This is a genomic window from Mesorhizobium humile, assembly GCF_033977215.1.
GTDB classification, from domain to species: Bacteria; Pseudomonadota; Alphaproteobacteria; order Rhizobiales; family Rhizobiaceae; genus Mesorhizobium; species Mesorhizobium humile.
On record NZ_JAVIIV010000027.1, the window covers coordinates 1 to 53208 of the forward strand.

A 53208-nucleotide genomic window follows, 5' to 3' on the forward strand; every position below is an offset into this window, starting at 1 on the left:
CAATGTCACGGCATGGATTCTAGGGTCTGCGCGCGTCGCTTCGCTCCTTGCTCCGCCCTAGAATGACGAAGGACATCGCCGCTTCACGCACGAGAACCCTCTGTCGCCTTGGCGGCATCTCCAGAGTGCTGGCGCCGCCATATGTGGGAGAGGACGCCGGGCTCCCTGCACCAAATCTGCAAATCCTTGCGGAAAACCTCCTCCATTCCGCCGCGCGCTTTCCGCACGGGCCGGCGAAACCGGCGCCATGCGTACGCCTCGAACATCCCGCTGGTCGCTGCCGCGCCGGCTCCGCAATGAAGGCTGGTGGCTCGTCGAGCCGCAAAGGCGGCGCGTCGCGGCGGACATCCTGCTTTTCCGTCCGAGGCTGCGGCACGTGGCGGATACGCCGAGGACGGTCCGGCGATGAGGCTCTTTGCCAACCTTGCCATGGGCTCCGCCCAGCATGCGCAAATGCACGAGGCCTTTGTCGATACGTCTCCTTGTCCCGATGCAGCTCCGGACCGAAAACAATTTCGCACTTTTCCTTGGAATTGCTCTAATCCTGCCGTCACCCCAAGCTTACCCGCCGGACCTCTGATCGATGCCGCACAATATCCTTGTCGCCGACGACGACCCGCATATCCGCGAGATCATCTGCTTCGCGCTGGAAAAGGCCGGCATGAAGACGGCCGCGGTCGCCGACGGCGCCGCAGCCCTCCAGGCGGTCGAGCGCCGCGCGCCCGACCTCATCGTGCTCGACATCGGCATGCCGGAGATGGATGGGCTCGAGGTCTGCCGCAGGCTCAGGCAGAAATCCGACGTGCCGGTGCTGTTTTTATCCGCGCGCGACGAGGAGATCGACCGCATCCTCGGGCTGGAAATGGGCGGCGACGACTATGTGACCAAGCCGTTCAGCCCGCGCGAGCTGGTCGCCCGTGTCAACGTCATCCTGCGGCGCGCGCGTCCGGCGCCGGTCGAGGAAGAAGCGGAGGAGCGGGAATTCGCGCATGGCAAGCTCATGCTCGTCCCGGCAAGCCATGCAGCGAGTTTCGACGGCAAGCCGCTCACCTTGACGGCGATCGAGTTTGCCATCCTCAAAGGCTTCCTCGCCCGGCCGCAGCACGTGCTTGGCCGCGACGCGGTGATGGCCAATGCCTATGCCTCCAACATCCATGTCTCGGAACGCACCGTCGACAGCCATATCCGCAATGTGCGGGCCAAGCTGGCGGCGGTCGGCTGCGCGGATGCGATCGCGACGGTGCATGGCGTCGGTTTCCGGCTCGGCCGATGCGGTGGTTGAGCAAGGAAAGGTGGCGGCCGCGGCTCGCCACCGTCGTCATCGCCATCCTGATCGTGGTCATGGCCCTGCCGCTAGTCGGGCTGTTCTTCTTCCGGCTCTATGAGAACCAGCTGATCCGCCAGACCGAGGGCGAGCTCATCGCGCAAGGGGCGGTGGTCGCCGCCGTCTATGCAGAGCAGGTGCGCGCTGCCGGCATTCCCCAGGAAAAACTCGGGGCGCCGGTCTCGGCCGATCCGTCGAGGGACAACAACTACCCCTATGACCCGGTCGAGCCGCGCCTCGATCTTGCCTCCGACGATGTCATGCCGACGCGCCCGGCAGCACTTCCCGCCACGCCCGATACCGCCTTCGCGGCAATAGGCGCCCGGCTCGACGGCATCCTCGACGAGACGCAGAAGACGACGCTTGCCGGCTTCCGGCTGCTCGATCCGCGCGGCGTGGTGATTGCCGGCGGCGACGAGGTCGGCCAGTCGCTCGGCGAGATCGAGGAGGTGCGGACGGCGCTTTCAGGCGCCTATGCCAGCGCGCTCAGGCTGCGCATCCCCGACCAGCCGCCGCCCCCGCTTTACTCGGTCAGCCGCGGCACCAGGGTGCGCGTCTTCGTCGCCCTGCCGGTCGAGCTCGACGGCCGGGTGGCGGGCGTGGTCTATCTGTCGCGGACGCCGAACAACATCGTCAAGCATCTCTATGGCGAGCGCGGCAAGGTGACCTTGGCGGCCATCGCCATCCTCGGCGGCACGCTTTTGATCGCGCTGGTGTTCATCCGCACGGTCAGCCGGCCGATCTATGCGCTGATCGACCGCACGAAACGCATCGCCGCCGGCGACCGCGAGGCGATCAGGCCGCTCGACCATCACGGCACGCGCGAGATGGCGGCGCTGTCGACGGCCTTCCTCGACATGGCGACCAAATTGCAGGCGCGCTCCGACGGCATCCAGACCTTCGCCACCCATGTCTCGCATGAGCTGAAATCGCCGCTGACGGCGATCCAGGGCGCGGCGGAGCTGCTGCGCGATTCCGGCGGCGCGATGGACGAGGCCGAGCGGCGGCGCTTCTCCAACAACATCGTCACCGACGCCGGGCGGCTCAACCTGCTGGTGCGCCGGCTGCTCGACCTGGCGCGCGCCGAAAACCTGGAACCGAGCGGCGACAGCACGACGCTGCATGCGGCACTGGCATCGTTGCCGATCGACACCAGGCTGGAAACGCGGCTTGAAGGCGGCGGCGATATCAGGCTCGGCATCTCGGCCGAGAATCTCGGCATCGTGCTCGCCAACCTCATCGACAATTCCGCGAGGCACGGCGCCCGACAGGTGGCGATCCTTGCCTCAGCCGATGGCCAGCGCGCGTCGGTCCAGATCGGCGATGACGGCGACGGCATCTCGGCCGCCAACCGCGCCAGGATTTTCGAGCCGTTCTTCACCACGCGGCGCGAGTCCGGCGGCACCGGCATGGGGCTCGGCATCGTGCTGGCCCTCCTGAAAGCGCATGATGGCACGATCAGGCTGGTTGACTCCGAGCGCGGCACGCGCTTCGAGATCGACTTGCCGGTTGCGTGAAGACGCAACCCGCCGGATCGGAGAAAAAATGCGCTACGACATCGTCATCATCGGCGGGGCCATCGTCGGATCCTCGGTCGCCTATTACCTGCGCGAGGAAGGTTTTACCGGCTCGATCGCGCTGATCGAGCGCGATCCGCAATTCGCCCACGCGGCGACGACCCTGTCGCTCGCCTCGATCCGCCAGCAATTCTCCATTCCGGAAAACATCCGCCTGTCGCAGTTCACGCTGAAACTGTTCCGGCGGCTGAAGGAGACCTTCGGCGCCGATGCCGATATCGGCTTTCGCGAGGGCGGCTACCTCATCCTCGCCGGCGAGGCCGGCCTGCCGATCCTGAAGGCCAATCACGAGACGCAGGTCGCCGAGGGCGCCGACATCGCGTTCGAGGATCCCGGGCAGTTGGCGCACCGCTTCCCGTGGCTATCGGTCGAAGGGATTTCCGCCGGCGCCTATGGCCGCAGCGGCGAGGGCTGGTTCGATGCGCATGCGCTGCTGACGCTGTTCCGCAAAGCGCTGCGCGACAAGAAGATCGATTTCATCACGGCTTCCGCCACCGGCATTTCGCGCGACGGCAATCGCGTCACCGGCGTGTCGCTCGACAATGGCGAGACGCTGGAAGCCGGCATCGTCGTCAACGCCGCCGGGCCGAACGCCGGCAAGGTCGCGGCTTTTGCCGGGCTGGCGCTGCCGGTCGAGCCGCGCAAGCGCAACGTCTTCGTCTTCGAGGCGCGCGAGAAATATGCCGACATGCCGCTGCTGGTGGATCCAAGCGGAATCTATGTTCGGCCGGAAGGCTCGGTCTACCTTACCGGCGGCGCCGAGCCCGAAGAGGGCGATGTCGCGCCCGATCCGAAGGATTTCGAGGTCGAGTGGCCGCTGTTCGAAGAGGTGATCTGGCCGACCTTGGCCACCCGCATCCCGGCCTTCGAGGCGATCAAGCCGACGCGCGCCTGGGTCGGGCATTACGACTACAACACGCTCGACCAGAACGCGGTGATCGGGCCGCATCCGGAGGTTGGAAACTTCCTTTTCGCCAACGGTTTTTCCGGCCACGGCCTGCAGCAGGCACCGGCGGTGGGCAAATCGATCGCAGAGCTTGTCATGCATGGCGGGTATCGCACGATCGACTGTACGGCGTTCGGCTATGAAAGAGTGGCCGAGGGAAGGGCGTTCCGGGAACTGAATGTGATCTGACGCACGGCCGCGTCGACCGAAAGCGCATTGCCGAGGGCATGGCCCCGTGCGGTGTTGTCGAATATGCACCAGACCTCGCCGGCAGATGCCCTGGCTTCGGCGAGCCGCCCGCTGATATCCAGCAACCGACCGGCCTCGTAGTCGGAATAGTAGACGTGCGGCGCGCCATGGAAGCGGAAATAGGCGAGCTCGCGCCAGCCGCCTGGCATGGCGGCAGCAGGCACGGGAGCGGGGTCGGCCGCAACGCGCCCAACCTGAAAGCGGCTCAGCAAGCTTTTGGCTTCGGGTGCGAACCAACTGGGATGACGCGGTTCGCAGACCAGGCGCCGGTCGGTCTTTGCATGCAGGGCGGCGAAGAATTTTTCGACGGTTTGGGGTTCGAATTGCAGGCTGGGCGGCAATTGAACCAGGAGCACGGAAAGCTTGGAACCGAGCCCCCCGACCTGACCCAGAAATGTGTCCAGAAGATCATCGCAATCTTCCAGGCGGCGCTCATGCGTCATGGCCTTGGGGACCTTCGCGGAAAAGCGAAAATGATCCGGAACCGAGCGCGCCCAACGCTCATAGGTTTCCCGCCGATGCGACTTGTAGAACGAGGAATTGATCTCGGCGATCGAAAGTCGCGCCGCATAGCGTTCGAGCTGCGAACCGGCCGCCGGAAAAGAAGCTCTATGCGCTGCCGCTATGCTCCATCCGGCGGTTCCCACGGCGCAGCATCTGTTATCCATGCCCAGAATCTGGACAGGCGTGATTGCCGGTCAAGGGAGAGCTCGGGCCAGTTGGCCGCAGTTATCCAGCCCAACCGGCGAAAGCCGTTGCTTCCTGCCGGCCGCGTCATGCTATCCTCGGCCCCTGTCGGGCGCTCGGGGAAAACATTGCTTAAAAAGGCTGTCGAGAATTTTCGGCGCACAAGGGGAGTCCAATTGCTTTTGGGCCTCCGCCACGAGATCCTGTACCGCCAGTTCCTGGGAAGCGCCGCGTCCAAGGGCCAAGCATTCGCCAGGAGCCTGAGCGAAAAGCCAGAGCGGAATTACTGCTTCACCATAGCGTTCAACACGCCCTGGGTCATAGATGTGCTCACCAAGGCCTGGCAGGTCTTCCCGACCGGGACAAGGCTCGTGGTGATCGACAATTCGCCGAACCAAGAAGCGCGCGCTTCGATCGAGGCAATCTGCGCGCGGCGCGGGGTCGCGTATTTCGGACTGCCCAGGAATTTCGAAACGAACCCTTCCAGATCGCATGGCGTTTCCCAGACCTGGGTCTTTCACAACATCGTCAAGCATCTCAACCCCGACATGTTCGGGTTCATCGATCACGATTGCTTTCCGGTCGGGCCGATCGATTTCCCGCGGCGCATCGGGGGCAAGATCGGTTATGGCGCGGCGCTGCATGCCAGATCCAGCTACCTGTACAAGGCAGCCGAGAACGAGCCCGGCTGGTATTACTGGGCCGGCCTCTGCTTCTACAATTTCGCAACCGTCGAGCGAACGAAGCTCGATTTCAGAAATCGGCTCGACATTGGAATGGATACCGGAGGCGGCAACTGGCCGGTGCTGTATTCGAAGCATCCCATCGGGGAATTCGAAATGGCCCAAGTAAATCGCGTCGCGGTGGGCGTCGAAGGGACGATCGCCGACTACCAGTTATATGACGAAGCCCTTTTTCATGTTGGCGGCGCGTCCTACCGCTCGGGCGCGATAAGTCCAGACTATCGACGCCTGCTGTCGGACCACATCTGGAAAACCTACCTCGGCGGGATCCAGGATCGCCTGATTTCAATCTGAGCCTCGGTCGGGCTAGTTCCTCAACACAATGATTTTGAAAGATTGCAGGCTTGTCGGGCAAGGCCATCAACGTCCGTTGGGGTAGTCAGCGCAAACGCTGGCGATGAGCTGAAGGCTCCTTGCTCCGCCCGTGGATGACGACCGCGATAGGCTCTCGGCCAATCGCCAAGGCATGGTATCTGCCGACGTACACCAGCCAACCGGTCAGAACTTCTGTGTCAAGGAACTAGCCTAAATACCGCTGCAACCACCCAAGCACCCGTGCCCACTCGTCGGCATGTTCCGCCGCAGCGTCCGGAAAACCGGCAAACCCGCCATGGCAGATGGTGAGCCGCGTGCCGTCGCCGACCGGCTCAAGCAGATAGGCCACGGTCGTTTCCTTGCGGCCGAGCGCTGGATGGTTCCAGTCGTAGCGCCGCGTCTGCACGATGCGGCGCGGCATCTCGATTTCGAGGAATTTTCCGCTGGCGGGCAGACGTTGATCGGCCGTTTCCACGCTGACGTTCCAGCCGCCGCCGATGCGAAGATCGGCGGACCAGTTGGTCATGCGGTAAGTTTCGGGCGAACCCCACCAGCGCTCGACCTTAGTCGTGACCAGTGCGGCGATGACCTCGTCTGGCGGGGCGGGGAGGTCAGCCGAAGCCATGACCGTGTCCGCGTTCGCCATGGCTTGCGGTAAGGACAAGTGAAGCATCCAATCTTCCTCCACCAAGGATAGTCTCGTGCCCGAAACGAAGCTCTTAATCTTACGCAATTCCGGACGGCAGTTACGGCGAAGTCGCCGAAACCCAAACCGCTACGCCCTTTTCCTGGAATTTGCTCTCTACCCCTTTGAGGGCGGGCGCTCGAAACCCTTGCCGGTTTCAAGCAGGCTCTTCAGGCTCGCCAGCACCAGCGGCCAGCCCTTGGAGACGTTCGGGATCAACCTGTGCGGGCCGTCGGCCTCGTGGATGACGGCGAGCTTCATCAATTCGCCGTCGGGCTCGATGGTGAAGGTGCAGCGCGTATAGCCGTCCTCCTTCACCTCGGGCATCCATTCGTTGCGCCATTTGATGACCAGGCGTTTTGGCGGGTCGATCTCGAGGATCTCGCCCGAGTCGGCGACCCGCCCGTCCGGGAAGACCAGCTTCCAGCTCGAGCCGACCTTCCAGTCGCTCTCCTGATGGGAGCAGAGAAAGAACTGCCGGTTGAAGTCCGGATCGGTCAGCGCCTGCCAAAGTTTTTCAGGCGTGGTGCGGATATAGGTGACATAAACAAAGCTGTTGTCGCTCACGGCTCTTCCCTTTCAAGGCGTTGCTTCAGGTTGCTCAATGCACTGAGCCGATGGCGCTCGAACTTGCCGATCCAGCGCTCGGCGATCTCGTTGATCGGAACGGGGTTGAGGTAGTGCTCCTTCTCGCGGCCGCGGCGCATGGTGGTGACGAGGTTCGCTTCTTCCAGGATCGCCAAATGCTTGGTCACCGCCTGGCGCGTCATGTCCATGTGCTCGCAGAGCGCGTTCAGCGTCTGCCCGGTCCGGGCATGGAGACTGTCCAGCAATTGCCGGCGGGTCGGGTCGGCCAAGGCGCGAAAGACGGCATCCATGCTCATGGCCCTAATATGCAACCATTTGGTTGCATGTCAAGCGATGGCGAAAATATGCTGCCGCCTGATTACTGCTTGCCTGAGTTTTCTTGCTTGCCGGATTGTGCCTGTCTGGATGCGGCTTCGCTTTTGAGCAGCGCCTTCCCCCACTCTGTCGCTGCTTCGCAGCGCCACCTCTCCCCCCTCCGGAGGGAGAGGAAGGGAGCCAGCTGGAATCGCCTCGCACCTTTCCTCTCCCCCGTCGACCGGGGGAGAGGTGTCGAGCGAAGCTCGACGGAGTGGGGGTCGACCTGGCTCGCCGGTTCCAGGCAGGAGTCGGCTCCGATATCGGTGCGGTTCAGGTCAGCTTTTGCGGGAGAACCAGAAAGCGTCGGTCATGCGCGTCATGCCGATGCGTTCGTAGAAGCCGACGGCGTCGGGCATCGAGATCAGGCTGACGGCGACCGAAGGGCCAAGCTGTTGTTGCACCGCGTCCATCAGGCCCTTTCCGACGCCGAGCCCTTGCGCCGCTTTCGAGACGGCGAGGTCGGAAACGTAGCAGACCCAGGAAAAGTCGGTCATGCCGCGCGCGACGCCGACCAGTTGCCTGTCCGGGCGGTCGAGCCGGGCGGTCAGCACCAGATTGGCGTTGTCCAGCATGGTTAGCAGCCGGGCCTCGTCGTCGACGGGCCTTACCTTGCCGAGGCCGGATTCAACCAGCACGCGGCGGAATTCGGCGACATCGAGCGCGGGCTCGCTCGCGTAAAGGACTTTGGAAGCATCGGCCATGGACGCAGACTGCACCAGCCGGGCAGGATTTCGAAGCCGTTTTTGGAGCGCTCCAGCTCAGGTTCGCGTGCCATGCCGCCATTGCCCAAGGGCAGCGCACGAACAGTTGCCTTTCATTTGCCTCCGGCTTTGTGTAAACCGTCCCGCAAAACTCCCCGCAGCCAGAAGAAGACGGCCAAGGATCATGGACAAATTCACCAAGCTCACCGGCGTCGCCGCGCCCATGCCGATCGTCAATGTCGACACCGACATGATCATCCCGAAGGATTATCTCAAGACGATCAAGCGCACCGGGCTCGGCACCGGCCTGTTCGCCGAGATGCGCTACAACGAGGACGGTTCGGAGAACCCGGATTTCGTGCTCAACAAGCCGGCCTACCGCAAGGCGCAGATCCTGGTCGCCGGCGACAATTTCGGGTGCGGCTCGAGCCGCGAGCATGCGCCCTGGGCGCTGCTCGATTTCGGCATCCGCTGCGTGATCTCGACCTCGTTCGCCGACATCTTCTACAACAACTGCTTCAAGAACGGCATCCTGCCGATCACGGTCAGCCTGGAAGACCTCGACAAGCTGATGGACGACGCCTCGCGCGGCTCCAACGCGACGCTGTCGATCGACCTCGAAGCCAAGGAAATCCGTGGGCCGGATGGCGGCGTGGTCAATTTCGACCTCGACGACTTCAAGCGCCATTGCCTCTTGAACGGCCTCGACGATATCGGCCTGACCATGGAAAAGGCCGGCGCCATCGCGTCCTTCGAGAAGAAGAATGCCGAGCAGCGCCCCTGGGCCTGAGAGACCGTTTGGAAATTCTACTCCGGCGGCCATCTGATGGCGGTTTCTGCGCTTCCGTTGCTCACGGACCAAATGTCCGCTGCGCTACGGTTCTCGAAACCACCACCATATGACTCGCCAGAGCGAATTTCGAAACAGTCTCTGGGCGGCACGGCTTTAAATCGATAGGCCCCGGCCATCGCAGGCCGGGTTCGTGGCGGCTGAATGGAGGGACAGTCATGACACGCTCGCTTCTGGCCTCCGCCAGCGCTTCGGCGGCAATAATCCTTCTTGCCACGGTCTGCGCCAATGCGCAGACTACCACGCCGGCCACGCAGGCGGCGCCCGCCATGGCCGACCAGCCGGCGGCCGATCAAGGCGCGACCGACCAGGCCGCGTCGGATGAGGACAAGCAGGCGCCCATCCCCTTCGAAGGCGGCCAGCTCACCATCACGCAGCCGGATCAGGATGGCGAGAAGGTGCTTGCCTATGACGGCAAGCAGCTGGCCAGCAATTACGACGTCTTCTTCGACAAGATCGTCAAGATCGGCGACGTCAACGTGGCGCTGGTCGATGTCGGCGACGGCGGCAATCAATGCGGCCCGGCCAAGGTCATCGTCTGGAAGCCGAAGGACGGTGCGATCCAGACCACCACGGTCGAACAGGACGAATGCGGCGCGCCGCCGGCCGCTGTCTCCGACAGCGCCATCTATTTCGTGCCCTATCTGTTGCCGGGAGAGACGAGGCCGGCGCTGCAGTGGTCGCCCACGGAAGGGCTGACGACCTCCGGCAATCTGACCTATACGCCGGAACCGGGCACCGACTGGAAGGACGTCGATCCGTCGAAATTGGACAACATCATCGACGCCTTCCACAACGAGGCCGTCTACAAGGCCGGCCAGGCGCTGCTCGGCAACGACATGCCCGACATGGCAACCAGCCTGCTCGTCGGCGGCGGCACCGAAAAGACAGCGTCGGGCGCCTTCTATGCCACCGGCTGCGTGCCGCATGATTGCGGCGGCAATGACGGCTTCATGGCCATCGACCCGGCCAAGCAGAAAGTCTATTTCGCCCGCCGCGGCGACAATGACCAGCCGCAGGCCTGGCCGCCGCTGAAGGACTGGCCGGCTGACATCAAGAAGGCCTTTGACGACGCGCAGGGGTCGGGGAATTAAGGTTCGGCTCTGACGCTGCCATCGCGGGTTCGTCATCCACGGGCGGAGCGACGCGCAGCGGAGCGCAGACCCTGGAATCCATGCCGTGACCGTTGCCATAGAGTGGGGCGGTGCAAAATTCTGCACCGCTGGCGGTGCTTCGGCGTAACGGCATGGATTCCAGGGTCTGCGCGCGTCGCTTCGCTCCTTGCTCCGCCCTGGAATGACGAAGGGAGGGACGGTCGCCGCTAATCTCCAAGGCTGGTGCTTGCCTTCGTGACAATGCTCCGCGTTGCTTGGCCCACGACCAGACGCGCCTCTTTTGCTAGATGCAGGCCGACAAACCCAAAGCGAGGCTCCCCATGCGCAAGCTCATCTCCACAGGCTCCCCCTTCGAGAAAACCGCCGGCTATTCGCGCGCGGTGGTGCAGGGCGACTGGTGCTTCGTCTCCGGCACGACCGGCTACGACTATGCCACCATGACCATGCCCGACACGGTCGAGGCGCAGACGCGCAACTGCCTGGCCACCATCGCCAAGGCGCTGGCCGAGGGCGGCTTCGACATGGCCGACGTGGTGCGGGCGCACTACTACATCACCGACCAGGCCTATGTTGACGTGGTCTTCCCGATCCTGGGCGAAGCGTTCGGCGACATTCGTCCTGCCGCGACAATGATCGTGTGCCAGCTCAACAAGCCGGAGATGAAGATCGAGATCGAGGTCACCGCGCTCAGGCGCACGGCATAGGGGGCTTGGGGCGATGACGGTCCGGCGCATCGTGGCCAACATCGCCACCAAGGACATCGCGGCGGCGAAGCGCTTCTATCAGGACGTGCTTGGCCTCGACATCCTCATGGATCAAGGCTGGATCGCCACCTATGGCTCCGACGAACGGATGCAAGTGCAGGTGAGCTTCATGGCCGAGGGCGGCTCGGGCACGCCGGTGCCGGATATTTCGATCGAGGTCGACGATGTCGACGCGACGCTCGCGAGTATGAGGAAGGCTGGCTTCGCTGTCGAATACGGTCCGGCCGACGAGCCCTGGGGCGTGCGGCGCTTCTATGTGCGCGACCCGTTCGGCAGGCTGGTGAATATTCTGTCGCATCGGTAGGCGCCCACGGGTTCTTGCGAGATGCCGGCGGGACAGCGCCCCCCTCTGCCCTGCCGGGCATCTCCCCCTCGTGGGGGGAGATTGGCCGTTTCGGCGCCTCGCGCATTCCTGCAAGGTTCGAGATTGGCGAAAGCCGGCGTGAAGCCTGATCTCCCCCCAAAAGGGGGAGATGGCCGGCAGGCCAGAGGGGGGCGCGAAGGATCACGGCGATCGGCGGTTCGCAGCGCTCGTCCCCTTGCGCACAGCCCGCTTGGCGTTTAGCAAGGCGCCGGTTCAATTTCTCTCCCGGGACGGTTCTCCATGGCTTCGAAAAATCTCTTCCTGCTCGCCGGCGACGGCATCGGCCCAGAGGCCATGGCCGAGGTGAAGAAGCTGATTGCGGCCATGAACGACAAGCTCGGCAGCAGCTTTGCCACCGACGAGGGGCTGGTCGGCGGCTGCGCCTACGACGCGCATGGCGCGGCGATCTCCGATGCCGACATGGCAAAGGCGATGGCGGCGGATGCGGTGCTGTTCGGCGCCGTCGGCGGCCCGAAATGGGATGCCGTGCCTTATGAGGTGCGCCCCGAGGCCGGCCTGCTCAGGCTGCGCAAGGACATGGAACTGTTCGCCAACCTCAGGCCCGCGATCTGCTACCCGGCGCTGGCCGCCTCTTCCTCGCTCAAGCAGGAGGTGGTCGAAGGCCTCGACATATTGATCGTGCGCGAGCTCACCGGCGGCGTCTATTTCGGCGAGCCCAAGCAGATCATCGACCTCGGCAACGGCCAGAAGCGCGGCATCGACACCCAGGTCTACGACACGTTCGAGATCGAGCGCATTTCGGGCGTCGCCTTCGAGCTGGCGCGCACGCGCAAGAACCACGTCACCTCGATGGAAAAGCGCAACGTCATGAAGTCGGGCGTGCTGTGGAACGAGGTGGTCAGCCAGACGCACAAGGCGCGCTATTCTGACGTCAAGCTCGACCACATGCTGGCCGATGCCGGTGGCATGCAGCTGGTGCGCTGGCCGAAGCAGTTCGACGTCATCGTCACCGACAATCTGTTCGGCGACATGCTCTCCGACATTGCCGCCATGCTGACCGGCTCGATCGGCATGCTGCCGTCGGCCTCGCTCGGCGCGCCGGATCCCAAGTCCAAGAAGCGCAAGGCGCTCTACGAGCCGGTGCACGGCTCGGCGCCCGACATCGCCGGCAAGGGCATCGCCAACCCGATCGCCATGATCGCGTCCTTCGCCATGTGCCTGCGCTATTCCTTCGGCATGGTCGCCGAGGCCGACCGGCTGGAAGCGGCGATCGCGGCCGTGCTCGACGACGGCCTGCGCACCAAGGATATTTCTTCCCCGGGCATGACCGAGGTCGGCACCACCGAAATGGGCGACGCCATCATCGCCAAGTTCCTTGGCTGATCTGTCACGGATGGTGGCGGGCACTGGCTGCACCCAGGTGCTCACACTTGCCGCGTCTGCGATTTGGCGGGGGGCGACCATCCCATCGGGGGCCATCGCGCATCCCACGCCTTCGTCATTCTATGGTCTGCGCTGCGTCGCTTCGCTCTGTGCTCCGCCCGTGGATGACGAAGGGAGCGACGCTTCGGTCAATCTCCGAGGTTGGCGATTTGCCCGGCGCTCGCCGCGGGTCGGCTTCCAGCTTCCGTCGCGATCCTACGCTGGCCGCTTCTTCTGCTTCTTGCGCTTTGCAGGCCCATCGAATTTCGGCCCATCGAATTTCGGCTTGTCGAACTTCGCCTTTGCCGGCTTCTTCGCCCAGGATTTTGAGCCCGGCGCCCCGCCAGGCTGCCGCTCGCCTGGCGCCCGCTTCTCGAATCCGCCCGCATTCTGATCGAAAGCGCCCCTGCCGCGATGCGGCTTCTTGTCCGGCTTCGGCGGCTGGTAGCCGGCCCGCGACAGGTCCGGCGCGCCGTCGATGCGCCTGACCACGATGTTGCCCTGCAGCTTGCGGTCGGGGCCGATCGCGGCGACGAACCGGTCGGCCCAGTCGGCGGCGATCTGCACGAAGGTTTCTTCCGGCTGCATCTTGATGGCGCCGATCTCGCGCTTGGACATGCCGGCGGTGCGGCACAGCATCGGGATCAGCCAGCGCGGCTCGGCATTCTGCCGGCGGCCGACCGAGAGCGAGAACCAGACGCTGTCGCCGAAATCGTCGCGGCGGCTGGGGGCTTCCTCCTGGCGCGCAAACTTCTCCTTTGACGGCGCGAACGGGCCGACATCGATCAGGTCCTCGGGCGCCGACCGGCTGCCCCGGCAAAGCCGCACGAAGGCGGCCGCCACCAGCTCGGCGCCATGCCGTTCGAGAAGCGCCGTGGTAAAGTCGCGCTCCTCGTCCTTCACCGCCTCGCTGAAGGACGGATCGGCCAGGATGCGCTCGTCATCCCGCCTCAGCACCTCGTCGGCCGACGGCGGGCTCGCCCAGGTCGCGGTCAGGCCTGCATTGGCGAGCAGCCGCTCGGTGCGCCGACGGGCATTGCCCGGCACGATCAGTGCGCTGACGCCCTTGCGCCCGGCGCGTCCGGTGCGGCCGCTGCGGTGCAGCAGCGTCTCCGGGTTGCTCGGCAGGTCGGCATGGATGACCAGCTCGAGATTGGGCAGGTCGATGCCGCGCGCGGCGACGTCCGTGGCGATGCAGACCCTGGCGCGGCCGTCGCGCATCGCCTGCAGCGCGTGGCTGCGCTCGTTCTGGCTGAGCTCGCCGGACAGCGCCACGACGGAAAAATTGCGGTTGTTGAAGCGCGCGGTGAGATGGTTGACGGCGGCGCGCGTGTTGCAGAACACCATCGCATTCGCCGCCTCGTAATAGCGCAGCACATTGATGATGGCGTTCTCGCGATCGGCAGGCGCGACCGAAAGCGCCCGATACTCGATGTCGAGATGCTGCTTCTCCTCGCCGCCGGCCGTAATGCGCACGGCGTCGCGCTGATAGCCCTGCGCCAGCGTGGCGATGGAGCGCGGCACGGTGGCGGAAAACATCAGCGTACGACGTTCGGCGGGCGCGGCATCGAGGATGAATTCGAGGTCCTCGCGGAAACCGAGGTCGAGCATCTCGTCGGCCTCGTCCAGCACCACCGCCTTCAGCGCCGACATGTCGAGCGCGCCGCGCGTGATGTGGTCGCGCAGCCGGCCGGGCGTGCCGACGACGATGTGGGCGCCGCGCTCCAGCGCGCGCCGCTCGGTGCGCATGTCCATGCCGCCGACGCAGGAAGCAATATGCGCGCCGGTCAGCTCATAGAGCCATTCCAGCTCGCGCCGCACCTGCAGCGCCAGCTCGCGCGTCGGCGCCACGACCAGTCCCAGCGGCGCGCCGGCAGCGGCGAAACGCTCGGCGCCGCCAAGCAGGGTCGGCGCCACGGCAAGGCCGAAGGCGACGGTCTTGCCGGAACCGGTCTGCGCCGACACCAGCGCATCGGCCTCGCCGAGCTCAGGCTCCAGCACCGCCTTCTGGACCGGCGTCAGCGCCACATAACCGCGCTTTTCCAGCGCCTCTGCGAGCGCAGGCACGATGGTTTCGAAACTGGACATCTTGTTCTTTCGGAATTCGGAGTTCTGCGCTCGTGGTCGAGCACGGACCGGCACTGCGCCGGCCAAACGAAATTTGGGCGTTCGTACTTCTTGCGGCCGTCATTGTACAGAGCAGGCGGCACCGCCTTTCCTTCTCCCCTTGTGGGAGAAGGTGGCCGCGAAGCGGCCGGATGAGGGGTGCTCCAGGGAAAGCCAGCGTCTCACTCCGCTGGAACACCCCTCATCCGTCTCGGCGCTGACGCGCCGATCCACCTTCTCCCACAGGGGGAGAAGGGAAGGTCCCGCCGATTGACTCTTTTCCCAAACCGCGTAAAAGCCCGCGTCGAACGGGATCGTTTTTCGATGCGCGGCCTTTTGATGGCTCTTCTTGCATTCGATGCCCCCAGCCTCAATGCGAACCATTGGGCCGGGCGCGTCGGCGCGTCCGTCCGTTCCAGCAAAACCCCATTCTTGGCCAAGAAAACCGGCAAAACCACCACCAAAACGGTGTGATTCCCTTGGCCTAACCACCCTCTCCCGGGTCCGGCCCGGGGGACGAAACCCGCACCAGGCCAGCGGGTTTTCTCCAACAACAGCCAAGCGGAGAGGGACAGGAGATATCAGATGAGTTTCAAGGTTGCGGTAGTCGGCGCCACGGGCAATGTGGGCCGCGAAATGCTCAACATTCTGGACGAGCGCGGCTTTCCGGTGAGCGAAGTGGTGGCGCTGGCGTCGCGGCGCAGCCAGGGCACGGAAGTGTCCTTCGGCGACCGCACGCTGAAGGTCAAGGCGCTCGACCAGTACGATTTTTCCGACACCGACATCTGCGTCATGTCGGCGGGCGGCAATGTGTCGAAGGAATGGTCGCCGAAGATCGGCAAGCAGGGCTGCGTCGTCATCGATAATTCGTCGGCCTTCCGCTACGACCAGGACGTGCCGCTGATCGTGCCGGAAGTGAACCCGGACGCGATCTCGCTGTTTACCCGCAAGAACATCATCGCCAATCCGAACTGCTCGACCGCGCAGCTGGTCGTGGCGCTGAAGCCACTGCATGACGCCGCCACCATCAAGCGCGTCGTCGTCGCCACCTACCAGTCGGTGTCGGGCGCCGGCAAGGAAGGCATGGACGAGCTCTTCACGCAGACCCGCGCGGTCTTCGTCGCCGACCAGGTTGACGTCAAGAAGTTCACCAAGCGCATCGCCTTCAACGTCATCCCGCATATCGACGTCTTCCTCGACGACGGCTTCACCAAGGAAGAGTGGAAGATGGTCGCCGAGACCAAGAAGATGCTCGACCCCAAGATCAAGCTGACGGCGACCTGCGTGCGGGTGCCGGTGTTCATCGGCCATTCGGAAGCGGTCAACATCGAGTTCGAAAAGCCGATCACGGCGGATGAGGCGCGCGACATCCTGCGCGAGGCGCCCGGCTGCCAGGTGCTCGATAAGCGCGAGAACGGCGGCTACATCACGCCGCTGGAATCGGCCGGCGAGGACGCCACGTTCATCTCGCGCATCCGCGAGGATTCGACCGTCGACAACGGCCTGTCGATGTGGGTCGTTTCCGACAATCTGCGCAAGGGCGCGGCGCTGAACGCCGTGCAGATCGCCGAGCTCCTGGTCGAACGCGGCCTGATCCAGCCGAAGAAGAAGGCGGCCTGACGGCAGTTTGCTTTCGCTCACGGGCCGTATCGCCGCTATCGCGGCTGGCCCCGCGCGGGCGCGCCGAACGATCGGCGGCCTGCGGTCGCAGGCTCGGCCTTCGGGCCGTTTTGTTTTCGCTCACGGGCCGTATCGCCGCTGCCGCGGCGGGCCCTCCGCGGGGGCGCCGGACGACCGGCGGCCCGCGGTCGCGGGCTCGGCCTTTGGTTGTTTGTTCTCGCTCACGGGCCGTATCGCCGCTGCCGCGGCTGGCCCTGCGCGGGGGCGCCGGAAAGCCGGCGGCCCGCAGTCGCGGGCTCGGCCTTCGGCCGGGTGCGCTTCTTCCTTCTCCCCTTGTGGGAGAAGGTGGATCGGCGCGCAGCGCCGAGACGGATGAGGGGTGCTCCAGCGGAGTGAGACGCTGGCATTCCCCTGGAGCAGTGCCGTTTCAGGTAGAGTGTATTTCATGATTGGCGTTCAGCCTGCTGATGTCGTCCTGCGCCCAGCCACGGCTTCCGACGCCGCCGCCATCGCGACGGTGATGCGCGCTTCGCTCAATGTCTTCGACTGGATGCCGGTGCTGCATACGCCGGAGGAGCACCTGTCCTTCATCCGCGACATCCTGATGCCCAGTCAGCAGGTGGCGGTCGCCGAAACCAGCGGCCGGATCGTCGGCTTCATCGCCGTCAGCGGCGAATGGGTCGAGCAGCTCTATCTCGATCCGGCCTGGACAGGGCAAGGCGTCGGCAGCCGGCTGCTTGCCCAAGCCACCGCCGGCACGCCTGTAGTCAAGCTCCATTGCTTCCAGGCCAATACCGGCGCGCGGCGCTTCTACGAACGCCACGGTTTTCGCGCCGAAGCCTTCGGCGACGGCTCGGCCAACGAGGAAGGCCTGCCGGATATCCTTTATGTGCTCAGGCGCTGAGTTCAGGCAGCGCTGCCCGCCGCCAGCTTCCGCAAGATGGTCAGCGCCTCCTCCGCCCGCTCGGCCGGCACGAACAGATGGTCGTGATAGAAGGCCGAGACCGGATTGACGCCCATGCCGGCCGCCGCCAGCCGCGTCGTGATGGCGGCGAGGAAGCCGACGGCTTCCAGCGAGGAATGGATGTCGAGCGTGATCATCCGGCAGCGGAACGTGCCGGCGAGGCCGGCCGCTTTCGCCTGGCTCTCGGCCAGGATCAGCGTCGCGCCTTCGCGCTCGATGAAGCGCATGACCGGCTCCAGGCCCTCCGGCAAGGGTGCGCCGGGCGGCAAGGTCGCGAAGACATAGACTTCCGGGTAGAGCCGCGGCGTCATCGATGCCAGCAGCTTTTGCAGGTCCGTCTCGCCGCTCATGTTTTCCTTCCCCGGGATGCGCGTGGCGCTGTTTTCTTGTCCTGACGCAATTCCGGACACGCACTCTTCCTGGAATTGCTCCGGGCGACGTTCTCCGCAGTCTCGGCTGAAACGTCAACAGCCCGGCCTGCAGCCGCGTGGACGACATGGCGATGTCGCTGGCGGCTGAGCCGCAGGCTCGTTATCGCCGTAGAGACATAACGGTTCGCAAAGGTCTCCCACATGATCGTCCGCCCGCGCCCGACATTCCTGCAGCTGTTCTTCATCATGCGCGGCTCGGTGGTGCCGCGCATCCTGCCGCAGATTTTCGGCTTCGCCATCTATTCGGCGGTCGTCCTGCTTCTGGCGCGGCAATTCCATCTCGACCTCAGCGCCTTCAACATCACGCCTTTCGGGCTCGTTGGCGTGACGCTGTCGATCTACCTGTCGTTCCGCAACAACGCCGCCTACGACCGCTGGTGGGAGGCGCGCAAGCTCTGGGGCGCGCTGGTTTTCGAGATCCGCAACCTGGCGCGCGCCACCACCAGCCTGATCGGCGACCGGACGGAGCAGCGGGCGCTGCTGATGGACGCGCTTGCCTTCTGCCACCTGCTGCGCGGGCAATTGCGCAAAATCGACAGCAGAGAGGACGCCCGCGCCTTCATCGGCGACGAGGTGGACAAGGCAGCCGCCCGCACCAACCCGGCCGACGACATGGTCCGCCGCATGGGCCGGCGCGCCAATGCGCGGCGCGAGGCGGGCGCGCTCGACCCGATCGGCTTCCGCATCCTCGATGAAAGGCTGGCCGCGATCGCCGCCATCCAGGCCGGCTGCGAGCGGATCGCCGGCACGCCTCTGCCCTTCGCCTATACGCTCCTGGTGCATCGCACCGCCTATGTCGTCTGCCTGCTCCTGCCGATCGGGCTGATCTCGACCACGGGCTGGGCGACGCCGCTGTTCACGGCGCTGATCGCCTACACGTTCTTCGGCCTCGACGCGCTGTCGGAAGAGCTCGAGGATCCGTTCGGCGTCGAGGCCAACGACTTGGCGCTCGACGGCCTCTGCCGCGTCTGCGAGATCTCCGTGTTCGAGGCGCTGGACGAGACGCCGCCGAAGATGATCGCGGCCGACAAGTTCTATTTTTCGTGACCACAGGCAACTTCGTCATCCCAGGGCGGAGCAAGGAGCGAAGCGACGCGCGCAGACCCTAGAATCCATGCCGTGATGTTGGTCCCGGGCGCAGTCGGACCAGAAATTAGGATCGTCTGGCTGGAGCTTCATTCTAGAACGCTGCATTCTTCGTTCGACCTCACGGCATGGATACTCGGGTCAAGCCCGAGTATGACGAAGGCGTGTAGGATCGCGGCATGTTCCCCCGTCCTTGGATCGAAACCGGCAAATGGCCGGCATTCGAAACCTTGGAGGGAACATCCATGAGCATTTCCGAAGCCGCGCCTGCTTCAAGAGGCGCTTTGTGGGCCGGGCGCGCGCTCAGCGCCGTCGTCGTCCTGTTCATGATCTTCGACGGCGTCATCAAGCTGCCGCCCCTGGATATCGTCACCCAGACGATGACGGAGCTAGGCTGGCCGGCCGACGCCAATGTCGCGCGGCTGCTCGGCGTCATCGGGCTGATCTCGACGGCACTCTATGCGCTGCCGCGCAGCTCGGTGCTCGGCGCCATCCTGCTCACCGCCTATATGGGCGGCGCGATTTCGACCCATGTGCGGATCGGCAACCCGCTGTTCTCGCACACGCTGTTCGGCGTCTATCTCGGCATTATCCTGTGGGGCGGGCTTTATCTGCGCGACGCAAGGGTGCGCGCTTTGATCCCGTTCTCGCGGTAAGGGAGGACAAGACATGTTTGCCATCATCCTCATCCTCCTCGTCGTCATCATCGCCGCCATGCTGATCTACGCCGCGACCCGGCCGAACGATTTCGTCGTTACGCGCTCGATCAGCATCAAGGCGCCGGCCGAGACGATCTTCCCGCTGATCGACGATTTCAGGCGCTGGCCGGAATGGTCGCCCTACGAAAAACTCGACCCCGGCATGAAGCGCACTTTGTCCGGCGCTGAAAGCGGCAAGGGCGCGGCCTATGCCTGGGAAGGCAATTCCAAGGCCGGCAAGGGCCGCATGGAGATCACAAATTCGGTGCCGTCGTCGCTGGTCGCGCTGAAGCTCGACTTCGAGAAGCCGTTCAGGGCCAACAACACCGTCGATTTCTCGCTTTCGCCGTCCGGCGAGGGCACGACCGTCATCTGGGCGATGCGCGGCGCGAGGCCCTTTGTCGCCAAGCTGATGGGCCTGTTCATGAATTTCGACACGCTGATCGGCAAGGATTTCGAGGCCGGACTCGGCAATTTGAGGCGTCTCGCCGAGCGGTGAAAACCGCAAGGTTTCAATGGGTTGGCGTCCAGAACCATAAATCCGGCCGGCACGTAGCCGGCCAATTTTCATCCTCGCCGGGATCAATTCAGCTGTTCGTGAGTTTAGGCCATGGCGGCGAGGACGGCGCTTGAGAGAGGAACAGCAATGAAGAAAGCAATTACCATTCTGGTGCTGACCATGGCCTTGGGCGCCTGTTCGCAAACGGAAAAGGGCGCTGCGATCGGTGGTCTGGGCGGCGCGGCGGTCGGTGCCGCGGTGGCAAATGATCCGGTGCAGGGTGCGGTAGTCGGCGGCGCGGTCGGCGCAGTCGCCGGTGCGCTGATCGGTCATGCCAGCGAAAGCGGCCAGTGCCGCTATCGCGACCGCTACGGGCGCGTCTATGTGGCGCGCTGCCCGTCCGGCTATTGAGACATCAGGCGGACCAAACGAAAACGGCGGGGTTAAAGCAGGTCGCGTGAAAAGGGATTCACGCGACCTGCTTTAAGTTTTGATTCTAAGCATGTCTTTGTCCCGAAACCGGGCCCACTTTCAGGAGACATGCTTTTAGGTCCGCTGTTTTGTAAGCGAAAGGCCGTGATTACTCGGCGGTCGCGGCCTCAGCCTCGGCCGGCGCGGCGGTCGCCGCGGCAGCGGCTGCATCTTCCTGGGCCTTCTTCAGCAGGGCGGCGCGTTCCTGCGCCTTCTTGCCGGGCAGGGCCTTGTTCGGGTTCGAGCGGGCTTCGCGCTTGGCGAGACCGGCCTCGTCGAGGAAGCGCAGCACGCGGTCCGTCGGCTGGGCGCCGTGCGACAGCCAATGCTTGACGCGCTCGGCGTCGACCTTGACGCGTTCGCCGTCCTTCGGCAGCAGCGGGTTCCACGAGCCCAGCGACTCGATGAAACGGCCGTCGCGCGGCGAACGGGCGTCGGCGACGACGACGTGGTAGTAGGGACGCTTCTTCGAGCCCGCACGGGCCAGTCTGATCTTCAGTGCCATTTCTTTTCTCCTAAAAGCTCTGATTTGGTTTGATTGGATTTCAACTGAGATGTCTCAGCCTGTTTTCGTCACGCCGTTCGCAGCGGCGATCTGTTCGTGGTGCCGGATCACTTCGCGGACGACGAAGTTGAGGAATTTCTCCGCGAAATCGGGGTCGAGATGCGCGTCATGCGCCAGCTGGCGAAGACGGGCGATCTGCTGCTGCTCGCGCGCCGGGTCGGCCGGCGGCAGGCCATGCTCTGCCTTCAGGACGCCGACCGCCTTGGTGCAGCGGAAGCGCTCGGCGAGCATATGGATGAGGGCGGCGTCGATGTTGTCGATCGAAGCGCGATAGCCAGCCAGGATGGCGCGTGCGTCGGCCATGTCTTTCTCCTCGTTCATCGCCCCCTCATTTCTTTTTCCCAAGGCCGGGCAGTCCACCGCCGCCGAGACCCGGAAGACCCGGAAGCTTCATGCCGCCGGGCAGGCCCGGCAGTCCGCCGCCACCAGGAAGCCCGCCGGGCAAGCCCTTGCCGAGACCGGCGGCCTGCGCCTGCTTCTGCAAGGCCTCGAGCTGCTTGGGATCCATCTTGGAAAGATCGGGCATGCCGCCGCCGGGCATCATGCCGCCAAGGCCCATTTTCGAGGCGAGGCCGCCCATCATGCCGCGCATGAGGCCGCCGCCTTTGCCCTTGCCGCCCATCGCCTTCATCATGTCGGCCATGCCGCGATGCATCTTCAAGAGCTTGTTGATCTCGGCCGCGTCGGTGCCGGAGCCGGCGGCGATGCGCTTCTTGCGCGAATGCTTGAGAAGGTCCGGGTTGGCGCGCTCGGCCTTGGTCATCGAGGAGATGATGGCGAGCTGGCGGCCGAACATCTTGTCGTCGAGGCCGGCGGCGGCCAGCTGGTCCTTCATCTTGCCCATGCCGGGCATCATGCCCATGATGCCGCCCATGCCACCCATCTTCGACATCTGCTGAAGCTGCTGGGCGAGGTCGTTCAGGTCGAACTTGCCCGACTGCATCTTCCTGGCCATCGCCGCCGCCTGCTCGGCGTCGATGGTCTCGGCGGCCTTCTCGACGAGCGAGACGATGTCGCCCATGCCGAGGATGCGGTCGGCGATGCGCTTGGGGTGGAATTCCTCCAACCCGTCCATCTTTTCGCCGGTGCCGATGAGCTTGATCGGCTTGCCGGTGACGGCGCGCATCGAAAGTGCGGCGCCGCCACGGCCGTCGCCGTCCATGCGGGTGAGCACAAGGCCGGTGATGCCGACGCGTTCGTCGAAGCTTTTCGCCAGATTGACGGCGTCCTGGCCGGTCAGCGAGTCGGCGACCAGCAGGATCTCGTGCGGGCTCGACACCTTCTTGATGTCGGCCATCTCGACCATCAGCGGCTCGTCGATATGGGTGCGGCCTGCAGTATCGAGGATGACGACGTCGTGGCCGCCGAGTTTTGCCGCCTGCACGGCGCGTTTGGCGATGTCGACCGGGCTCTGGCCGGCGATGATCGGCAACGTCGCGACCTTGGTCTGCTCGCCGAGCTGGCGCAGCTGCTCCTGCGCGGCGGGACGCCGCGTGTCGAGCGAGGCCATCAGGACCTTCTTGTTCTGACGCTCGGTCAGCCGCTTGGCGATCTTGGCCGAGGTGGTCGTCTTGCCGGAGCCCTGCAGGCCGACCATCATGACGACGACGGGCGCCGGCGCGTTGAGGTCGATGGCGACGCCTTCGGCGCCGAGCATGTCGACCAGCTCGTCATGGACGATCTTGACGACCATCTGCCCAGGCTTGATCGACTTCAGCACCGCGGCGCCGACCGCTTTCTCGCGGACCTTGTCGGTGAAGGAGCGAACCACTTCGAGCGCGACGTCGGCCTCGAGCAACGCACGGCGCACCTCGCGCAGCGCCGCCGAGACATCCGCCTCGGACAACGCGCCGCGGCCGGTCAGGCCGTTCAGGATCGAACCAAGGCGTTCCTGGAGTGATTCAAACATTCTTCTTCCTTTTCCCTGGCACCTGCGGATGCCCGAGAGGTAGTGCGTGCGCAGCAAGTCGCCAAGCAAAAGCGCAAAGCCAAAAAGCACCCGGGGGCGCATTGCGCTGCCGGGTGTTGGCCTCCAGGATCTCTTTTACAGCACCCGCCTCAAAGAGGCTTCGGCGTCCTGGTCGGCTTTCGCGAAAGAAACTCGTCGCGGAATTCAGCGGCTCTAGACAGGAAATCCGCCGCGGAGTCAAGGCTGATGCATGTCGCGCAAAAGTGCGCAGCGGTTTTGCGGCAACGACATGCATCAAAAAACAATGGTGGAATCCGGGCCAAAACGCTGTGATTCGAGAACACCTCACAGCGGGCTTTGACTGCTCGCTCCGACCCGCAGCGGCGAACGCCGATGCAAAAGCAGCAGCATCGTCAAAAGCGTGCTGACGATGCCGATCGCGGCGATGAGGACGGCGTCCAGATTGGTCCAGCCGGGGCCTTCGAGCGGCTTGGCGTTGAGCAGGGCAAAGCCATTATAGCCTTCCTGGTGCGAGATCAGCAGGAAGCCGGTCAGGTTGTTGCCGAGATGGGCGCCGAAACCGGCGCCGAGATTGCCGGTGACATAGACGAGCAGCGTGAGCAGCAGGGCAAAGGTGCCGATCGAGACCAGCACGCAGGCATTGATGGCCAAAGTCGAGGCCGAATTCCAGTGCAGCGACGTGAACAGCAGCCCCGGCAGCAGTGCCCAGACGAGCGGGCTCCTGAAGCGGCAGGCGAGGCCGCGCAACAGATAGCCGCGAAACAGCATTTCCTCCGACGAGGTCTGCAGGAAGGCGAGCAGCACGATCGGCGCCAGGAAGAGCAGCCAGGACGAAAGGGCGATCGGTCCGCGTGCGATCTCCGGCTGCAGCCAATAGAGCAGCACCTCGGAAAAGAGCGAGGTGATCAGCACAGCGACCAGGCCCTTGAGGAAATCCCCGCCCGCAACCCGGCGCGTGACGCCGAAAAGGGCCGCCAGCGGCTCGCCATGCACGAAGCGCATCGCCACCCAGAGCCCGATCCAGATGCCGGCAAACGAGGTCAGCGCGCTCAGGATGCCGGTGGGCGATGCCAGGAAGTCCTGCATGTAGCGGCCGGTCGAGGGGCCGGGCAGGCGCCAGACGATGTAGACGTAGGTGCCGGCAAACAGCACCAGAGCCGTCATTGCCATCCAGAAGGCGATAACGATTGCCGTCCCGAAGAGCAGGCGGAGCAAGGTGGTCTTTTCGTTCGGCGAGCGGCGATAGCGCTCGAAGGCGGCATTTTCGATCGTCACGCGGCTCCCCTGCCGAAAGCTTTCGGGTCGCATGATCTATGGGATCGGTGGTTACCGTGCAATTACGTCATCAAGTTCCGGGCTGAATGGATCGCTTCAAGCGCATTCCAGGGTCTTCGCGACGGAGCTTCGCTCCTGCTCCGCCCTGGAATGACGAAGCCCGGGTCCACGCCCGCAACCAGAAAGGAAATGAAGATGGCTACCGGCATCTTCGCGCCGATCCATCCGGGCGAAATTCTCCGCGAGGAGTATCTGGTCCCGCTTGGGCTGAAACCATATACGCTGGCCAAGAAGCTGCATGTTCCCCGCACGCGCATCGAGCGCCTGGTGAGCGAAACCACGCCCGTAACACCAGATACGGCGCTTCGCCTTGCGAAGTTCTTCGGCACGACGCCCCGGTTCTGGACGAACATGCAGGCCAGCTACGATCTCGCGGTGGAAGGCGAGGCAAAGAAGGCCGAAATCGCGTCGATCGAGCAGATGCAAGCCGCCTGAGTTTCGGTCAGCACGCAAGCAAAACGGCCGCCATCGCCGGCGGCCGCTCTTGCGACAATGATAAAGGCCGATCAGCGCATCACATAGACGATGCGCCGTGTGCCGGGGTCGACCAGCGCCGGCTGGTTGTTCACATAGACATAACGATACTGGTAGTCGGGGATCTCGCGCAGCTCGACCGTGTCGGGCAGCGTGGCGCCTGTCACCACCTCGCCGTCGAGATAGACCGGATCGACCCGGTGCGTGGTGACATAGGTGCCGACCTCGGCCGGCGGCCTGCCGATCGACTCGATGGCGTCGCCGTTGGAGACGATGGCGCCCGTGTAGGTGTCGTTGGTGTAGACGTCGTCGGTCGGCGGCGCCACAAGCGCGATGCCGGCATCGGCCGGGCGGCGGGTCACGACGACGCGGCTGCCGCCGAAATCGCCCGTCACATAATCGGAATAGACCCAGCCCTTGCCGCCGGCTTCGGCAATCGTGCACCACTTGCTGCCTTCGATGCAGCCGCGAAGCGTGGCCGACTGGCCGGCCGCCAGCACACCGATGACCGGATATTGCGGACCGGGGCCGGCGCGGACGTTCAAGTCGGCCACCGCCTGGACAGGCGTATCGGCGAAAGCCGCGCCCGAGATGGTGAGCAGGGCACCGGCAAGCACCGGAAACAACACGCGTTTCATGATTTTTCTCTCCGTTTTTCAACGCTCCCTCGGGGTCGGAAACGAAAGAGTAGCTTATGCGTTCCGGCTAAAGTGCCCGTCGCGCGCTCACGAATTGTTCCAGGGTTTTTCGCCGGATCGCTCAAAAAGGCCGTGAGCGGATGCCAGCCGCGCCCGTGTTCTGTGGGCATTCGGGCTATCTCGCCGCGAGTTTGGCGTTGACAGTTCGACCGGCAGAGAGACGCGAAATCGCAGCCAATGTCGAAGGGCACGCCGAAATGGCGATCGCTGGTCCAGGCGCGGCCGCCGATGCGGTCCATCGCCTCCGGAAGAACAAAGGAGAGCCCGGCCGTTCGAAGCCGTCTTTGCCGCGGCAAGGCCCGCCGGACCGGCGCCGTTGATCACGACATCAACGTCTTTCATGAGGCAAGCCCGCCACACATGACGGCGGATCGTAGGCAAATTGCCCTTCTTTCGCCAGTGTCGGGTGCCACGTCCCCCGCGGGGGCGGTGACAACCAGGCGTTTCGCTGGCAAATTCGCAACCGGGACGTGATTCAAGGCAACCAGGAGAAGGATATGGCATTTTTTGCCAAAGGACGGATTTTCGTAGCCGCCGCGGCGGTGGTGGCGGTGCTTGGGCTGGCGACAGGGGCCGAGGCCGCAGCCAGCTGCGGCAAGAATGGCGCCGGCTTCGACGCCTGGAAGCAGGATTTCGCTGCCGAGGCCAAGGCCAACGGGGTTGGGCAGAAGGGGCTGTCGGCGCTGGCGGGTGCCACCTACGCGACCAGGACGATCGCCGCCGACCGGGCGATCCACAAGGCCTTCAGCGGCTCGGTGGAAGCGTTCATGAAGCGCCGCGGCGCCTCGGCAATCATCTCCCGGGGCCGCGCGCTGAAGAAAGCGAACGCGGCGATGTTCGACAATATCGAGCGCACCTATGGCGTGCCGCCGGGCGTGCTGCTCGCCATCTGGGGGATGGAAACCGGCTTCGGCGCCTCGATGGGCAACCAGAACACGGTGTCGGCCATCCTGACGCTCGCCTACGACTGTCGCCGTCCGGACTATTTCACCCCGCATGCCATCGCGGCACTCAAGCTGGTCGATAGCGGCGCGCTGAGCGCCTCGTCGGTCGGCGCCATGCATGGCGAGATCGGCCACACCCAGTTCCTGCCCGGAAATGTCATGAAATACGGCGTCGGCAGCAGAAACCTGCGCGACCGCAACACGGCGCTCGCCTCGACCGCCAACTTCCTCAAGGGCCATGGCTGGCACGCGGGCGCGAGCTACGAGGCCAATATGGGCGCGATCGCCGGCTGGAATTCGGCCAGCGTCTATCAGCAGGCCATTGCCCAAATCGCCGAGGCGATCGACGCGGACTGATCGGATTAAGACTTGGTTCCAACGAGAAGCCCGGCCATGCGCCGGGCTTTTTTGTTGGGGGCTTGGGGATTGGCGAAGGCCGGGAAAGTAGGGATCTCCCCCTTGATTGAGAGATGTCGCCCTTCCTTCGTCATTCTAGGGTCTGCGCGCGTCGCTTCGCTCCTTGCTCCGCCCTAGAATGACGAGGGATACGCTGGCGCGAGGCCCCCCTCTCTGTCCTGCCGGACATCTCCCCCCTCAAGGGGGGAGATTGGCAGCTTCAGCGGCGGTTCCTTGCCGCGAGCGTCCTGAGCCGCAATCCGTTGAGGCGGATAAAGCCCTCGGCGTCCTTCTGGTCGTAGGCGCCGCGATCGTCCTCGAAGGTGACCAGCGCATCGGAATAAAGCGTCTTCTTAGACTTGCGGCCGGTGACGATGACATTGCCCTTGTAGAGCTTCAGCCGCACCGTGCCTTCGACGTCTTCCTGGCTCTTGTCGATCATCGCCTGCAGCATGACGCGCTCGGGCGAGAACCAGAAGCCGTTGTAGATCAGCTCGGCGTAGCGCGGCATGAACTCGTCCTTGAGGTGCGCGGCGCCCCGGTCGAGCGTGATCGATTCGATCGCGCGGTGGGCGGCGATCAGGATGGTGCCGCCGGGGGTCTCGTAGACACCGCGCGACTTCATGCCGACGAAGCGGTTCTCGACCAGGTCGAGGCGGCCGATGCCGTTGTCGCGGCCGAGGTCGTTCAGCGTCGCCAGCATGGTGGCCGGCGACAATTTCTTGCCGTTGAGGGCGATCGGATCGCCTTTCAGGAACTCGATCTCGATCTCGGTGACGGCGTCGGGCGCGTCCATCGGCGAGACGGTGCGCTGATGCACGAATTCCGGCGGCTCGCTCCACGGATCCTCCAGCACCTTGCCCTCGGAAGAGGAGTGCAAAAGGTTGGCGTCGACCGAGAAGGGCGCTTCGCCGCGCTTGTCCTTCGCCACCGGGATCTGGTGCTGCTCGGCGAAGTTGATCAGATCGGTGCGCGACTTGAACGACCAGTCGCGCCATGGCGCGATGACCTTGATATCGGGGTTGAGAGCATAGGCCGAGAGCTCGAAGCGGACCTGGTCGTTGCCCTTGCCGGTGGCGCCATGCGCGATGGCGTCGGCGCCGGTTTCCTTGGCGATCTCGACCAGATGCTTGGAGATCAGTGGCCGGGCGATCGACGTGCCGAGCAGATACGTGCCTTCATAGACGGCATTGGCGCGGAACATCGGGAAGACGAAGTCGGCGACGAATTCCTCGCGCACGTCGACGATGCGGATGTCCTTGATGCCCATCATCTCGGCCTTCTTACGGGCCGGCTCCAGCTCGCCGCCCTGGCCGAGATCGGCGGTGAAGGTGACGACTTCGGCGCCGAGCTCGGTCTGCAGCCATTTCAGGATGATGGAGGTGTCGAGGCCGCCGGAATAGGCGAGCACAACTTTCTTGACGTTCTTGATCTTGGACATTTTGGCGGTTCCGCGGGAAAATAGCTTCGCGGGCGAGGTATCACGGCCTTTCCGGGCGGCGCAAGAGACGAACGGATGCCTGACGGCGGCACAGGCTGGGCCACATGTTTGCCCAGGCAGACGCTGGCGAAGCAAAAATGGTCGCGTTATAGGCTGCGCTATCTCCGCCAGGGCCGCGCGCATGTCCTTCATTCCCGATACTACGACGCTCATCCAGTTCGCCATCGCCACGGTGATCCTGGCGATCACGCCTGGGCCGGACATGACGCTGTTCGTCTCGCGCACGCTGAGCCAGGGTCGCGCCACCGGCTTTGCTTCGATGGCTGGCGCGCTTACCGGCACGCTGATCCACACCACGCTGGTGGTGGTCGGCATCTCGGCGCTGATCGTGGCTTCGCCGATGGCCTTCTTCGTCCTGAAGATATTCGGCGCCGGCTATCTGGTGTTCCTCGCCTTTCAGGCCGTGACGAAGGGCTCGGCCTTCTCGCCGGAGAAGAGGACCGGACCGCAAGTCTCCCTGTTCCGCAGCTGGATGGCGGGGCTTGGCGTCAACCTGCTCAACCCCAAGATCATCCTGTTCTTCATGACTTTCCTGCCGCAGTTCGTTTCCGCGCACGATCCGAACGCGTCCGGAAAACTGTTCTTCCTCGGCATGATGTTCATCGTGCTGTCGATACCGGTGACGGTGCCGATGGTGCTGGCTGCGGAGAAGTTTTCTGCGGCGATGAAGGCAAGTCCGCGCGTCACGCGCGTGGTCGATTATCTGTTCGCCGGCGTGTTTTCGGCCTTCGCGCTCAAGATCCTGACGGCGCAGGCGAAGTAGCGCTCAGGGCTCCGCATCGAGCAGCGGCGCGCGGCGCCAGCTTCCGGCCCAGCGGCCGGCGGAGAGCCAGTAGAAGATGCCGCCGACCATGCCGGAGCCGATCACGGCCAGCCTGGCATTGGTTTCGGTGACGTCGAAATTGGCATCGCCGACATTATGCACGAAGCCGAGAAAGACGACGGCTATGACAGCGCCGCCGAGCGCGTAGAACAGCCAGTCGCGGCGGCCGAGCAGCTCAGCGATCAAAATGACGACTGCCGTCGGCATGAAGGCGAAATAGGCGACGAACAGCGCCACGAAAGGCACCGAGACATAGAGCGAGGCGGTGGCCGTCGGCTCGGGGTTGGCCGGCGTGTAGCCCAGATGCGCCAGGACCAGAATGTTGAGGAAGGCGCTCGCCGCCAGCGAGGCGACGACATAGCCGACCAGGATGGCGGCAAAGCGGATGAGGTAGGCGATGATGCGCCTCACGCCTCGCCGTGTCCCGCGATCATCATGGCTTCCAGCGCCAGGCGGTCGACCTTGCGCATGCGCTCGGACTCCGACTTGAGCTGGCCGCAGGCGGCGAGGATGTCGCGGCCGCGCGGTGTGCGGATCGGCGAGGCGTAGCCGGCGTTGTTTATGTAGTCGGCGAATTTCTCGATCGTCTCCCAGTCCGAGCACTGGTAGTTGGTGCCGGGCCAGGGGTTGAACGGGATCAAATTGATCTTGGCCGGAATGCCCTTGAGCAGCTTGACCAGCGCCTTGGCGTCGTCGAGGGAATCGTTGACGTCCTTCAGCATCACATATTCGAAGGTGATGCGCTTGGCATTGGAGAGGCCCGGATAGGCCTTGCAGGCGGCGATAAGCTCCTTCAACGGGAACTTCTTGTTGATCGGCACGAGCAAGTCGCGCAGGTCGTCATTGGTGGCGTGCAGCGAGATCGCCAGCATGACGCCGATCTCCTCGCCGGTGCGGGCGATCTCCGGCACGACGCCGGAAGTCGACAGCGTGATGCGTCGCTTCGACAGCGACAGGCCGTCGCCGTCCGAAGCGATCAGCAACGCCTTCTTCACCGCCTCGAAATTATAGAGCGGCTCGCCCATGCCCATCATGACGATGTTGGAAACTTTTCTGCCCTCGGCCGGCACGATGGCGCCGTCCGGCGTGTCGCGGTCGGGGAAGTCGCCGAGCCGGTCGCGCGCGGTGAGCAACTGCGCCAGGATCTCCTCGGCGGTGAGGTTGCGCACCAGCTTCTGCGTGCCGGTGTGGCAGAAGGAGCAGGTCAGCGTGCAGCCGACCTGCGAGGAAATGCAGAGCGTGCCACGACCTTCCTCGGGGATGTAGACGGTCTCGATCTCGACGGGGCGGCCGGCGCCGCGCGGCGGGAAGCGGAACAGCCATTTGCGTGTGCCGTCGGCGGAGATCTGCTCCTCGACGATCTCCGGCCGCGCGACGGTGAAATGCTTGTCGAGCTCGGCGCGCAGATCCTTGGAGATGTTGAACATATGCGCGAAGTCGGAGACGCCGCGCACATACATCCAGTGCCAGAGCTGCTGGGCGCGCATTTTCGCCTGGCGCTCCGGCACGATGCCGGCGCCGACCAGCGCTTCGCCGAGCTCGACGCGGGTCAAGCCGATCAGCGACGGCTTCTCGGTGTTGCGGGCGCGCAAGGCGTCACGGGCGCCTTCGGCGGTAAGATCAAGCGAAACGGTCATGGTGGCGCCAATATAAGCGATTTGCGGCCGATTTCAGCATCGGCCGAACGGGAAGCGCGGCGCATAGCACAGCTCGGCGGCGGAGTCATGCGGCGGGTTCTCCTTCTCCCCTTGCGGGAGAAGGTGTCGCCGAAGGCGACGGATGAGGGGTGTTCCAGCGGAGTGAGACGCTGGTGTTCCCTGGAACACCCCTCATCCGTCTCGGCGCTGCGCGCCGATCCACCTTCTCCCACAAGGGGAAGGGGAAGATAGCGCCGGCCCTTACTCATCAGTATCCGTCCGCCGTCGATGTCGCGCGGCCCAGCCGGCTTGGCCCCCCACCCGCACCGGACTGCTTTATGTCCCGATCGATGCGAAGCGATAGCGATTTCGGCTGGCACTGAGGTCAACAAATCTTGAGCCCCGTGCGCCTGTGCCAGGGGCGGAACGCGATCGGCTACCGTCATCGTCTGCCGAAAATCGATCACATATTCGTGTTGGCGTAACCAATCGAAACGCATCCGCGAACCTGAAAGGGGCGACCATGCCCCTCAACAATGGGAGTTGTTCCGATGCACTCGATCAAGTTCGTTCTTATCGCCGGCCTCGTCGGTCTTTCCGCCTCGCAGGCCCTTGCCGAGGACACGATGGGCGCCATGACCATGATGAAGGGCGGGCAGGTCACCGCGATCATGCCGGACGGCCACATGGGCACCATGATGCCGGACGCCAAGATGAGCGCCGACATGATGAAGATGGCCAAGCCGATCAAGCACTGCATGATGATGATCACCGACGCCAAGGGCAAAGCCTACATGATCGACACCTCGACCAAGAAGGCCCAGGCCGAATGTGAAAAAATGGCGATGTGACCTCGCCGATCCTGCATGCCGACCTCCCCGCCGGCTGGTATGCCGGCGGGCTATTCGCCGGCAGGCAACATTCCCTTGAGCACCGATCCTCGACGCTGCCGGCATAGTGCCGGCCCGCCTCGCGGGTTGATCGCCCCGGCCAGTGTGCTAGGGCGGATGACCATCAAGGGACGGTCATGGCCGGCATATCGCGAAAATACCGCATGCTGCGGCGTTCACACGCCATGTGGGTATCGCGGCGCGTCTGGCAGCCGCGCCTCGTCTTCTGGGCCGGCGCCATCTCGATCGGCCTGATCAGCGTTTTGTTCGCACTGCTCGCCGACCGCGCGCAGGCCCTATTTCACGCCGTGACGGGCAATGACGGCGGCTGGCGCTTCTATCTGCCCCTGGTCGTGACGCCGCTCGGTTTCGTCCTTTGCGCCTGGCTTGCGCATTCCTTCTTCCCGGGATCGCAAGGCAGCGGCATTCCGCAGGCGATCGCGGCGCGGCATCTGCGCGACGAGGACGACCGCAGCCACATCCTGTCGCTCAGGCTGGTGGTGGGCAAGATCGCGCTCACCATCGTCGGCCTCGCCTGCGGCGCCTCGATCGGCCGCGAAGGCCCGACGGTGCAGGTCGGCGCTTCGCTGATGCTGCAGGCGGCGCGCTGGGGCGGCATGGCGCAGGCGCGCGGGCTGATCCTGGCGGGCTCCGCCGCCGGCATCGCCGCCGCCTTCAACACGCCGCTTGCCGGCATCGTCTTCGCCATCGAGGAAATGGGCCGTGCCTATGAGGCGCGCACCAACGGGCTGGTGCTGACGGCAGTGATCCTGGCCGGCCTCGCCTCGCTCGGGCTGCTCGGCAACTATACCTATTTCGGCGTCGCCAGGGACACGGTCGCCTTCGCCGCCGACTGGCCGCTGGTGCTGGCCTGCGGCATCATAGGCGGTGGTGTCGGGGCGCTGTTCTCGCTCTCGGCGCTGAAAATCATGCGCCGCATCCGGCGCTGGAACGCGCTGCAGCCGCTGCCGCGCACGCTGGTCGTGGCGGCTGTCTGCGGGCTGGCCGTGGCCGCGATCGGCATCGCTTCGGGCGGTTTGACCTTCGGCACCGGCTACACCCAGGCGCGCGGCGCGATCGAAGGCGCGCCGCTGCCGGCCTTGTTCTTCGTCGAGAAATTCGCCGCCGGCCTGTTGTCGATGGTGTCGGGCATTCCGGGCGGCATCTTCGCGCCGTCGCTGGCGGTGGGCGCGGGGCTGGGCAGCACGCTCGGCCTGATCTTCGGCGCGGCCACGGGAACCGCGGCGCTGCTTGGCATGGCCGGCTATTTCGCCGGCGTGGTGCAGGCGCCGATGACCGCCTTCGTCATCATCCTCGAAATGACCGGCAACCACGACAATGTGATCGCGCTGATGTGCGCGGCGGTGCTGGGCTACGGTACGGCGAGGCTCGTCTCAAACGAGCCGCTCTACCACGCGCTGTCGCGCGTCTTCATCGCCGAGGCGATCCGGCGGCGGCGCGCGGAGACGGAGCCCGCGCGGGGCTGAAACGCGCCGTCCAAAACAAAAGGCCGGACTTGATGCCCGGCCTTGCGCAGGACTCAGATGCCGTTTGGCTTATTTACACTTGGCGATGGAGGACAGCGCGGCCGAGATGCCCTTCAGCGAGAAGACGTAGGACGTGGGGTTGCCGCGGCCGGACTTGGCCTGCACCTTCATGTCGGTGCCGGTCTTCATGGCGGCGATCAGCACCGGCTCTTCGGCGGCGTTCTCGACCCAGGCCGACTTGCCGCGGGTGAACATCGAGAAGGACTTCTTGTCGATGGTGACGGTGGCCTTCGAGCCTTCCTGGAAGTTGTAGCCGGCGATGAACTGCGGCTCGTAGGAGACCTGCTGCCCCGGACGCTGGCTGACGAAGAAGAACATGTCGCCATGATCGAGCGACGGGGGCTGCTTGTCGGTGGGCACGGTCAGCACATAGCAGACCTTGCCGGCCTTCGACTGATAGCTGTAGGTGCCCCACGCATTGTGCTGGCCGATCTTCGTCGCCTGCTGCGCCAGCGCCGGCGCGGCGAAGGCGGCCACCAGGACCAGGCTGGAAACTGTAGCAATCAATCCGCGCATCGTTCTTCCCGTATTCCAAATGGTGCGGAGGCGGGCCGCATGGCGTCCTGCCGTCGCTTCATTTTGATTTAATCAGGGTTACCAAACGGTGAATTGTCCTCAAGAAAAGGAACTCACCCCAGGAAACCGCCCGCCCAAAGCACATCACGCCGAAGGGTTCGAGCGACGTGCTTTGGTTTTCTTTTCTTGTGCATGTCGTCATCCCAAAACCGCTACGCACTTTTTGGGCGACATGCAGTCGCGCCGCCCCTGTCGATTGAGGCGGCCGCGACGTCCCGGCGCGGAGTTGGAGGCCACGAAAACGGCAAGAGTTTGTCTTTTCGCACGCGCTGATTTGCGGGCCTGAAACGAACCGCTGTCACATCTTGTCGGCCAGCGCGTCCCTGGCGGCCTGCCTGTGGGCAGGCGTGATATGCGCGCTGACGGCGGCGATCGCGGCGGTCAGCACGGCAAGGTCGTCGGTGTAGCCGAGGCCGACGACGAAATCGGGGATGAAATCGAACGGCAGGACGAAATAGCCGAGCGCGCCAAACAGGGTGGCCTTGGCGCGCAGCGGCGTGTCCTTGTCCATCGCGCAATAATAAGCGGCGACAACCTCGTCCATGAACGGAATCTGCCGCGCCGCCTTCTTGGCGGTGCGCCAAAACTTCTCGCGGACCTCGCCCTCGCCGGCAAGCTTGTCGCCGAAGCCGAAGAAATCGAAACCGGGTTGTTGCACCATCAATTCGCTCCTGGCAGTCGCGCGCATCATTGCGCGCCGGCCCGCCGCGGGAAAATGTGGTGAAAGCGGTGGGCGGCTGCAAGGGTTTAGGCGGTCAATCGCCTGGAAAATCGGAAACGGCGATGCTGGCAGCGGGGAAGCTGAGTTGGCAACCGCTTACGTCGGAGATTGGCCGGAATGTGCTTCCCATCGTCATTCTATGGCGGAGCAAGGAGCGAAGCGACGCGCGCAGACCATAGAATCCATGCCATTACTTTCGAGAGCTGCAACCGCGCAGAATTCTGCTCCGCTGCATTCCTCGGCCAAGGTCACGGAATGGATCCTCGGGTCTGCGCGCCGCTTCGCGTCGCTCCGCCCGTGGATGACGAAGTTCGCAAGCTTCGGCCAACCGCGAACGTTCGCAACGGCTGCGCCGACGCGACGCCCGTAGGTCACGGCATGGATTCCAGGGTCTGCGCGCTTCGCTCCTTGCTCCGCCCTGGAATGACGAACTCAAACGACCGCCCTTAAAGGCGAGGCTGTGCTACCCGAAATACCGGTTCATCTTCTTCGCAAGCTCGATATCCAGCGCCGTAACGCCGCCCGCGTCATGCGTGTTCAGCGTCACGTCGACGGTCTTGTAGACATTCGACCAGTCCGGGTGATGATCCATCTTTTCGGCGGCCAGCGCCACGCGCGTCATGAAGGCGAAGGCCTCGGAGAAATTCTTGAAGACGAAGCTGCGCTTGATGGACGCGCCGTCGGCGGCGAGAGACCAGCCGCCGAGCTCGGCCAGAGCCGTGGCGATCGCGTCCTTGCTGAGTTTCTCTCTGGTCATGTCGGTTTCCTGTGCTATTCGGGAAAAATGACCCGCACCATAGTGCATGTCGCCCAAAAGTGCGCAGCGGTTTTGGGATGACGACAGGCATAAAAACAACCGCCGCATCGATGAGCGCAAAGCCCATAAAATCCATTCTGTTCGTCTGCCTCGGCAACATCTGCCGGTCACCCTTGGCCGAGGGTGTGCTTGGCGCTGTCCTTACCGATAGCGGAATGGGTCACGATATCGCGCTCGATTCGGCCGGGACCGGCGGCTGGCATGCCGGCGAAGAACCGGACCGGCGCTCGATCGCGGTGGCCGCGAAGCACGGCGTCGACATTTCCGGGCAGAGGGCGCGCAAGGTGCTGCCGGAGGATTTTTCGCGTTTCGACCTGATCCTCGGCATGGACAAGGCGAATGTGCGCGACCTCAAGGCGCTGGCGCCGCCGGCCGTGAGCGACCGCATCCATCTCTATCTGGACTTTGCGACGGGGAAGGCACGCGATGTGCCGGATCCCTACTACGACGGCGCGGAGGCCTTCGCTTCGGTCTACCGCATGATCCGCGAAGCATCGGAGGCGCTGGCGAAGCGGCTCGAGGCCAGCGCTTCGCCGACCAGCGGCCAGGCTTCCTCGACGATGTAAGGCCCGCCGCCGACCGAATCGCGCGACGACATCAACACGAAGCGGCCGACGCGGAATGGCAGCGTCGAAAAATTGCCCCGCGCCGACAGATATTGCGCGACGTCGAGCGGGCTCGCATTGCGCAGCCGCGCCAGCGTCACATGCGGCGTGAATTTGCGTGGATCAGCGGGAAGCCCGAGCCGCTGGCAGATGCGGTCGATCTCGCCCTGTAGCGCCGTCAGATCGGGCGTGGCCGACACGCCGGCCCACACCGCATGCGGCTTCTTGCCGCCAAAGGCGCCGACGCCGGAGAGCGCCATCTGGAAAGAGGGACGATCGACCCGATCGAGGGCGTTGGCGATCTCGTCGGCGACATGCCCCTCGACATCGCCGATGAAACGCAGCGTCAGATGATAGTTTTCGACGTCGATCCAGCGCGCTCCGGGCAGCCCGCCCCGGAGCAGGGATAAGGAGAGAGCAGCATCACGCGGAATTTCGAGGGCGGTGAAAAGACGTGGCATGTGAAGCCTCCTGTCCTCGAATCGAACTCTCGCCCCTAGCGAATCATCGATATAAGCGCGGGGCAAGCGGTTTGTTGTCCACAATGTTTCCCCAGCGGAAAGCGTGGCATTCCGGCCTCACGACGCTCCCCCCTTTATGACGGCCCACCATTGTCGGCGATCGCCTTCTCGACCACGGGAAGGATGCGCTCGACCATGGCGTCGACCCCCTTGGGATTGGGGTGCAGGCCGTCCTCCAGCTGCAGATCCGGGTGACCGGCGACGCCGTCGAGGAAGAACGGATAGAGCGGAACGCCGTATTTTTCGGCGAGCCGCGGATAGATGGCGTCGAAGGCCCTCTGATAGTCGGCGCCGAGATTGGGCGCGGCGCGCATGCCAGCCAGAAGCGCGGGAATCTTGCGTTGCTTCAGTTTGCCGAGCATGGCGTCGAGGTTCTTCGCGGCGATCTCGGGCGAAACGCCGCGCAGCATGTCGTTGGCGCCGAGCTCGAGGATCACCAGCCTTGTGCCGTCCGGCACCGACCAGTCGAGCCGCGCCAGCCCGCCGCTCGAAGTGTCGCCCGACACGCCGGCATTGGCCACGGTGACGTCGAGGCCTTTTGCCTTCAAGGCAGCCTGCAGCCTATCGGTAAAACCCTGGCCCGGGCCGAGGCTGTAGCCCGCCATCAGGCTGTCGCCGAAGCCGACGATGGTGAAGGTAGCGGCGCGCGCCGCCGAGATGGCGCCGCAAAGACCGAGGAAAAGGATGAGGGCTGCGGCAAAACGGTGTTTGAAAGCCATGCGGCGAGCCCCATATGACCGGAACAATCCAAGGAAGGAGACACGGGCCGTCTCCTTTTTCCACATATAGGGCGCTTTCATTGTGACAGAAGCCGTCATCGCGCTGAGGGACGTATCGCTGACGCTCGGCGAGGGCGCGTCCTTGGTCCATGTGCTGAAGGGCGTGAGCCTCGATGTGGCGGTCGGCGAAGCCACCGGCATCGTCGGACCGTCGGGCTCCGGCAAGTCCACTTTGCTCATGGTACTTGCCGGCCTGGAAAGGGTCGATTCGGGAACGGTACGAATTGCCGGCGAGCTCATCAACGACAAAAGCGAGGATGAGGTCGCATCGTTTCGTGGGCGAAACATTGGCATCGTCTTCCAGTCCTTCCATCTCATTCCCAACATGACGGCGCTTGAGAACGTCGCGGTGCCGCTCGAGCTTGCCGGCCATGCTGACCCGTTCGGCGTTGCGGCGCGCGAGCTCGCCGCCGTCGGCCTGAGCGACCGTGTGACGCACTATCCGGGCGAGCTCTCCGGCGGCGAGCAGCAGCGCGTGGCGATCGCCCGGGCGCTGGCGCCGACGCCGCGCATCCTCATCGCCGACGAGCCGACCGGCAATCTCGACCAGGCCACGGGAAAGCAGATCGCCGACCTTCTGTTCGCCAAGGCGGCGGAGCGCGGCATGACGCTGGTGCTGGTCACGCATGATCCAGTGCTTGCCGCGCGTTGCGCGCGCCAGGTCTCGATGCGTTCAGGGCGGATCGAGGATACGCTGAAGCCAGTGAAGGTGCCGGCCTGATGCGGACATTGAAGCTCGCCATCCGCTTCTCTTTGCGCGAGATGCGCGGCGGCCTGTCGGGCTTCATGATCTTCCTCGCCTGCATTGCGCTCGGCGTCGCGGCGATCGGCGGCGTCAATTCGGTGGCGCAGGCGATTTCCACCGGCGTCGCCGATCAGGGCCAGACGCTGCTTGGCGGCGATCTGCGCTTCCAGATCAACCAGCGCAGCGCTTCGGACGCCGAGCTCGGTTTCATCAGGAGTCTCGGCACCGTCTCGCAGACTTCCGGCACGCGCTCGATGGCGCGGCTGGAGGACGGCTCCGACCAGGCGCTGGTCGAGGCAAAGGCCGTCGACGACGCCTATCCGCTCTACGGCGCGCTGGAAACCGATCCGGCGCTGCCGAGAGAGCAATTGTTCGGCGAAAGGTCCGGCGTGTTCGGCGCCGCCGCGCCCGACCTGTTGTTCGACCGGCTCAACCTTCATATCGGCGACAGGCTGAAGCTCGGCAGCGCCATTTTCGAGCTGCGGGCCAGGCTGGTCAGCGAGCCGGATGCGGTGTCGGACGGTTTTGGCTTCGCGCCGCGGCTGATGATCTCGCGCGAGGGCCTGGGGGCATCCGGCCTGGTGCAGCCGGGCAGCCTGGTCGAGAACGCCTATAAGGTGAGGCTGCCCGACGGCACGTCCGAGGCGCGGATCAAGGACATCCAGGCCGAAGCCGCGAAGGATTTCCCGCAGGCTGGTTGGTCGATCCGCACGCGCGGCAATGCGGCCCCCGCGCTCTCCGCCAACATCGAGCGCTTCTCGCAGTTCCTGACCCTGGTCGGGCTGACGGCGCTGGTGGTCGGCGGCGTCGGCGTGGCGAACGCCGTGCGCGCTTATCTCGACGGCAAGCGCGGCGTCATCGCCACCTTCAAGAGCCTCGGCGCCTCGGGCGGCTTCGTCTTCACCGTCTATCTCGTGCAGATCCTGTTGATCTCGGGCCTTGGGATCGTGCTCGGGCTGATCCTGGGCGCGGCGATGCCCTTCGTGGCGAGCGCGCTCCTGCAGTCGGTGATCCCGGTGCCGGCGCAAGGCGGCCTCTATCCCGGCCCGCTTGCCATGGCCGCGCTCTTCGGCCTCCTGGTGACGCTGGCCTTCGCGCTCTTGCCGCTCGGCCGCGCTCGCGACGTGCCGGCAACCGCGCTGTTCCGCGAAATGGGATTCGAGAGCCGAGGCCTGCCGCGCCTGCCCTATACGGGCGCAGCACTTGCAATCGTCGTCGCGCTGGCGGCGCTGGCGATCCTTTCGGCCAACGACACCCGCATCGCCTCGATCTTCGTCGGCGCCACCGTCTTTGCCTTCCTGGTGCTGCGGCTGGTGGCGGTGCTGGTGCAGTGGGCGGCGAAAAAGAGCCCGCGCGTGCGTTTCGTGTCGCTGCGGCTGGCGCTCGGCAACATCCACCGTCCCGGCGCGCTGACGCCTTCGGTGGTGCTGTCGCTCGGACTTGGGCTGACGCTTCTGGTGACGCTTGCGCTGATCGACGGGAATCTCAGGCGACAAATCTCCGGCAGCCTGCCGGAGCGGGCGCCGAACTTCTTCTTCGTCGACATCCAGAGCAGCGACGTCGATGCCTTCGCCGGTCTCGTCGGCAAGGAGGCGCCTCGAGGAACGCTGGTCAAGGTGCCGATGCTGCGCGGGCGTATCATGGCGCTCAATGGCGTCGACGTCGACAAGGTGAAGATCCCGGCCGACGGCGCCTGGGTGCTGCGCGGCGACCGCGGCCTGACCTATGACGCGAAACAGCCGGAAAATGCGACGCTGACCGAAGGCGCCTGGTGGCCGCAGGATTATTCCGGCGAGCCGCTTGTCTCGTTCTCGGCCGAGGAGGGCAAGGCGATCGGGCTGAAGCTCGGCGACACCGTGACCGTCAATGTGCTCGGCCGCAACGTGACGGCGAAGATTGCCAATTTCCGTCAGGTGCAATGGGAGACGATGGGCATCAACTTCGTCATGGATTTCTCGCCCAACACCTTTGCCGGGGCGCCGCATGGCTGGCTGGCGACACTGACCGACAAACAGGCCACCGCGGCCGACGACGCAAGGCTGCTTAACGCCGTCACCCGCGCGTTTCCGGCGGTGACGACGGTGCGCGTCAAGGACGCGCTCGACATCGTCAACCGGCTGGTCGCGCAATTGGGCACAGCGATCCGCGCCGCCGCGGGCGTGGCGCTGATCGCCTCGGTGCTGGTGCTCTCCGGCGCCTTGGCCGCCGGCAACCGGGCGCGCATCCACGACGCGGTGGTGCTGAAGACGCTCGGCGCGACGCGCAGGACGCTGATCGCCGCCTTCTCGCTGGAATATGTGCTGATCGGGCTTGCGACCGCGCTGTTCGCGCTTGCCGCCGGCGGCATCGCCGCCTGGTTCGTGGTCGCGCATATCATGACGCTGCCGTCGCATTTCATGCCGGAGGTCGCGGTGGCGACGATCCTGGTCTCGCTGACGGTCACCGTCGGCATCGGCCTCGCCGGCACCTGGCGGGTGCTCGGCCACAAGGCGGCGCCGGTGCTGCGCAACCTCTGACGGCGGGCTTCCGGCGCCCCGCCCGGTTAAATCTTTGTAAGAATGCCGGCTGGAGCGCCCGAAAAGAGGCCTTTTGCCTTCTCACAAAGCGTTACGCCCCGTTACCGTCTTGTTCTTGACGTCAAGAACCATCATATTTCGCGCTAGGCATGCTGGAGCTCCGCCAGCGGCGCCTGGCCCCTGGGGTCTCTCCGAGAGGGCCTGTCACCGGACGGGGCAGAAGCAACAGAGGATTTCCAATGGCTGATCCCATTCGCAACTACCAGACGTCCGCCGCCCCCGGCGCGCGCGTCGATATCGATCAGGGCCTGCGCGCCTATATGATCAAAGTCTACAACCTCATGGGGCTTGGCCTGCTCATTACCGGCCTTGCCGCCTGGGGCGCCTTCCACCTCGCCGTCACCGGCGATGGCCAGCTGACCGCTTTCGGCCAGCTCATCTATGCAAGCGCGTTCCGCTGGGTCGTGATCCTGGCGCCGCTCGCCGCCGTGATGTTCCTGTCGTTCCGCATCCAGTCGATGAGCGTAGGGGCGGCGCAGACCACGTTCTGGGTCTATGCCGGCCTTGTCGGCCTGTCGCTGTCGACGGTCTTCCTCGTCTACACCGGCACGAGCATCACCCAGACCTTCTTCGCCACGGCCGCGGCCTTCGGCGGCCTGTCGCTCTACGGCTACACCACCAGGCGCGACCTGTCGGCGTTCGGCTCGTTCCTGATCATGGGCGTGATCGGCCTGCTGATCGCGATGCTGATCAACATCTTCCTGCAGTCGTCGGCGCTTGGCTTCGCGATCTCGGCGATCGGCGTGCTGGTGTTCGCCGGCCTCACCGCCTATGACACGCAGAAGATCAAGGAGATGTATTTCGAGGGCGACGTCGCCGACGTGGCCGGCCGCAAGGCGATCATGGGCGCGCTGCGCCTCTATCTCGACTTCATCAACCTGTTCATGTTCCTGCTGCAGTTCATGGGCGACCGCCGCTAAGGGCAGCTGCCCGGTCTCAGTGGACCATAGACTTTGCGAAGGGCGGCCCAACGGCCGCCTTTCTTTTTGCGCAGTCCTTTGCTGTTATCGAGGCAGGAAAAAGAGCTGCACAAATTATGAGCACTATTGCGATCAGGGCCGCCGACCCGGCCGACCTCGACCGAATCACGGAAATCTATGCCGATGCGGTCGCGCATGGCACGGCGAGCTACGAGCTGGAGCCGCCCAGCCGTGCCGAAATGGGCAACCGGTTCGACAGCCTGGCATCGGGCGGCTTCCCCTATCTGGTGGCGGAGAAGGACGGCGCCGTGCTCGGCTATGCCTATGCCGGGCCGTTCCGGCCGCGCCCCGCCTACCGATTCGTCATCGAGGATTCGGTCTATGTCGCGCCCGAGGCGAAGGGGCAAGGCGTGGGCTCGCTGCTGATGCAGGCCTTGATCGAGACGGCGCGCGCGGCGGGCTTCCGCCAGATCATCGCGGTGATCGGCGACGGCCACGCGGACAGCGCTTCGGTGCGGCTGCACGAAAAGCTCGGCTTCCGCCATTCCGGTCGCCTGGAAGGGTCGGGCTACAAGCACGGGCGCTGGCTGGACACGGTGTTCATGCAGCTTTCGCTGAATGGCGGCGCGTCGCTGCCGCCGGACCGCAATTCGCTGCCCGAACGGAAGTTTCGCGGGGAATGGAACTGAGGAATTGGGGAACTGAAGAAAAGCATTCAGAGCCGACTGGATCGCCTCCTTCCTTTTTCTCCAGTTCCTCAATTCTTCAGTTCTTCAATTCCTCTTTCCGGACTACGCTTCGACAACCTTCAGCTTCGCATCGAAAACCCCGAGCACGCGGCCGAGTTCCTGGCCGCGCTTCAGGATGCGGCCACCGGCGGCGATGACGGCGAAAGCGCCTTGGCGGCGCGCCAGCCTGGGGTCCTTGACGATCTGGAACAGCGGCACTTCGCTGGCCCGGCGGAAGACGGAAAAGACAGCGCGATCAGTGAGGTGGTCGATCGCGTAGTCGCGCCATTCATTGGCCGCCACCATGCGTCCGTAAAGCCTCAGGATCTGGTCGAGCTCGCGCCGGTCAAACCGCACCGGCTGGTCGAGGCGTGCGTTGCGCGCCTCGTGCAACGGGATCAATATTCCGGATGCTTCCCCATCCTCCGTCCCGCTGCTGTGATCGGTCATGCCTCGATCCTTCGATTGAATCATGCGCCGGCCAAGGTTCGCGCTTTCACGATGGAATTGCAAGGGCGCGGTCGAATTGCAAGGGCCGGGCAAGCACGCGCGCGGTCACGCGGTTTCCCAAACGTCCAGTCACGTTTGCGAAACACATGTTGGAATTGGTGATGCTTCGCCACAATCTCGCCACAAATAATCCGCGCTCATGCCCCAATGTCCGACGAATTTACCGGCGTTGCCTGAGACGGTTCGGTCCGGCACCGGCTCGTAAACCCCAAGCCCCCCGCCCACGGGTCAGCGTCGGATCGAACCAACCTCGGTTTTTCCTTGGAAAAATCAGGTGCGACGATCCCAAAACCTGAATGACCGGCGTCAGAAGCAAGCTGACGCCGGTTTTTTATTGCGTGGATTTTCCCTTCTCCCCCTGCGGGAGAAGGTGGATCGGCGCGTAGCGCCGAGACGGATGAGGGGTGTTCCAGCGGAGTGAGACGTGGGTGTTCACTGGAACACCCCTCATCCGTCGCCTTCGGCGACACCTTCTCCCACAGGGGGAGAAGGAAGAAGGCGCTAAAGCCGATCCGGCTTGCGGATGAAGGCGGCGCCGAGGATCGGCCCGGGCATGCCGTCCTTGCCGACCGACTGCAGCAGCACCGCGCAGCCGCCCTTCTTGGCGATCTCGGTCATCGGCAATTCGTAGCGCTGCGCCTTGCCGTGCCACATGCCGGCGGTCTGGATGTCGGAAACGGCGTTCCAGTAGGTCAGGCTGCGGCCGCTGTTCTCGCCCTGGCCGATCTTCACCATCTGCGGCGGATTGAAATAGACGATCACCACATGCGCGTCGGCCGGGCCGTTGCCGGCATCGCCCGCGTCGATCATGACACGATCGCTGGTGCGGCTCACCTTGACGGCGACACGCATGCCCTCGCCGGTCCTGTCCATGCGCGCCAGGGCGCCGTCGACATCCTTGCGGCTGGCGCCGTTGACGTGGCTGCGGCCATTGATGACGGCTTGCGGCGTGTAGACCGAGCGGTTGCCGAAGGCGCGCATATAGTCATACTGGCGCTCGGTGTTCTCCTTGGTGCTCAGCGTGTCCTGCCAACCGAGATAGTCCCAGTAATTGACGTGGTAGGCGAGCGCGACGATGTCGTCCTTGCCGGCGAGCTCAGCGAAGAACTCGTCGGCCGGCGGACAGGAACTGCAGCCCTGGCTGGTGAATAATTCGACCACGCCCAAGGGCTTGTCGGCTTGAGGCTTGCCTGTCGCGGCCTTCTCGGGCTCGGCTGCCAGGGCCACGCCGCCCAACGCCGTAAGGGCCAGCGCTACTGCCGCAAGCCGCAATCGTCCTTGAAATGCCATGACTTTTCCAATTCCCGCCGGTGACGCCGGCCTTGTTCTGATTGCTAAAATATGTGGCAGAAGCGCCAGTCAACGGGAAGTCACGTTGCAGTGAAATTTTGCTGTTGCAACCGCAGGTAAGGCCGCAATAGGAGAGGCCATTGCATTTCAAGGCGCGGTTCGATTCGGGAGCAGCAACCCTCACCATGTGGCAAACTCTCCTGACCCCCGTCGATCTCTATTGCGAACGGACGGGTCCTGGACTTTGGGCCGAGCCGGCTAATGCTTTGACCAACCTGGCTTTCATTGCCGCGGGACTATGGGGTGCCCAGCAGGTGCGGCGACACAAGGCCGGCACCTTCGCCGAAGTGCTGGCCTGGTGGGTGGTGGCGATCGGCATCGGCTCGACCTTGTTCCACACCTTCGCCAGCAAAGGCACGATCTGGGCCGACATCCTGCCGATCGCCGGCTTCACGCTCGCCTACACGCTGTTCAACCTGAGGCGTTTCCTCGGCATGGAATGGGGCAAGGCGATCCCCGTCTTCGTCGCCTTCTATGTCGTGGCTGGCCTGATCGCCTATGCCGTGCCGGACTGGCTGCGCCAGGCCTCGAACGGCACCACGGGCTACCTGCCGCCCTTCCTGGCGCTCGCCTTCTTCGGGGCGTGGGTGGCGGCCACCGGCAACCGGGCCGGCTGGTACAATCTGACCGGATCGGCGATCTTCGTCGTCTCGGTGATCTGCCGCATGATCGATCCGCTGGTCTGCCCCAGCTTCCCGCTTGGCACGCACTTCCTCTGGCACATCTTCAACGGGCTGATGCTGGCCGTGCTGCTGGCGGCGGCGGCGCGGTTCGGGAAAGCTAAGGGAGTAGGGGAGTAAGGGAGTAAGGGAGTAGGGGGAAGAAGACTGCGGCAGGGTGACTTTTCCCTACTGCCCTATTCCCTTACTCCCCTACTCCCTTACTGCTGCTAAGCAGCCAAATCGCGCAGCACGTATTGCAGGATGCCGCCGTTCTTGAAGTAGTCGAGCTCATCCAGCGTATCGATGCGGCAGACGATCGGCACGTTCTTCACCGCGCCGTCGCCATAGGTGACCTTGGCCACCATCTTCTGGCGCGGCTTGATGGCGTCCAGGCCGTCGATCTCGACCAGCTCGTCGCCCTTCAGGTTGAGCGAGGCCCATGAGGTGCCGTCCTCGAAGACGAACGGGATGACGCCCATGCCGACCAGGTTGGAGCGATGGATGCGCTCGAAGGACTGGGCGATGACCGCGCGCACACCCAGCAGGTTGGTGCCCTTGGCCGCCCAGTCGCGCGACGAGCCGTTGCCGTATTCGACGCCGGCGAAGATCACCAGCGGCACGCCTTCCCGCTTGTATTCCATCGCGGCGTCGTAGATCGACATCTCCTCCTTCGAGGGATAGTGGATCGTGTAGCCGCCCTCGCGACCGTTCTCGCCCAGCATGTGGTTGCGGATGCGGATGTTGGCGAAGGTGCCGCGCATCATCACCTCGTGATTGCCGCGCCGCGTGCCATACTGGTTGAAGTCGGCGACGCCGACGCCATGCTCGGTGAGATACTTGCCGGCAGGCGATGCAGCCTTGATCGAACCCGCCGGCGAGATGTGGTCGGTGGTGATCTTGTCGCCGAAGAGACCCAAAACGCGCGCGCCCTTGATGTCGCCGACCTTGCCGAAGGAGCGGCCCATGCCGGCGAAATAGGGCGGGTTCTGCACATAGGTCGAGTGGTCGTCCCAGGCATAGGTCTGGCCTTCCGGCGCCTTGACCTTCTGCCAGTAGGCGTCGCCCTTGAAGACGTCGGCATATTTGCGGGCGAACAGCTCGCGGGTGACGTTCTTCTCGATGAACTCCTGGATCTCGGCCGAGGTCGGCCAGATGTCCTTGAGATAGACCGGCTTGCCGTCGCTGCCTTCGCCAAGCGGTTCGGTCGTCAGGTCCCTGGTGACGGTGCCGGCCAAAGCATGCGCCACCACCAGCGGCGGCGAGGCGAGGTAGTTCGCCTGCACGTCCGGAGAGACGCGGCCTTCGAAGTTGCGGTTGCCGGACAAGACCGCGGCGGCGATCAGGCCCTTGTCGTTGATGGTCTTCGAGATCGGCGCCGGCAGCGGGCCGGAATTGCCGATGCAGGTGGTGCAGCCGAAGCCGACCAGGTTGAAGCCGATCTGGTCGAGCTCCTTCTGCAGGCCGGACTTCTCGAGATATTCGGCCACCACCTGGCTGCCGGGGGCGAGCGAGGTTTTCACCCACGGCTTCTGCTTCAGGCCAAGGCGGTTGGCGTTGCGGGCGAGCAGCCCTGCGCCGATCAGCACGCTCGGGTTCGAGGTGTTGGTGCACGACGTGATGGCGGCGATGACGACGTCGCCATGGCCGAGATCGTGGTCGGTGCCTTCGACAGCGTAGCGTTTCGAGATCTCGGCGGCCTTCTTGTATTCGGTCTCCATCGCCTTGGCGAAGCCGGCGGGGATGCCTTCCAGAGGAACGCGGCCCTCGGGGCGCTTCGGGCCGGCCATGGACGGCACGACGTCGCCGAGGTCGAGCTCGAGCAGGTCGGTGAAGACCGGATCGGCGGAGCCCGTGTCGCGCCACATACCTTGCGCCTTCGAATAGGCCTCGACCAGCGCGATGCGGTTCTCCTCGCGGCCGGACATGGTCAGGTAGCGGATGGTTTCCGAGTCGACCGGGAAGAAGCCGCAGGTTGCGCCATATTCCGGCGCCATGTTGCCGATGGTGGCGCGGTCGGCCAACGTCATGTTGGAGAGGCCGGGGCCGAAGAACTCGACGAACTTGCCGACGACGCCCTTCTTGCGCAGCATCTGGGTGACCGTGAGCACGAGGTCGGTGGCGGTGACGCCTTCCTTGAGCTTGCCGGTGAGGCGGAAGCCGATGACTTCGGGCAAAAGCATGGAGACCGGCTGGCCGAGCATCGCGGCCTCGGCCTCGATGCCGCCGACGCCCCAGCCGAGCACGCCGAGACCGTTGATCATGGTGGTGTGCGAATCGGTGCCGACGCAGGTGTCCGGATAAGCGGTGGTCTCGCCGTCCTCGCTATTGGTCCACACCACCTGGCCGAGATATTCGAGGTTGACCTGGTGGCAGATGCCGGTGCCGGGCGGCACGACGCGGAAGTTGCGGAAGGCCTGCTGGCCCCATTTCAGGAACTTGTAGCGTTCCTCGTTGCGCTCATATTCGAGCTCGACATTGCGGGCGAAGGCCATCGGCGTGCCGAACTCGTCGACGATGACGGAGTGGTCGATGACGAGGTCGACCGGCACCAGCGGGTTGATCTTCTCCGGGTCGCCGCCGAGCGCCTTGATGCCGTCGCGCATCGCCGCCAGGTCGACCACCGCCGGAACGCCAGTGAAATCCTGCATCAAGACGCGAGCCGGGCGATAGGCGATCTCGACGCCGGCGGTGCCCTTGTCGGTCAGCCAGGCGGCCACGGCCTGGATCGATTCCTTGGTGACCGAGCGGCCGTCCTCGTTACGCAGCAGGTTCTCCAGCAGCACCTTCATCGAATAAGGCAGCTGGGCGATGCCGGTGAGGCCGTTCTTCTCGGCCTCGACGAGGTTGAAGTAAACATAGTCCGCGCCACCCACGGTCAGGGTGCGGCGGCAATTGAAGCTGTCGAGGGATTTTGACACGTGCGATCCGTCCTTGTCTGTTCAGCCTGAAAGGGAACGGACGCCGATGGCATGCAATCACGCGCAAAGGTGCGGGTACGGCCATTTCCGCTGTCCGCTCCCAAGCAACCCGAGCCGTTCAAGGCGGCGCGTGCGCTGGTTCGGCGCAAATTCTGTTCCCGCGCCGACCGCTGGCACGGATGAACCGCATATAGAGAATTTCCTTGAATAGTTCTAGACAGTCGAAAGGCAAATTTGTGCGATGCGGCGGCGGCCGCGAAACGGTGCTTTCGGGACGGGCAAAGAATGCGGCTGATCGCCGAAAATCTGGGCGGCGAGCGCGGCGGCGAGACGGTTTTTTCCAACATCGGCTTCGCGCTCGACAAGGGCGAGGCGCTTATCGTCACCGGTCCGAACGGGTCGGGCAAATCGACGCTGCTGAGGGTAGTCGCCGGCCTGCTGCCGGCCGCCGCGGGCAAAGTGCTTGTCGAAGGTGGCGGCGAGGCTTTCCCGACCGTCGCCTCGGCCTCGCATTACCTTGGCCATCTCAACGCGATGAAGACGGCGCTCAGCGTCGAGGAGAATCTCGGCTTCTGGCGCGCGTTTCAGGGCGAGCCCGGACTGGGGGTCGAGGAGGCGCTGGAGACGGTGGCGCTCGGCGGGCTCGGCCATCTGCCCTTCGGCTATCTGTCGACCGGGCAGAGACGACGGGCTTCGATCGCCAAGCTTCTGGTCAGCCGGCGGCCGGTCTGGCTGCTCGACGAGCCGACGGCGGGGCTGGACAAGGCCTCGGAGGAGCGGTTCGCGGGGCTGATGCGGGGGCATCTCGGCGAAGGTGGGATTCTGGTCGCAGCCACGCATCTGCCGTTGGGGTTGGAAGGGGCGAAGGTGCTGGGGATGGGGGAGGTTCTTTGATGTCGGCGCTCTACGGCCCCCCCCTCTGCCCTGCCGGGCATCTCCCCCTCAGGGGGGGAGATTGGCGGTTCGGGCGCCTCGCTAGCCTTGCCACGCTGGAGATTGGCGAAGGCCGAAGTGACATCCAATCTCCCCCCTTGAGGGGGAGATGGCCGGCAGGCCAGAGAGGGGGGCCTGGGCGCAGGCATCTCACATCATGCTAGCTCTCTTCCTGCGCGACATTCGCCTCTCCATCCGCGCCGGCGGCGGGGCGCTGATCGGCGTCATCTTCTTCCTTGCGGTCATCGTCACCATCCCGTTCGGCGTCGGCCCCGATCTCAATCTCCTGGCGCGCATCGGCCCGGCGATCCTGTGGATCGCCGCGCTACTCGCCTGCCTGCTCGGGCTCGATCGCCTCTTCCAGGCCGACCGCGAGGACGGCTCGCTCGACCTGCTGGTGTTGAACGGCGACCGTCATATGCTGGCGCTGACGGTGCTGACGAAATGCCTGGCGCACTGGGCGGGCAGCGTGCTGCCGCTGGTGGTCGCGGCTCCCTTGCTCGGCCTGTTCATGAACATGGAGCCGCTGGGCATCGGCGCCACGGCGCTCACCCTTCTCATCGGCACGCCGGCCATCACTTTCATCGGCGCCGCGGGGGCTGCCGTGGCGGTGGCGCTGCCGCGCGGCGGATTGCTGATTTCGGTGCTGGTGCTGCCCTTGACCATCCCGGTGCTGATCTTCGGTGTTTCGGCAAGCTATGGCGCCGTCGCCGATCCGGCGCCGTTCCTGCAGCCCTTCCTCATTCTCGCCGCGCTGACGCTGTTTCTTGCGGTGATTGGCCCCTTGGCGGCGGCATTGGCGTTGCGGCACGGGACGGATTGAGACGACGAAGACGTTGTTTTTCACTGCGGCACCGCGACAAATTGCGGGGCGGGCGCGCTGGGGGTAGAGCAATTCCATGAAAGTGCGGGCGATTTCCCGCGCGCAATTGCGCAAAGACAAGGAAATACGGCGGATCGCTGTCTCAGTGGAGACGGTGAAACGCTCCAGGGGAAGACATGATCGCAACGATTGGCATGACGGATAGTGGGGTGCGGCCGACATGAGCGCTCACGCCCTGTTCGTCACCGCCGCCTATGCCATCACGGCCGTCGTGCTCGCCGGGCTGATCGGCTGGATTCTGCTCGACCAGCGGGGGCGCAAACGTGAGCTCGCGGCGCTGGAGGCGGCCGGTGTGCGGCGGCGCTCCGACAAATCCGGGGCGGCAAAACCGTGAACAGCGAGACCGAAGCTTCGGCGCCGCGCCGCCGCTTGTTCGTGCTTTTGCCGCTGCTGGTGTTCCTGGGACTGGCGGGGCTGTTCCTGTCGCAGTTGCTTTCGGGCCGCGACACCTCGGAAATCCCCTCGGCGCTGATCGGGCTGCCGGCGCCGCAGACCAGCCTGCCGCCGCTCGAAGGGATGAGCCTGCCGGGGCTTGAGTCAAAAGACTTTGCCGGCAAGGTGACGCTGGTCAACGTGTTCGCGTCCTGGTGCGCGCCGTGCCGGGAAGAGCATCCGGTGCTGCTCGGCCTGTCGCAGGACAAGCGCTTCACGCTTGCCGCGCTGAACTACAAGGACCAGCCGGAAAACGCCCGCCGCTTCCTTGGCGATCTCGGCAATCCCTATCAGGCGATCGGCGTCGATCCGGCCGGGCGCGCGGCGATCGACTGGGGCGTCTATGGCGTGCCGGAGACCTTCGTCATCGGCAAGGACGGCAAGATCGCCTACAAGCATGTCGGGCCGCTGACGCCGGAATCGGCGCGGGACCTGCTGCTGCCGCAGATCGAGAAAGCGCTGGCGGCGCCGGGTTGAGGCGCCCCCAGGTCAAGACGAATCCTTGCGTCGTCATTCTAGGGCGAAGCAAGGAGCGAAGCGACGCGGCGCAGACCCTAGAATCCATTCCGTGACGCTGATCGTGGAGCACGGCGGTCTAGAATTGGCGCTTGTGCAGCGCGCGTTCCGCATCGCTGCGACGCTCGAAAGTCACGGAATGGATTCTCGGGTCAAGCCCGAGAATGACGAAGTGGCCGGGCGATCGGCCTGCCGCTCAACCGTAGATCTGCTTGTGGACCTGGTAGAGCATCTCGGAACGATCTGCGCGCAGATCGGCGAGATCGCGGCTGGACAGGTTTTCGATTTCGGCGACGAGGCGGTTGTAGTGGCGGCGCTTGGCCATGCTGGCGCGGGCGCGGGAGACAAAATTGTCGAACATGACAGGGTTCCTTCTATGCCGCGTACACGCGGCCGGTGTTTCCTCCCTGACGATTGCAATGATGACATAGGAATGGTGCGTTGCAAAAGAAAGATGTTGCAATGCACCATTGCAACCAGCGCATAGCCGGTTAATCGCGGGCTAACAGGCTATGCGTCCGGCGCGGCATCTCATGACCGGCCCGCTTCACGCAGTTCTCATCCGTTTTGTCATACAAATCCTGGCCTGCCGTCTTGCCAGATCGCCTTCGGGCTGGCTTGATTTGCCCGTCACGTGAATGCCGGGAGGAGAATGCATGGCGGCCGCAGACTATTACGAAGTTCTCGATCCGCGCTTCGCGCGCCTTTTCAACGGCAGCGCGCAGGTGGAAAAGCTGTTCACCGGCTGCCGCTGGGCGGAAGGGCCGGCCTGGTTCGCCGCCGGCCGCTATGTCGTCTGGTCGGACATCCCGAACAATCGGATGCTGCGCTATGACGAGACCGACGGAAGCGTCAGCGTGTTCCGGCAGCCGTCCGGCAACTCCAACGGCAACACGGTCGACCGGCAGGGCCGGCTGGTGACCTGCGAGCATTCCGGCCGCCGCGTCAGCCGCACCGAATTCGACGGCTCTATCACCACCATCGCAGAGAAGTGGAAGGGCAAGCGGCTGAACTCGCCCAACGATGTGGTCGTACGCTCCGACGGTTCGATCTGGTTCACCGATCCGAGCTACGGCATCGACACCGACTATGAGGGCGACAAGGCCGAAAGCGAGATCGGCGCCTGCAACGTCTATCGCGTCGATCCGGAGACAGGCGATGTCGAGGCCGTCATCACCGATATGGTGCGGCCGAACGGTCTCGCCTTCTCGCTCGACGAAAGCCTGCTCTATGTCGTAGACACCGGCCGCACGCATGGCGAGAAGAACCCGGCGCATATGCGCGTCTTCACTATCGGCAAGCACGGCAAGAAGGTTTCCGGCGGCAAGGTGTTCGCCGACTGCACCGCCGGCCTGTTCGATGGTTTCCGGCTCGATTCCGACGGACGCATCTGGACAAGTGCTGCCGACGGCATCCATTGCTACGACCCCGACGGCACGCTGATCGGCAAGGTCAAGGTGCCGGAAGTGACCGCCAACTGCGTCTTCGGCGGCAACAAGCTCAACTGCCTCTACATCGCCGGCACCACCTCGCTCTACATGGTGCGGCTCATGGTGAACGGGGCGAAAACATTTTGAAGCTGCTGCAGGCGCTTTTCTGGCCCTTGCTAGCCTTTCTGCGCATCCCCGCAGCGCCCGCCGCGCTGCGGTTCCCGCAACCGCCGCTATCCGCTTTGCCGGAGCGAATTGCGAAACCGTCGCCTGAGGCCGACCGGCAGAACTCAAGGGGAGGACATCATGCCATTCGTCAACATCCGCATCGTCAAGGAAGTGATCGCCGCCGATCCGGCCGGCAAGAAGGCTGACATCGCCAAGAAAGTGACCTCGGCCATCATGGAGGCCACGGGGCTTACCAATAACGATGTCTGGGTGGTGTTCGAGGAGGTCAACGCGCGCGACTGGTATGTCGGCAAGACCGACGTCGAGACGCTAAGGAAGGGGTAGCTCTTTCCCTTCTCCCACAAGGGGAGAAGGGAAGGGCCGCTCATTGTCCGCGAATAAACTCCGCAAAACCCCGCACCGCCTCACGCATCGCCTGGCGGTTCGCATCCTCCGCCAGGATCGCTCCCATCTCCGTCGGCTTCTTGCCCAGCAGCGCGATCTCCAGCGCCGTCTCCTCATACAGCGCGAACGACATCGTCCGCATGATCTCGGCCAACGCCGCCCGCGCATAGAGCGAGCGGGGCGAGGCATGGACCAGCATCGCCGGCTTGCCCACCGCGGCGTCGCGGGAGACCAGCCAATCCAGCGCGTTCTTCATGCCGCCGGGCACGCCATGCGCATATTCCGGGCAAGAGATGATGACGCCGTCGGCGCGGGTCACCGCCTCGATTAGGCGCGCCGCTTCCGCCGGCGTGCGCTCGCCTTCGTCGTCGGGATTGAAGATCGGCAACCGGCCGAGGCCGTCATAGACCTGGATGCGGCAGTCCGCGGGGGCGTTGGCGGCCAAAGCGGCAAGCAGGGCCGCGTTGGTCGAGGCGGCGCGCAGGCTGCCCGATATGGCGATGATCTCGATCAAGGGAGAGAGCCGGACGAAGGGTGAGTCGCCCGGCAAGCCTACCACATGGTCTGCCGGTAATCGTCGTCCAGCTCGCGGTCGATTTCGCCGGCGCTTTCGCTCAGCGCCAGCTGGTCGCGGATGATCTGGCCGAGCGTCGGCAGGGTCGCGCGGTCGTACCAGGTCTCCGGCTTCCACAGATCCGAGCGCATGAAGGCCTTGGCGCAGTGCATATAGGCGGCCTTGACCGTCACCAC

The 53208-nt window shown here is 64.5% G+C and carries 60 protein-coding genes (1 of these 60 only partly in view); 33 read left to right on the top strand and 27 right to left on the bottom strand.

Annotated elements, in window-relative coordinates:
- Positions 1 to 583 precede the first annotated feature (583 nt).
- Genes RFM52_RS28525 through RFM52_RS28535 form a run of 3 tightly spaced genes read left to right on the top strand, consistent with a single transcriptional unit; the run spans position 584 to position 4036 of the window.
- The gene (locus RFM52_RS28525) at positions 584 to 1282 is read left to right on the top strand and encodes a response regulator transcription factor (protein ID WP_320298173.1); all 699 of its coding nucleotides are present in this window, start codon (positions 584 to 586) and stop codon (positions 1280 to 1282) included.
- A 59-nt stretch (positions 1283 to 1341) separates the two neighbouring features.
- A complete protein-coding gene (locus RFM52_RS28530) occupies positions 1342 to 2841 on the top strand; it encodes a sensor histidine kinase (protein WP_430699297.1) in 1500 nt (499 codons plus the stop codon).
- A gap of 28 nt (positions 2842 to 2869) precedes the next feature.
- Complete coding sequence (locus RFM52_RS28535) at positions 2870 to 4036, top strand: NAD(P)/FAD-dependent oxidoreductase (RefSeq protein WP_320298171.1); 1167 nt, start codon at positions 2870 to 2872, stop codon at positions 4034 to 4036.
- Here the strand turns inward: RFM52_RS28535 and RFM52_RS28540 are convergent.
- A complete protein-coding gene (locus RFM52_RS28540; RefSeq protein ID WP_320327890.1) occupies positions 3985 to 4764 on the bottom strand; it encodes a DUF72 domain-containing protein in 780 nt (259 codons plus the stop codon). The genes RFM52_RS28535 and RFM52_RS28540 overlap by 52 nt on opposite strands.
- A gap of 51 nt (positions 4765 to 4815) precedes the next feature.
- Here RFM52_RS28540 and RFM52_RS28545 point away from each other — a divergent pair, with 51 nt between their 5' ends.
- Positions 4816 to 5820 (top strand): hypothetical protein, encoded by a 1005-nt coding sequence (locus RFM52_RS28545; RefSeq protein WP_320298169.1) that lies wholly within the window; start codon positions 4816 to 4818, stop codon positions 5818 to 5820.
- A gap of 226 nt (positions 5821 to 6046) precedes the next feature.
- Here RFM52_RS28545 and RFM52_RS28550 read toward each other — a convergent pair whose 3' ends face one another.
- The 4 genes from RFM52_RS28550 to RFM52_RS28565 form a co-directional block, all read right to left on the bottom strand.
- A complete protein-coding gene (locus tag RFM52_RS28550) occupies positions 6047 to 6466 on the bottom strand; it encodes an SRPBCC family protein (RefSeq protein WP_320298168.1) in 420 nt (139 codons plus the stop codon).
- 177 nt (positions 6467 to 6643) lie between these two features.
- On the bottom strand, positions 6644 to 7093 hold the full coding sequence (locus RFM52_RS28555) for an SRPBCC family protein (RefSeq protein WP_320298167.1): 450 nt from the start codon (positions 7091 to 7093) through the stop codon (positions 6644 to 6646).
- Positions 7090 to 7410: an ArsR/SmtB family transcription factor gene (locus RFM52_RS28560; protein ID WP_320298166.1), complete on the bottom strand. Its 321-nt coding sequence runs from the start codon at positions 7408 to 7410 to the stop codon at positions 7090 to 7092. Before RFM52_RS28560 ends, RFM52_RS28555 begins: the two co-directional genes overlap by 4 nt.
- A gap of 336 nt (positions 7411 to 7746) precedes the next feature.
- Complete coding sequence (locus tag RFM52_RS28565; protein ID WP_320298165.1) at positions 7747 to 8172, bottom strand: GNAT family N-acetyltransferase; 426 nt, start codon at positions 8170 to 8172, stop codon at positions 7747 to 7749.
- Positions 8173 to 8356: 184 nt separating this feature from the next.
- Between RFM52_RS28565 and leuD the strand changes: the two genes are divergently transcribed.
- The 5 genes from leuD to leuB all read left to right on the top strand — a co-directional run bounded on the left by leuD (position 8357) and on the right by leuB (position 12609).
- Complete coding sequence (leuD, locus tag RFM52_RS28570; RefSeq protein ID WP_320298164.1) at positions 8357 to 8962, top strand: 3-isopropylmalate dehydratase small subunit; 606 nt, start codon at positions 8357 to 8359, stop codon at positions 8960 to 8962.
- A gap of 218 nt (positions 8963 to 9180) precedes the next feature.
- Positions 9181 to 10116 (top strand): Ivy family c-type lysozyme inhibitor, encoded by a 936-nt coding sequence (locus tag RFM52_RS28575; RefSeq protein WP_320298163.1) that lies wholly within the window; start codon positions 9181 to 9183, stop codon positions 10114 to 10116.
- Positions 10117 to 10457: 341 nt separating this feature from the next.
- Complete coding sequence (locus tag RFM52_RS28580) at positions 10458 to 10841, top strand: RidA family protein (protein ID WP_224532802.1); 384 nt, start codon at positions 10458 to 10460, stop codon at positions 10839 to 10841.
- A gap of 13 nt (positions 10842 to 10854) precedes the next feature.
- On the top strand, positions 10855 to 11205 hold the full coding sequence (locus RFM52_RS28585) for a VOC family protein (protein WP_320298162.1): 351 nt from the start codon (positions 10855 to 10857) through the stop codon (positions 11203 to 11205).
- A gap of 300 nt (positions 11206 to 11505) precedes the next feature.
- The gene (gene leuB, locus RFM52_RS28590) at positions 11506 to 12609 is read left to right on the top strand and encodes a 3-isopropylmalate dehydrogenase (protein WP_320298161.1); all 1104 of its coding nucleotides are present in this window, start codon (positions 11506 to 11508) and stop codon (positions 12607 to 12609) included.
- 255 nt (positions 12610 to 12864) lie between these two features.
- Here the strand turns inward: leuB and RFM52_RS28595 are convergent, their stop codons facing one another.
- Positions 12865 to 14736 carry a DEAD/DEAH box helicase gene (locus RFM52_RS28595; protein ID WP_320298160.1) on the bottom strand — a complete coding sequence of 624 codons (1872 nt, stop codon included), beginning with the start codon at positions 14734 to 14736 and terminating at the stop codon, positions 12865 to 12867.
- A 288-nt stretch (positions 14737 to 15024) separates the two neighbouring features.
- On the opposite strand from RFM52_RS28595, the gene RFM52_RS28600 reads away from it, so the two are divergent.
- From RFM52_RS28600 to RFM52_RS28610, 3 genes are all read left to right on the top strand, one after another.
- Positions 15025 to 15228 carry a hypothetical protein gene (locus RFM52_RS28600; protein ID WP_320298159.1) on the top strand — a complete coding sequence of 68 codons (204 nt, stop codon included), beginning with the start codon at positions 15025 to 15027 and terminating at the stop codon, positions 15226 to 15228.
- Between the two features lie 111 nt (positions 15229 to 15339).
- Positions 15340 to 16374, top strand: a complete 1035-nt coding sequence (locus RFM52_RS28605) for an aspartate-semialdehyde dehydrogenase (RefSeq protein WP_320298158.1) — start codon at positions 15340 to 15342, stop codon at positions 16372 to 16374.
- A 445-nt stretch (positions 16375 to 16819) separates the two neighbouring features.
- Positions 16820 to 17278 carry a GNAT family N-acetyltransferase gene (locus RFM52_RS28610; RefSeq protein WP_320298157.1) on the top strand — a complete coding sequence of 153 codons (459 nt, stop codon included), beginning with the start codon at positions 16820 to 16822 and terminating at the stop codon, positions 17276 to 17278.
- Between the two features lie 2 nt (positions 17279 to 17280).
- Here the strand turns inward: RFM52_RS28610 and RFM52_RS28615 are convergent, their stop codons facing one another.
- Positions 17281 to 17688 carry an ACT domain-containing protein gene (locus tag RFM52_RS28615; RefSeq protein WP_320298156.1) on the bottom strand — a complete coding sequence of 136 codons (408 nt, stop codon included), beginning with the start codon at positions 17686 to 17688 and terminating at the stop codon, positions 17281 to 17283.
- A gap of 222 nt (positions 17689 to 17910) precedes the next feature.
- Here RFM52_RS28615 and RFM52_RS28620 point away from each other — a divergent pair, with 222 nt between their 5' ends.
- The 4 genes from RFM52_RS28620 to RFM52_RS28635 all read left to right on the top strand — a co-directional run bounded on the left by RFM52_RS28620 (position 17911) and on the right by RFM52_RS28635 (position 20463).
- Positions 17911 to 18816 carry a bestrophin family protein gene (locus RFM52_RS28620; RefSeq protein WP_320298155.1) on the top strand — a complete coding sequence of 302 codons (906 nt, stop codon included), beginning with the start codon at positions 17911 to 17913 and terminating at the stop codon, positions 18814 to 18816.
- Between the two features lie 284 nt (positions 18817 to 19100).
- Complete coding sequence (locus tag RFM52_RS28625) at positions 19101 to 19511, top strand: DoxX family protein (RefSeq protein ID WP_320298154.1); 411 nt, start codon at positions 19101 to 19103, stop codon at positions 19509 to 19511.
- A 13-nt stretch (positions 19512 to 19524) separates the two neighbouring features.
- Positions 19525 to 20052, top strand: a complete 528-nt coding sequence (locus tag RFM52_RS28630; RefSeq protein WP_320298153.1) for an SRPBCC family protein — start codon at positions 19525 to 19527, stop codon at positions 20050 to 20052.
- A 147-nt stretch (positions 20053 to 20199) separates the two neighbouring features.
- A complete protein-coding gene (locus RFM52_RS28635) occupies positions 20200 to 20463 on the top strand; it encodes a YMGG-like glycine zipper-containing protein (protein WP_320298152.1) in 264 nt (87 codons plus the stop codon).
- Between the two features lie 169 nt (positions 20464 to 20632).
- On the opposite strand, the gene rpsP is transcribed toward RFM52_RS28635, so the two are convergent.
- From rpsP to RFM52_RS28655, 4 genes are all read right to left on the bottom strand, one after another.
- Positions 20633 to 21028 (bottom strand): 30S ribosomal protein S16, encoded by a 396-nt coding sequence (rpsP, locus tag RFM52_RS28640; protein ID WP_320298151.1) that lies wholly within the window; start codon positions 21026 to 21028, stop codon positions 20633 to 20635.
- Positions 21029 to 21082: 54 nt separating this feature from the next.
- Positions 21083 to 21409, bottom strand: a complete 327-nt coding sequence (locus RFM52_RS28645; protein ID WP_320298150.1) for a chorismate mutase — start codon at positions 21407 to 21409, stop codon at positions 21083 to 21085.
- Between the two features lie 7 nt (positions 21410 to 21416).
- On the bottom strand, positions 21417 to 22997 hold the full coding sequence (gene ffh, locus RFM52_RS28650; protein ID WP_320298149.1) for a signal recognition particle protein: 1581 nt from the start codon (positions 22995 to 22997) through the stop codon (positions 21417 to 21419).
- 345 nt (positions 22998 to 23342) lie between these two features.
- Complete coding sequence (locus RFM52_RS28655) at positions 23343 to 24293, bottom strand: CPBP family intramembrane glutamic endopeptidase (RefSeq protein ID WP_320298148.1); 951 nt, start codon at positions 24291 to 24293, stop codon at positions 23343 to 23345.
- Between the two features lie 195 nt (positions 24294 to 24488).
- Here RFM52_RS28655 and RFM52_RS28660 point away from each other — a divergent pair, with 195 nt between their 5' ends.
- The gene (locus RFM52_RS28660) at positions 24489 to 24788 is read left to right on the top strand and encodes a HigA family addiction module antitoxin (protein ID WP_320298147.1); all 300 of its coding nucleotides are present in this window, start codon (positions 24489 to 24491) and stop codon (positions 24786 to 24788) included.
- Positions 24789 to 24859: 71 nt separating this feature from the next.
- Here RFM52_RS28660 and RFM52_RS28665 read toward each other — a convergent pair whose 3' ends face one another.
- Both RFM52_RS28665 and RFM52_RS32905 read right to left on the bottom strand, forming a co-directional pair.
- Positions 24860 to 25465, bottom strand: coding sequence for a DUF1236 domain-containing protein (locus RFM52_RS28665; protein WP_320298146.1), 606 nt, complete (start codon positions 25463 to 25465; stop codon positions 24860 to 24862).
- On the bottom strand, positions 25462 to 25764 hold the full coding sequence (locus RFM52_RS32905; protein ID WP_430699295.1) for a hypothetical protein: 303 nt from the start codon (positions 25762 to 25764) through the stop codon (positions 25462 to 25464). Before RFM52_RS32905 ends, RFM52_RS28665 begins: the two co-directional genes overlap by 4 nt.
- Before the next feature lie 258 nt (positions 25765 to 26022).
- Here RFM52_RS32905 and RFM52_RS28675 point away from each other — a divergent pair, with 258 nt between their 5' ends.
- The gene (locus RFM52_RS28675) at positions 26023 to 26826 is read left to right on the top strand and encodes a lytic murein transglycosylase (protein ID WP_320298145.1); all 804 of its coding nucleotides are present in this window, start codon (positions 26023 to 26025) and stop codon (positions 26824 to 26826) included.
- A 259-nt stretch (positions 26827 to 27085) separates the two neighbouring features.
- Here RFM52_RS28675 and RFM52_RS28680 read toward each other — a convergent pair whose 3' ends face one another.
- Positions 27086 to 28306 (bottom strand): argininosuccinate synthase, encoded by a 1221-nt coding sequence (locus RFM52_RS28680; RefSeq protein WP_320298144.1) that lies wholly within the window; start codon positions 28304 to 28306, stop codon positions 27086 to 27088.
- Positions 28307 to 28487: 181 nt separating this feature from the next.
- Here RFM52_RS28680 and RFM52_RS28685 point away from each other — a divergent pair, with 181 nt between their 5' ends.
- The gene (locus RFM52_RS28685; protein ID WP_320298143.1) at positions 28488 to 29129 is read left to right on the top strand and encodes a LysE family translocator; all 642 of its coding nucleotides are present in this window, start codon (positions 28488 to 28490) and stop codon (positions 29127 to 29129) included.
- Between the two features lie 3 nt (positions 29130 to 29132).
- Here RFM52_RS28685 and RFM52_RS28690 read toward each other — a convergent pair whose 3' ends face one another.
- Both RFM52_RS28690 and rlmN read right to left on the bottom strand, forming a co-directional pair.
- Positions 29133 to 29600 carry a hypothetical protein gene (locus RFM52_RS28690; protein ID WP_320298142.1) on the bottom strand — a complete coding sequence of 156 codons (468 nt, stop codon included), beginning with the start codon at positions 29598 to 29600 and terminating at the stop codon, positions 29133 to 29135.
- Positions 29597 to 30826 carry a dual-specificity RNA methyltransferase RlmN gene (rlmN, locus tag RFM52_RS28695; RefSeq protein WP_320298141.1) on the bottom strand — a complete coding sequence of 410 codons (1230 nt, stop codon included), beginning with the start codon at positions 30824 to 30826 and terminating at the stop codon, positions 29597 to 29599. The genes RFM52_RS28690 and rlmN overlap by 4 nt, the downstream gene beginning before the upstream one ends.
- Positions 30827 to 31377: 551 nt before the next feature.
- On the opposite strand from rlmN, the gene RFM52_RS28700 reads away from it, so the two are divergent.
- Positions 31378 to 31677: a hypothetical protein gene (locus RFM52_RS28700; protein ID WP_320298140.1), complete on the top strand. Its 300-nt coding sequence runs from the start codon at positions 31378 to 31380 to the stop codon at positions 31675 to 31677.
- Between the two features lie 176 nt (positions 31678 to 31853).
- Positions 31854 to 33203: a chloride channel protein gene (locus tag RFM52_RS28705; protein ID WP_320298139.1), complete on the top strand. Its 1350-nt coding sequence runs from the start codon at positions 31854 to 31856 to the stop codon at positions 33201 to 33203.
- A gap of 69 nt (positions 33204 to 33272) precedes the next feature.
- Here RFM52_RS28705 and RFM52_RS28710 read toward each other — a convergent pair whose 3' ends face one another.
- From RFM52_RS28710 to RFM52_RS28720, 3 genes are all read right to left on the bottom strand, one after another.
- Complete coding sequence (locus tag RFM52_RS28710) at positions 33273 to 33779, bottom strand: invasion associated locus B family protein (RefSeq protein WP_127229107.1); 507 nt, start codon at positions 33777 to 33779, stop codon at positions 33273 to 33275.
- A 358-nt stretch (positions 33780 to 34137) separates the two neighbouring features.
- A complete protein-coding gene (locus RFM52_RS28715; RefSeq protein WP_320298138.1) occupies positions 34138 to 34500 on the bottom strand; it encodes a YkvA family protein in 363 nt (120 codons plus the stop codon).
- 523 nt (positions 34501 to 35023) lie between these two features.
- A complete protein-coding gene (locus RFM52_RS28720) occupies positions 35024 to 35317 on the bottom strand; it encodes a 4a-hydroxytetrahydrobiopterin dehydratase (RefSeq protein ID WP_320298137.1) in 294 nt (97 codons plus the stop codon).
- Positions 35318 to 35427: 110 nt separating this feature from the next.
- Between RFM52_RS28720 and RFM52_RS28725 the strand changes: the two genes are divergently transcribed.
- Positions 35428 to 35943, top strand: a complete 516-nt coding sequence (locus RFM52_RS28725; RefSeq protein ID WP_320298136.1) for a low molecular weight protein-tyrosine-phosphatase — start codon at positions 35428 to 35430, stop codon at positions 35941 to 35943.
- On the opposite strand, the gene thpR is transcribed toward RFM52_RS28725, so the two are convergent.
- Together thpR and RFM52_RS28735 are read right to left on the bottom strand one after the other, a co-directional pair.
- Positions 35850 to 36443: an RNA 2',3'-cyclic phosphodiesterase gene (thpR, locus tag RFM52_RS28730; protein WP_320298135.1), complete on the bottom strand. Its 594-nt coding sequence runs from the start codon at positions 36441 to 36443 to the stop codon at positions 35850 to 35852. The two genes, RFM52_RS28725 and thpR, sit on opposite strands and share 94 nt — an antisense overlap.
- Before the next feature lie 134 nt (positions 36444 to 36577).
- Positions 36578 to 37222: an arylesterase gene (locus RFM52_RS28735; protein ID WP_320298134.1), complete on the bottom strand. Its 645-nt coding sequence runs from the start codon at positions 37220 to 37222 to the stop codon at positions 36578 to 36580.
- An 82-nt stretch (positions 37223 to 37304) separates the two neighbouring features.
- Between RFM52_RS28735 and RFM52_RS28740 the strand changes: the two genes are divergently transcribed.
- From RFM52_RS28740 to RFM52_RS28755, 4 genes are all read left to right on the top strand, one after another.
- The gene (locus RFM52_RS28740) at positions 37305 to 38003 is read left to right on the top strand and encodes an ABC transporter ATP-binding protein (RefSeq protein WP_320298133.1); all 699 of its coding nucleotides are present in this window, start codon (positions 37305 to 37307) and stop codon (positions 38001 to 38003) included.
- On the top strand, positions 38003 to 40543 hold the full coding sequence (locus RFM52_RS28745; RefSeq protein WP_320298132.1) for an ABC transporter permease: 2541 nt from the start codon (positions 38003 to 38005) through the stop codon (positions 40541 to 40543). The genes RFM52_RS28740 and RFM52_RS28745 overlap by 1 nt, the downstream gene beginning before the upstream one ends.
- Before the next feature lie 239 nt (positions 40544 to 40782).
- Positions 40783 to 41523 (top strand): Bax inhibitor-1/YccA family protein, encoded by a 741-nt coding sequence (locus RFM52_RS28750; RefSeq protein WP_320298131.1) that lies wholly within the window; start codon positions 40783 to 40785, stop codon positions 41521 to 41523.
- A gap of 116 nt (positions 41524 to 41639) precedes the next feature.
- Entirely contained in the window at positions 41640 to 42212 is a 573-nt protein-coding gene (locus RFM52_RS28755) for a GNAT family N-acetyltransferase (RefSeq protein WP_320298130.1), read from the top strand.
- Between the two features lie 102 nt (positions 42213 to 42314).
- Here RFM52_RS28755 and RFM52_RS28760 read toward each other — a convergent pair whose 3' ends face one another.
- Complete coding sequence (locus tag RFM52_RS28760) at positions 42315 to 42701, bottom strand: DUF2794 domain-containing protein (RefSeq protein ID WP_320298129.1); 387 nt, start codon at positions 42699 to 42701, stop codon at positions 42315 to 42317.
- 561 nt (positions 42702 to 43262) lie between these two features.
- On the bottom strand, positions 43263 to 44051 hold the full coding sequence (locus tag RFM52_RS28765) for a DUF1223 domain-containing protein (protein ID WP_320298128.1): 789 nt from the start codon (positions 44049 to 44051) through the stop codon (positions 43263 to 43265).
- A gap of 185 nt (positions 44052 to 44236) precedes the next feature.
- On the opposite strand from RFM52_RS28765, the gene RFM52_RS28770 reads away from it, so the two are divergent.
- Positions 44237 to 44911 (top strand): ceramidase domain-containing protein, encoded by a 675-nt coding sequence (locus tag RFM52_RS28770; RefSeq protein ID WP_320298127.1) that lies wholly within the window; start codon positions 44237 to 44239, stop codon positions 44909 to 44911.
- 89 nt (positions 44912 to 45000) lie between these two features.
- On the opposite strand, the gene acnA is transcribed toward RFM52_RS28770, so the two are convergent.
- Entirely contained in the window at positions 45001 to 47691 is a 2691-nt protein-coding gene (gene acnA / locus RFM52_RS28775; RefSeq protein WP_320298126.1) for an aconitate hydratase AcnA, read from the bottom strand.
- A gap of 285 nt (positions 47692 to 47976) precedes the next feature.
- Between acnA and ccmA the strand changes: the two genes are divergently transcribed.
- The 4 genes from ccmA (at position 47977) to RFM52_RS28795 (ending at position 50416) form a co-directional block, all read left to right on the top strand.
- Complete coding sequence (gene ccmA, locus RFM52_RS28780; protein WP_320298125.1) at positions 47977 to 48585, top strand: heme ABC exporter ATP-binding protein CcmA; 609 nt, start codon at positions 47977 to 47979, stop codon at positions 48583 to 48585.
- Positions 48586 to 48781: 196 nt separating this feature from the next.
- Positions 48782 to 49447: a heme exporter protein CcmB gene (gene ccmB, locus RFM52_RS28785; protein ID WP_320298124.1), complete on the top strand. Its 666-nt coding sequence runs from the start codon at positions 48782 to 48784 to the stop codon at positions 49445 to 49447.
- Between the two features lie 220 nt (positions 49448 to 49667).
- On the top strand, positions 49668 to 49841 hold the full coding sequence (gene ccmD / locus RFM52_RS28790; RefSeq protein WP_320298123.1) for a heme exporter protein CcmD: 174 nt from the start codon (positions 49668 to 49670) through the stop codon (positions 49839 to 49841).
- Positions 49838 to 50416, top strand: a complete 579-nt coding sequence (locus RFM52_RS28795) for a DsbE family thiol:disulfide interchange protein (RefSeq protein ID WP_320298122.1) — start codon at positions 49838 to 49840, stop codon at positions 50414 to 50416. Before ccmD ends, RFM52_RS28795 begins: the two co-directional genes overlap by 4 nt.
- Before the next feature lie 235 nt (positions 50417 to 50651).
- Here the strand turns inward: RFM52_RS28795 and RFM52_RS28800 are convergent, their stop codons facing one another.
- On the bottom strand, positions 50652 to 50816 hold the full coding sequence (locus RFM52_RS28800) for a hypothetical protein (RefSeq protein ID WP_320298121.1): 165 nt from the start codon (positions 50814 to 50816) through the stop codon (positions 50652 to 50654).
- 295 nt (positions 50817 to 51111) lie between these two features.
- On the opposite strand from RFM52_RS28800, the gene RFM52_RS28805 reads away from it, so the two are divergent.
- Positions 51112 to 52032: an SMP-30/gluconolactonase/LRE family protein gene (locus tag RFM52_RS28805; RefSeq protein ID WP_320298120.1), complete on the top strand. Its 921-nt coding sequence runs from the start codon at positions 51112 to 51114 to the stop codon at positions 52030 to 52032.
- A 159-nt stretch (positions 52033 to 52191) separates the two neighbouring features.
- Positions 52192 to 52398: a tautomerase family protein gene (locus RFM52_RS28810; RefSeq protein ID WP_320298119.1), complete on the top strand. Its 207-nt coding sequence runs from the start codon at positions 52192 to 52194 to the stop codon at positions 52396 to 52398.
- A 40-nt stretch (positions 52399 to 52438) separates the two neighbouring features.
- On the opposite strand, the gene RFM52_RS28815 is transcribed toward RFM52_RS28810, so the two are convergent.
- Both RFM52_RS28815 and RFM52_RS28820 read right to left on the bottom strand, forming a co-directional pair.
- A complete protein-coding gene (locus RFM52_RS28815) occupies positions 52439 to 52972 on the bottom strand; it encodes an NADPH-dependent FMN reductase (RefSeq protein ID WP_320298118.1) in 534 nt (177 codons plus the stop codon).
- Positions 52973 to 53010: 38 nt separating this feature from the next.
- Positions 53011 to 53208, bottom strand: partial view of a pyridoxamine 5'-phosphate oxidase family protein gene (locus tag RFM52_RS28820; RefSeq protein WP_320298117.1) — the 3' end only. 423 nt of this gene lie beyond the right edge of the window; 198 of the gene's 621 nt are visible here — the last part of the coding sequence; its start codon lies off the right edge, out of view — the gene reads right to left on this strand; it ends in the stop codon at positions 53011 to 53013.

What these genes read in the sequence shown, in the direction of transcription:
- ccmB (WP_320298124.1), top strand. Translation starts at nt 48,782, where the DNA reads ATGCTAGCTCTCTTCCTGCGCGACATTCGCCTCTCCATCCGCGCCGGC.
- rpsP (WP_320298151.1), bottom strand. Translation starts at nt 21,028, where the DNA reads ATGGCACTGAAGATCAGACTGGCCCGTGCGGGCTCGAAGAAGCGTCCC.
- RFM52_RS28745 (WP_320298132.1), top strand. Translation starts at nt 38,003, where the DNA reads ATGCGGACATTGAAGCTCGCCATCCGCTTCTCTTTGCGCGAGATGCGC.
- RFM52_RS28765 (WP_320298128.1), bottom strand. Translation starts at nt 44,051, where the DNA reads ATGGCATTTCAAGGACGATTGCGGCTTGCGGCAGTAGCGCTGGCCCTT.
- RFM52_RS28630 (WP_320298153.1), top strand. Translation starts at nt 19,525, where the DNA reads ATGTTTGCCATCATCCTCATCCTCCTCGTCGTCATCATCGCCGCCATG.
- RFM52_RS28565 (WP_320298165.1), bottom strand. Translation starts at nt 8,172, where the DNA reads ATGGCCGATGCTTCCAAAGTCCTTTACGCGAGCGAGCCCGCGCTCGAT.
- ccmA (WP_320298125.1), top strand. Translation starts at nt 47,977, where the DNA reads ATGCGGCTGATCGCCGAAAATCTGGGCGGCGAGCGCGGCGGCGAGACG.
- rlmN (WP_320298141.1), bottom strand. Translation starts at nt 30,826, where the DNA reads ATGACCGTTTCGCTTGATCTTACCGCCGAAGGCGCCCGTGACGCCTTG.
- RFM52_RS28755 (WP_320298130.1), top strand. Translation starts at nt 41,640, where the DNA reads ATGAGCACTATTGCGATCAGGGCCGCCGACCCGGCCGACCTCGACCGA.
- RFM52_RS28680 (WP_320298144.1), bottom strand. Translation starts at nt 28,306, where the DNA reads ATGTCCAAGATCAAGAACGTCAAGAAAGTTGTGCTCGCCTATTCCGGC.
- ccmD (WP_320298123.1), top strand. Translation starts at nt 49,668, where the DNA reads ATGAGCGCTCACGCCCTGTTCGTCACCGCCGCCTATGCCATCACGGCC.
- RFM52_RS28535 (WP_320298171.1), top strand. Translation starts at nt 2,870, where the DNA reads ATGCGCTACGACATCGTCATCATCGGCGGGGCCATCGTCGGATCCTCG.
- RFM52_RS28725 (WP_320298136.1), top strand. Translation starts at nt 35,428, where the DNA reads ATGAGCGCAAAGCCCATAAAATCCATTCTGTTCGTCTGCCTCGGCAAC.
- RFM52_RS28550 (WP_320298168.1), bottom strand. Translation starts at nt 6,466, where the DNA reads ATGGCTTCGGCTGACCTCCCCGCCCCGCCAGACGAGGTCATCGCCGCA.
- RFM52_RS28585 (WP_320298162.1), top strand. Translation starts at nt 10,855, where the DNA reads ATGACGGTCCGGCGCATCGTGGCCAACATCGCCACCAAGGACATCGCG.
- RFM52_RS28625 (WP_320298154.1), top strand. Translation starts at nt 19,101, where the DNA reads ATGAGCATTTCCGAAGCCGCGCCTGCTTCAAGAGGCGCTTTGTGGGCC.
- RFM52_RS28685 (WP_320298143.1), top strand. Translation starts at nt 28,488, where the DNA reads ATGTCCTTCATTCCCGATACTACGACGCTCATCCAGTTCGCCATCGCC.
- RFM52_RS28715 (WP_320298138.1), bottom strand. Translation starts at nt 34,500, where the DNA reads ATGGTGCAACAACCCGGTTTCGATTTCTTCGGCTTCGGCGACAAGCTT.
- leuD (WP_320298164.1), top strand. Translation starts at nt 8,357, where the DNA reads ATGGACAAATTCACCAAGCTCACCGGCGTCGCCGCGCCCATGCCGATC.
- leuB (WP_320298161.1), top strand. Translation starts at nt 11,506, where the DNA reads ATGGCTTCGAAAAATCTCTTCCTGCTCGCCGGCGACGGCATCGGCCCA.
- RFM52_RS28675 (WP_320298145.1), top strand. Translation starts at nt 26,023, where the DNA reads ATGGCATTTTTTGCCAAAGGACGGATTTTCGTAGCCGCCGCGGCGGTG.
- RFM52_RS28700 (WP_320298140.1), top strand. Translation starts at nt 31,378, where the DNA reads ATGCACTCGATCAAGTTCGTTCTTATCGCCGGCCTCGTCGGTCTTTCC.
- RFM52_RS28750 (WP_320298131.1), top strand. Translation starts at nt 40,783, where the DNA reads ATGGCTGATCCCATTCGCAACTACCAGACGTCCGCCGCCCCCGGCGCG.
- RFM52_RS28610 (WP_320298157.1), top strand. Translation starts at nt 16,820, where the DNA reads ATGATTGGCGTTCAGCCTGCTGATGTCGTCCTGCGCCCAGCCACGGCT.
- RFM52_RS28540 (WP_320327890.1), bottom strand. Translation starts at nt 4,764, where the DNA reads ATGGATAACAGATGCTGCGCCGTGGGAACCGCCGGATGGAGCATAGCG.
- RFM52_RS28665 (WP_320298146.1), bottom strand. Translation starts at nt 25,465, where the DNA reads ATGAAACGCGTGTTGTTTCCGGTGCTTGCCGGTGCCCTGCTCACCATC.
- thpR (WP_320298135.1), bottom strand. Translation starts at nt 36,443, where the DNA reads ATGCCACGTCTTTTCACCGCCCTCGAAATTCCGCGTGATGCTGCTCTC.
- RFM52_RS28720 (WP_320298137.1), bottom strand. Translation starts at nt 35,317, where the DNA reads ATGACCAGAGAGAAACTCAGCAAGGACGCGATCGCCACGGCTCTGGCC.
- RFM52_RS28580 (WP_224532802.1), top strand. Translation starts at nt 10,458, where the DNA reads ATGCGCAAGCTCATCTCCACAGGCTCCCCCTTCGAGAAAACCGCCGGC.
- RFM52_RS28735 (WP_320298134.1), bottom strand. Translation starts at nt 37,222, where the DNA reads ATGGCTTTCAAACACCGTTTTGCCGCAGCCCTCATCCTTTTCCTCGGT.
- RFM52_RS28620 (WP_320298155.1), top strand. Translation starts at nt 17,911, where the DNA reads ATGATCGTCCGCCCGCGCCCGACATTCCTGCAGCTGTTCTTCATCATG.
- RFM52_RS28605 (WP_320298158.1), top strand. Translation starts at nt 15,340, where the DNA reads ATGAGTTTCAAGGTTGCGGTAGTCGGCGCCACGGGCAATGTGGGCCGC.
- RFM52_RS28810 (WP_320298119.1), top strand. Translation starts at nt 52,192, where the DNA reads ATGCCATTCGTCAACATCCGCATCGTCAAGGAAGTGATCGCCGCCGAT.
- RFM52_RS28595 (WP_320298160.1), bottom strand. Translation starts at nt 14,736, where the DNA reads ATGTCCAGTTTCGAAACCATCGTGCCTGCGCTCGCAGAGGCGCTGGAA.
- RFM52_RS28525 (WP_320298173.1), top strand. Translation starts at nt 584, where the DNA reads ATGCCGCACAATATCCTTGTCGCCGACGACGACCCGCATATCCGCGAG.
- RFM52_RS28645 (WP_320298150.1), bottom strand. Translation starts at nt 21,409, where the DNA reads ATGAACGAGGAGAAAGACATGGCCGACGCACGCGCCATCCTGGCTGGC.
- ffh (WP_320298149.1), bottom strand. Translation starts at nt 22,997, where the DNA reads ATGTTTGAATCACTCCAGGAACGCCTTGGTTCGATCCTGAACGGCCTG.
- RFM52_RS28635 (WP_320298152.1), top strand. Translation starts at nt 20,200, where the DNA reads ATGAAGAAAGCAATTACCATTCTGGTGCTGACCATGGCCTTGGGCGCC.
- RFM52_RS28575 (WP_320298163.1), top strand. Translation starts at nt 9,181, where the DNA reads ATGACACGCTCGCTTCTGGCCTCCGCCAGCGCTTCGGCGGCAATAATC.
- RFM52_RS28770 (WP_320298127.1), top strand. Translation starts at nt 44,237, where the DNA reads ATGTGGCAAACTCTCCTGACCCCCGTCGATCTCTATTGCGAACGGACG.
- RFM52_RS28530 (WP_430699297.1), top strand. Translation starts at nt 1,342, where the DNA reads ATGGCCCTGCCGCTAGTCGGGCTGTTCTTCTTCCGGCTCTATGAGAAC.
- RFM52_RS28805 (WP_320298120.1), top strand. Translation starts at nt 51,112, where the DNA reads ATGGCGGCCGCAGACTATTACGAAGTTCTCGATCCGCGCTTCGCGCGC.
- RFM52_RS28615 (WP_320298156.1), bottom strand. Translation starts at nt 17,688, where the DNA reads ATGAGCGGCGAGACGGACCTGCAAAAGCTGCTGGCATCGATGACGCCG.
- RFM52_RS28760 (WP_320298129.1), bottom strand. Translation starts at nt 42,701, where the DNA reads ATGACCGATCACAGCAGCGGGACGGAGGATGGGGAAGCATCCGGAATA.
- RFM52_RS32905 (WP_430699295.1), bottom strand. Translation starts at nt 25,764, where the DNA reads ATGGACCGCATCGGCGGCCGCGCCTGGACCAGCGATCGCCATTTCGGC.
- RFM52_RS28560 (WP_320298166.1), bottom strand. Translation starts at nt 7,410, where the DNA reads ATGAGCATGGATGCCGTCTTTCGCGCCTTGGCCGACCCGACCCGCCGG.
- RFM52_RS28710 (WP_127229107.1), bottom strand. Translation starts at nt 33,779, where the DNA reads ATGCGCGGATTGATTGCTACAGTTTCCAGCCTGGTCCTGGTGGCCGCC.
- RFM52_RS28705 (WP_320298139.1), top strand. Translation starts at nt 31,854, where the DNA reads ATGGCCGGCATATCGCGAAAATACCGCATGCTGCGGCGTTCACACGCC.
- RFM52_RS28800 (WP_320298121.1), bottom strand. Translation starts at nt 50,816, where the DNA reads ATGTTCGACAATTTTGTCTCCCGCGCCCGCGCCAGCATGGCCAAGCGC.
- RFM52_RS28660 (WP_320298147.1), top strand. Translation starts at nt 24,489, where the DNA reads ATGGCTACCGGCATCTTCGCGCCGATCCATCCGGGCGAAATTCTCCGC.